We start from the raw sequence: 44,759 nt of genomic DNA, 5'->3' as shown, positions 1-44,759 counted from the left end.
CTCGGCCACGGCGGCGCGCAGGTCGTCATCGCTGTGACGGACCTGCTCAACCCGCGCGACGGCGCGACGCTCCTCGGCGATCTCGCGGTCGAAATCCCTGTCGAACAGCACCATCTCAGGCCTCCTCGGCCAGCCAGCCCTGCACGACCTTCAGCGAGGCCTCGGGCTCGTTCTCGACCATCTCTCCGACCGAGACGAGGCTGCGCATGCCGATCTTGCCGTCGACCGAAGCGAGCGAGATCATCTCGTCGCCGTCATAGGTCGCCATCTGCTGCTCGTAGGGAAGCACCGCCTGCTGTGCCGGACCGCGGGCGCCGGGCGCACCGGAGGCATCGCTCATGCCGGGCAGGGCCTGCGGCTGTGTGCCGTCATGGCCGAGCTGGCCGGCCCCGGCCTCGGCCCCCGCGAGCGCCAGTCCGGGCGCGGCCTCGGGCAGCACCCGGCGCAGCATCGGCCGCAGGCCGAAGGCCAGAACCGCCGCCACCAGCGCGAGGGCGAAGGTGCCACGCAGGATCGCGCCGAAGTTCTGCGCGATGGTCTGGCCCAGGGACAGGCCGATCGGCGCGCCGACATCCATCGAGTAATCCATGAAGCGCAGGCTGTCGACGGAGACGAGATCGCCGCGCGCCTCGTCATAGCCCACCGCCGAGCGCACCAGCTGTTCGAGCCGCTGCAGCTCTTCCGCGCTGCGCTCCTCGTAGATCGTCTCGCCATTGTCGGCGACGTTGTAGATGCCGTTGACCAGCACCGCGACCGAGATCCGCTCCACCGCGCCGGGCTCGCGCACGGTTTCGCTCTGGGTCGAGCCGATTTCGTAGTTGACGATCTCGTCAGTGCGGTTGGAGGTCGAGGCGGATTGCTCGCCATTGACGTCGCCGCCCAACTCGGGGGGCAGGTTGTTGCCCACGCCCACCTCTTGCTGCGTGCCGGCGCGGTCCTGGCTTTCTTCCTGCCGGGTCTCGGTCGAGCGCACCACATGCTGATCGGGGTTGAAGCTTTGCTCGCGGATCACCTGCCGCTCTGTCGAGAGGTCGACATTGACCTGCACCCGCGCGTTGCCCGCGCCGACGCGCGCCGTGAGCATTTCGGTGATCGAGCGCTGCATCCGCTCCTGCATCGAGGCGCCCGCCGCCTGCACGCCCGCGTCGCCCTCGGTCTCCTCCGACAGGATCGTCTCGCCGCTGGCCGACAGCACGGTGACGCGCGACGGCGCGAGGTCCGGCACGGCCGAGGCCACGAGCGCGCGGATCGCGAGCCTTGGCGGCGCGAAATCGACGAGGTGGCGCGGCCGCGCACGATGACCGAGGCCGAGGGCTCGGGCCGGGTGCGCGAAAATGCCTCGCGCTCGGGCAGCACGAGGTGGACGCGGGCCGCGTCGATGCCGTCGATGGTCTGGATCGAGCGGGCAAGTTCACCTTCGAGCGCGCGAAGACGGCTGACCTGCTGCATGAAGCTGTTCATGCCGAGACCCGATGACTGGTCGAAGATTTCCCAGCCCGCGCCGCCTTCGCCCGGAAGCCCCTGTTCGGCCAGCGACATCCGCGCGCGGGCCACATCGTCCTGCGGCACGCTGACGATGGTGCCGCCGCCGGACAGCTCCACCGGGACCCCGTCCTGTTCGAGCGCTGCGACGACGCGTCCGGCGGTGGCCAGGGACAGGTCGGAATAGAGCGGCGCGAAGTTCGGCGCGAGGACGAGGTTCAGCCCCACCAGAAGCGCCGTGATCAGCCCCAGACCGGTGGCCCCGAGCGCGATCAGGCGAGGACGGCCCAAGGCCGCGAGATTTTCGATGATGGATTGCACGCAAGGCCTCGCCGCTACGGGTCTTTGTCGTGAAACTATCCGCAATACGGGTCATGGAACAAGTATAGTCATGGATAAGTTCTTGCCTGTTCGGCCCAAACAACACATATTGTCCATGTTCCGACGATCCAGCGGGAACCAGAATGACAGATGTGAATGCGAAGACGATCGGCAAGCAGAGCGGAGCCCGACCGGGTCGGCTGCGGCTGATCCTGCTCGTGCTGCTCTCCGTGCTCGCGCTGGGCGGCGGTCTCGTCGCGGCGGTGGGCCCGGCGCGGATCATGGAACTAGCCGGGCTGGGCGGGGGCGATGAGGCCGGAGCACCCGACGATGCCGAGGCGGAGAAAGTCGACGCGGCGTCCAAGGACGCGCCTTCGCCGCTCGCCACCGACCCGTCGCGCATGGCGATGCCCTTCGAGGAGATCATCGTCAACATCACCGCGACCACGGCTTCGGGCCGCCAGACCAGCCGGTTTCTCAAGCTCGACCTCGCGCTGATCTACGATCAGGCTGCTTCCGACGCCGCCCGGCTGCAGGAGCGGCAGGTCTACATGCGCGACAGCTTTCAGGATTACCTGCGCACCTTGGACGAGCGCGACCTGCGTGGCAGCCTCGGGCTGGCGGATCTCAAATCCGAACTGCTGCGCCGCGCTCGCGCCGTCTCCGGCGGCGAGGCCCCGCGCGAGATCCTCGTCTCCGACATGATCATCCAGTAGGAATGACCGCCATGAACCAGCGCACGCTCAGAGAGCCCGAGGGCGGCCTGTCGGACGGCAGCATCGAGGAGCAGATCATCCAGATGGCCTCGCTCAGCTACGAGCGGCTGCCGCTTCTGGAAGCCATCTTCGACCGCTACGCGCTGGCCTTGGGCAGCGCGTTCAAGAGCTTTGCCGCGATGCCGACCGAAGCGACGCTGACGGCCTTCGATTACCTGCCCTGCGCGCCTGCCCTCGAAGCCATCGGTGGCCCGGCCCTGACGGCGGTGGTGCGGGCCGAGCCTTGGGACGGGCGCATCGGGGTGGCGATCTCACCCGATCTTCTGTTCTCGGTGCTCGAAATCATGCTCGGCGGGCGCGGTGGCGGCGGTCACACTTGGAAGCCGCGCAGCTTTACCGCGATCGAGCGGCGATTCGGCCAACGCCTCGCAGAAATGGTGCTGGGCGAACTCGAGGCCGCTTTCGAGACGGTGGGCGGCGTGAAGCTTAAAGTCGATCACCTCGAAAACAGCCCCACCAACGCGGTTCTGGCCCCACCCAACGCGCCGGCGGTGCGGATCACTTTGAAAGTGAGCCTCGAGGACCGCGGCGGCACCTTGGATTTCGTGATCCCCGACAGCACGCTGGAAACGGTGCGTCCGATGCTCTCGCAGAACTTTCCGGGCGGCGAACTGGGCGGCGACAATGGCTGGCGCAAGGCCTTGGGCCGCTCGATCGAGGGCTCGGAGGCGCGGATCACCGCCGTGCTGCACGAAGTGCGTGTCGGCCTGCGCACGGTTCTCGACTGGGCGCCCGGCGATGTCATTGACCTCGGGGTCGACATGGATCACGAGGCGACCGTATCGTGCAACGGTCGACCGATGTTCCGCGCCGCGATGGGGCGGCGCAAGAACGGGGCGGTGGCGCTGCGCGTGACCGACGATCTGGGCGATCAAGGAAAGGAGCGCGCCGGTGAGCTTGCTGATTGACGCGATGATCCTGGCGATGCTGGCCGGTGTCTTGGGCTATGCCTGGATGGTGGACCGCCGGGTGCGGCTCCTGATGGAGACGCTGCGCGAGCTGCAGCCGATGATCACCGCCTATGCGGCGGCGGTCGACAAATCCGAGGAATCGGTGCGCGATCTGGGCAGCGTGGCGCGCAGCCTCAACGATCCGCCCGTGAAGGCCCCGCTCGCCGCCAGCCGCGATGCGGCCGCGCCCGCGGCCCGTGGCGACAAGCCCGCGACCCGCGGCGGCGACAAGGTCGCCCGCGCGGCCCGCGCCCGCGCGCAGGCCGCCGGGGTCACCCGCGTCACCGGCAAGACCGAGCTGGTGCAGGGCTTTTTCGACAGCGTGCGAGAGCGCGACCAGTGAACGCGCCGCGCCCCTTCCAGATCGTGATCGGCGCCTTGGCGCTGGCCGGTGTCGCCAAAGCGTCGTTGCTGGTCGGCGATCTCGGCGCGCCGCGCCCCGACATCCCCACGCGTCCCGGCCTCTTCGTGAGCGCCGCCAACGCCGCGGCGGGCGATCCCGAACCCGAGCCCGCGACCGCGGCGGTGGCCCCCGCGATCCCCGAAAGCTGCGCCGCCCCCGAGGAGGTGCTCTCGGCCATCGCCACCGAACGCGGGCTCTTGGACGATCAGCGCGCCGCGCTCGATGAGCGCGCCTCCGAAATCGCGCTGGCCGAGGAGACGCTGTCGATCGAGATGGCGCGGCTGTCGGAGCTGCGCGGCGAACTCGAAGGGTTGATGACCAAGATCGACGAGGCCCGCGAGGCCGATGTGGCGCGCCTCGTGGCGCTCTATGTCAACATGAAGCCGCGCGACGCCGCGACGATCATGAACGATCTCGACATCGAGGTCGCGGTGACGGTTCTGGGCGCGATGCCCGAGCGCGACGCTGCGCCGGTTCTGGCCGCGATGAACGTGGTGCGCGCGCAGGCGATCTCGATGATCATCCTCGAGCGTTCCAAGCTGCCGGGCGACCAGCGGCTCAACGGCATCCGGCTCCAGTAAGCTCCCCGGTCCTTCGGCCTTTCGGGCCTCAGTCTTCCTCGCGCAGCGCCGAGCCTTCGGGCGGGGCGCGGCGGATGCGGCGCTTGAGATCCATGATGTAGCCGATGATCTCGGCCACCGCCTGCCAATGCTCGGCCGGAATCGCCTCGTCGACCTCGACCGCCGCGTGCAGCGCGCGGGCCAGCGGCTTGTTCTCGACGATGGTGACGTCGTTCTCGCGCGCGATGCGGCGGATCTGGGCCGCGATGAGATCGGCCCCCTTGGCGACGCAGACCGGCGCGGGATCGAGGCCGGGCGTGTAGCGCAGCGCCACCGCGTAATGCGTCGGGTTGGTGAGCACCACGGTCGCCTGCGGCACCGCCGTGGCGATGCGCTGCTGCGCGCGCTTGCGGCGGATTTGGGCGCGCTTACCCTTGATGTGCGGGTCGCCTTCGCTGTCCTTGTGCTCGTCGCGGATCTCCTTGAGGCTCATCCGCTGCTTGCGGATGTAGTCCATCCGCTTCCAGATGATGTCGATCAGCGCCACCAGGGCGAGAAAGGCCGTCGCCCCTATGAGGATGCGCACCACGGCCCCGCGCGCATGCGGCAGAAGCGTCTCGGGCGCAAAGCCCGGCGTCTCCCAGATGTCCATCACCGAGGAGCGCACCGCCAGCAGGGCGATCACCGTGACCACCCCCACCTTGGCGATGTTCTTACCAAATTCGACGAAGGCGTCGGCCGAGAACATCTTCTTGAAGCCCGATCCGGGGTTGAGCTTGGACAGCTTGGGCTTGATCCGCTCGAGCGCCACCACGGTCTGGCCCTGGATCAGCACCCCGAACAGCGCCGCGAGCACCATTACCAGCACGACGGGAGCCAGCGTCGTCAGCACGGTGCCGACGAGGCTCTGCGCCAGCCCGCTGATGTCGCGCAGCCCGGTGGTGCCCGAGCCGATCTCGATGCTGCCCGCGGAGCCGAGCAGCCCCGACAGATCGCCCGCGAGCCGGGGCAGCAGGCCCGGCAGAAGGTAGAGCGAGATGACGAGCAGCGCGAAGGCGCTCATCATGTTGCCGGTTTCCTTGGAGGAGGGGACGTCGCCCTTTTCGCGCGCCTTGCGTAGCTTGGCTTCGGTCGGCTCCTCGGTCTTGCTGCTCTTGTCTTCGTCGGACACCGCGCCCTCCTTAGAAGCTGAAGCCCGCGAGCCAGTCGGCAAGCGCCTGCATGGTTCCCGATAGCATGGCCGGCCCCGCCGCGACGAGGCCCAGCAGACCGGTCGCGATCAGGATCGGCGCGGCGACGAAGAACACCGGCAGGCTCGGCATCGCGCGGTTTGCCAGCCCCATCCCGAGATTGAGCACCAGCGACAGCACGTAGAAGGGGGCCGCGAGAGAGACCCCGAGATAAAAGCTCTGCGCCACCGCACGCACCATCTGCTGCGCCAGATCGCCGAGCATCAGCCGGCCGGGCGGAAACAGCTCGTAGCTGTCAATCAGCGCGCGGATCATCAGATGGTGCAGCTCGGTCGCGAAGATCAGCGCCACGCCCGCCATCAAGAGCACCCCGGCGATCAGCGTCGATCCCTCGAAGCTGCCGGAGCCGGGGGCGAAGGCGTTGGACAGGCCCGCCACCATGCCGATCTGGTAGCCCGCGAATTGCAGCGCCGAGAACAGGATGCGCGCCGTGGTGCCGATCCAGATCCCGATGGTGATCTCGATCGCGAACATCGACAATAGCACCACGGGCGCGGTCTCGGCCTGTCCGCCGATCGGCACCAGCGGCGCCACCGCCGCGCTGAGCGCGAGGCCGAACAAGAGCCGGTGCCGGGGCGGGATGGTCTGTTCGCCGAAGCCCGGCAGGAACATCAGCGCCGCGCCCAGCCGCGCGAAGACGAGGCCCGCGGCCAGCACCTGCGACACGAGGAACTCGGCAAGGTCCAAGCCCTAGCCGCCGATGGTGGCGACGGTGCGCAGCGCGGCCTTCCGGTGCACCTCGTTATGCGAGATCACCTGCGTCATCGGGCTGACGCGCTCGAGCATGGAGCGCACGAAGGAACGGACCTCGGGGCTGACCATCAGCGCGGGCCATTCGTCCTGCTGGGCAAAACGCTGGATCTCCTTGCGCGCCTCGAGCACGAACTCCTGCACCCGCTGCGGCGACATCAGGAAATTGCGCTCCTCGCCGTTCATCCGCACCGCGCCGTTGAACTCGGTCTCCCACGAGGACGACATGGTGATCACCGGCACGAAGCCCGACGGATCGGTCAGCGCGTGGCAGATCTGGTTCGACAGGCGGCGGCGCACATGTTCGGTGATCAGCGTCACCGACGAGGTGGTGCGCCCGGCCTCGGCGATCGCCTCGACGATCAGTGGCAGGTTGCGGATCGAGATCCGCTCGAGGAGCAGCGCCTGCAGCACGTGCTGCACGAGGATCGTCGGGCTGGTGCCCGAGATTTCGCCGGCAAGCTTCTGATAGGGGCGCGGCAGCCCTTCAATCAGCTCCTGCACCGCGCCATAGGTCAGAAGCTCGGGCATGTGCTGCTTGATGATCTCGGTCAGATGCGTGGTGATGACGCTTTCGGGGTCGACCACGGTGCAGCCCGCGGCCTCGGCCTCGTCGGCGAGGGCCTGATCGACCCAGACCACCTCGAGCCCGAAGGTCGGGTCCTTGGTGCGCTGGCCCGGAAGCTCGATCCCGGCCTCGGCGGGGTTGATCACCATCATGCCGGTGGCGCGGATCTCGGAGGTGGCGGCGGCCACGCCCTGCACGGTGATGGCATAGCTGTCGGAGGCCAGCGACGGGTCGTCCTTGATCCGCACCGAAGGCAGCACGAAGCCGTAGTCACGCGCGAAGAGATGGCGCAGGCTCTTGATCTTGCCGGGCAGGGCGGCGTCGGGCCGGTTGATCAGCGGCACCAGCGCGCCGCCCAGATCAAGCCGCAGGTCGTCGAGCTTGAGCGTCTGCTGAACGTCGTCTTCGGGGTCCTTGGTGGCGGCCTGCGCGCTTTCCACCGCCTGCACCGCCTCGCGTTCGAGCCGGGCCTTGGCCTCGCGATCCATGACATATCCCAAGCCCGCCATCATCGCCGCGAGGATCGCGAAGACGGGCAGGGGAAAGCCCGGCAGCAGGCCGATGCCGCACAGAAGCCCCGCCGCCATGTAGAGCGCCTTGGGAAACTTGCCGAGCTGGGCCAGCACCGCCTCGTTGGCCGCGCCCTCGGTGCCGCCCTTGGTGACGATGAGACCGGCGGCGAGAGAGACGATGAGCGCGGGGATCTGGCTCACCAGACCGTCGCCGATGGTCAGGGTGGTATAGACGTTGGCTGCCTCGCCGATCGGCAGCCCGTGCTGGACCACGCCGATCAGGATGCCGCCGACGATGTTGATCATGGTGATGATCAGGCCCGCCACGGCGTCGCCGCGCACGAATTTCGACGCGCCGTCCATCGCCCCGAAGAAACCGCTCTCGTCTTCGAGCTCCTTGCGGCGTTTCTTGGCCACGTCCTCGTCGATCAGCCCCGCGCCGAGATCGGCGTCGATCGCCATCTGCTTGCCCGGCATCGCGTCGAGCGAGAACCGCGCCGCCACTTCGGCGATCCGGGTCGAGCCCTTGGAGATGACGATGAAGTTGATCACCACGAGGATCGCGAAGATCACGATGCCGATCACGAAGCTGCCCGCGACGATGAAGCGTGAAAACCCTTCGATCACGCCGCCCGCAGCACCGGGCCCGGTATGGCCCTGGCTCAGGATCAGCCGGGTCGAGGCGACGTTGAGCGACAGGCGCAGCATGGTCACGACGAGGAGCAGCGTCGGAAAGCTGTTGAAATCGAGCGGGCGCGGGATCCACAGCGCCACCATCAGGATCAGCGCCGAGAGCGCCAGCGACACCGCAAGACCGAGGTCGAGCAGCACCGAGGGCAGCGGCACGAAGAGCACGGCGAGAACCGCCGTGACGCCGAGCGCGAAGCCCACGTCACGGTTGGCAAGACCCATGGTGACGAACGCCGATGGGCCTTTGGGCTTGGGAGCGGGGGTCGGGCTCATGCGCGCCTCACGAGGAAGGGGTGGCGATGGACATCACCGGTCTGAGCGGCGCGTCGCTGTAGATGCCGAAGCGCGCGCCGCCGCCTTGCGCGCCGCCTGCCGACCAACCCCGCCGCATCGACCCTGCGCCCGGTTGGCGGGGGGCGGGCGCCAGCACCGGTGCGCCGGACGCGCCGGGCGCGGCGATGTCGCGAAACCCGGCGATCCGCTCGTTGGCGATCTCGACGTTGCGACGCAGCGCCGCGAGATAGACCCCTTGGGCCTCTGGCGTGCGCGAATGATAGGCGCCCGCCGCTGCTGTCCAGTCGCCGAACTCCTCGAACAATCCGCGCAGGAAACGCGCGGCGTATTCGACGTTCTGCGCCGGATCGAAGCCTTGACCCGCATCGGCAAAGGCGTCCGGATGCCAACGCAGGTTGATCTGCATGCAGCCCACATCGATGCTTTCGATCCCGGCTGCGCGCCGCTCGGCAATCCAGCCCAGCGCCGCGTCGCGGCTGTCGAACAGCCGGCCTTCTCCGGCCGCGTTGACCGCCCATGGCCAGATCGTGAGATGGCCGCCGCGCGTCACCCCCGCCTCCTGAATGCCGATCGCCAGAAGCAGGTTGCCGGGAATGCGGTGGCGCAGCTGCGCGCGCAGGATCTCGGCCACGCAGACGCCGCGTTCGAGCGGTGCGCCGCGCGCATCGGCCCCCGCGACGGCGCTCGACGCCGCGAGCGATCCGCTGCCGCGATAGAAATCGCCCCAGCCGGCAAGGCCGGGCCGGGGCACCAGCGCCGCGACGAGCGAGAGGGCCAGCGCGAGCCGTCTCATGCGCCGCCGCTCGCGATCAGGTCGAACACCCGGTCCGACAGCCGCGTCAGCGTTGCGTAGATGAAGGGGGTGGCGGCGAGCAGGCCGAGAAAGATCGCCGCGATCTTGGGCACGAAGGTCAGCGTCATCTCCTGAATCTGCGTCAGCGCCTGAAAAAAGGCGATGACGAGGCCGACGCCCAGCGCCAGCGCGAGGATCGGGCCCGAGCCGATCAGCACGGTGAGGATCGTGTCCGATAGGATGTCGTAGGTGTCGCTCTCGTTCATCGCCGCCCCCGCGTCCCCGTCGGCGCCGCGATCAGATCGGCATCCGCATGATTTCCTGATACGCCTCGATGACCTTGTCGCGCATCGAGACCATCATCTTCACGGTGCTCTCCAGCTCCAGGGTCGCTTCGACGACGCGCTGGGTGCCGACCTCGCCGGTCAAGCCCTTCTGCGCGACCGCCTCGGCCTCCCGGATGGTCTGGACCGTGTTCGTGGTGGCGTCGCGCAGCATGTCGGAAAAGCTCTCGCCCTTGCCGGTCGCGTCCGCCGCGCCGGGCAGACCCGACAGCTCCTGCGAGGAGCGGTAGGCGCCGCGGACGTTGGAAGTGGAGAGGATCGACGAAAACTCGGTCATCGGTCAGCCTTATCTGAGAAGGTCGAGCATCTGGGTGCGCATGTCGCGCCCCGCCTCGAACATGTTCATGTTCGCCTCGTAGCTGCGCGACGCCTCGCGCATGTTGCTCATTTCGAGGATCGGGTTCACGTTGGGCATCTTGACCATGCCCTTGGCGTCCGCTGCCGGATGCGCGGGGTCGTGCACTAGCGCGAAGGGGGTCTTGTCGCGGCCGATCTCTTCGACCTTGACCATGGAGGCGCCCATCTCGCGGTCGACCAGCTCCTCGAAGGCGAGGGTCTTGCGGCGATAGGCGTCGGCGCCCGGCGTATTGCCGGTCGAGTCGGCGTTGGCGACGTTCTCGGACACGACCTTGAGGCGTTCGCCCTGCGCCCGCATGCCGCTGGCGGCGATGGCGCTGATCGAGGAAAGCGGGTCCATGGCGGTCTCCTATGCGCTCAGCGCTGGCCGGTGACGGAAAGGGTGAGCAGATCGTGGCCCTTGCGGTAGAGCTGCGCCGCGAGGCGGTAGCTTTCGCTGACCTCGGCGGCCTTCACGGTCTGCTGTTCGAGCACGACGGTATTGCCGTCGATCGAACGCTCCCACGCGGCGGCGTCGGTCATCACCCGCGGTCCGCCATGGCCGCCGCTGCCGGTGGCGATATGCCGGGCGTTGGTTGTGGTCATGCCCGATTGCGTGCCCGCCAGCACCGAATCGAACCCCGCCACCTCCTTGGCCAGAAAGTCGGGCGTGTTGGCGTTGGCGACGTTCTCGGAGATCACCTTCTGCCGCGCCGCGAGCCAATCGAGGCGTTTCGAGGCAAGAGCAAAGAAGGACATGCTATCGAGCATTTGCGTTTCCTTTCCAGTCGAGCATGGATAGCATGTATAAATCGGCATGACTACCGGGGTGAGTTCCATGCAAACCGCATTTTCGGACCTGACGTCGCAACTGCGCAACGCTCCGGAGGCACGCGTCACCGGCGAGGTGCGCGCGGTGCTGGGCCTGTCGCTCACGGTAAGCGGGCTGGAGCGCGCGGTCGGCATCGGCGGGCGCTGCACGGTGCATGGCGCGCGCGGCCCGGTGCTGGGCGAGGTGGTGGGCATCGATGCGCGCGGCACGCATCTTCTGCCCTTCGGCTCATGGGCCGGGGTGGTGGTGGGTGACAAGGTCGAGAGCAGCCCGCGCGGCGATCTCGTGCGCCCCGATGCGGGCTGGATCGGCCGCGTGGTCAACGCGCTGGGCGATCCGCTCGACGGGCGTGGGCCACTGATGGAGGGCGACGCGCCGCGCATGGTGCGCGCCGGCCCCCCCGCCGCCTTCGCGCGGCGCCGGGTCGGCGCGCGGCTCGACACCGGCATCAAGACGCTCGACGTCTTCGTGCCACTGTGCCGGGGCCAGCGCATGGGCGTTTTCGCGGGCTCGGGCGTCGGCAAATCGACCCTGATGGCGATGCTGGCGCGCGGCGCGCAGGCCGACGTGATCGTCGTCGGCCTCGTCGGCGAGCGCGGCCGCGAGGTGCAGGATTTCATCCAGGAGGATCTCGGCGCGCAGGGCATGGCGCGCTCGGTCATGATTGTCTCCACCGGCGACGAACCGCCGCTCATGCGCCGTCAGGCGGCCTGGACCGCCACGGCGGTGGCCGAGCATTTCCGCAATCAGGGCCTGCAGGTGCTGCTGCTTCTGGACAGCGTCACCCGTTTCGCCATGGCACAGCGCGAGATCGGCCTCGCGGCGGGCGAGCCGCCGACCGCCAAGGGCTACCCGCCCACGGTCTTCGCCGAGCTGCCGCAGCTTCTCGAACGCTCGGGCCCCGGCGCCGAGGGGCAGGGCGACATCACCGGGCTCTACACGGTTCTGGTCGATGGCGACGACATGAACGAACCGGTGGCCGACGCGGTGCGCGGCGTGCTCGACGGTCATGTCGTGCTCGACCGCGCCATCGCCGAGCAGGGCCGCTTTCCGGCCGTCAACATTCAGAAAAGCATTTCGCGGATGCTGCCCGCCTGCCATTCGCCCGCCGAATACGCGGTGCTGCAGGCGGCAAGGCGCAGCCTCGCGCGGCATGCCGACATGGAGGAGCTGATCCGCATCGGCGCCTACAAGGTCGGCTCGGACGAAGAGGTCGATGCCGCGATCCGCTTCGCCGGTCCCGCCGACAGCTTCCTGAGCCAGCGCAAGGGCGAGGCGATGATCGCCGACGAGAGCTTTGCCGAGATCTACCGTATGCTGAGCGAGGCGGGGATCAACGTGGCGCTGCCCAAGTCGCCCGCCCCGCCCGCGCCGCTCAGCGCGTGGGGCAGACACCCGCCTGAGGGGCTTTCGCCGCCGCGCATGGGGGGCTAGACGGGTCCGCTCGAACCGGTCCGGCGGGGCCGCTCTTTGCGGAGACATCTCATGACCCCTACGGCCTGCGGCATCGATTTCGGCACCTCCAATTCCACCTTGGGTTTGGGCGACGCGCAGGGCGCGCGGCTCGTCGCCGTGGAAGGGGAGGAGACCACAATCCCCAGCGCCGTGTTCTGGGAGGTGGACGATCCCGCTCCGATCTTCGGGCGCGCCGCGATTTCGGCCTATGCGTCGGGCAAGGAGGGGCGGCTGCTGCGTGGGTTGAAAAGCACGCTGGGCTCGTCGCTCATCACCGAGCGCACCGCCATCGGCCGCCGCTCGGTGAGCTTCGTGGAGATCTTGGGCCATTACTTCGGCCACCTGCGCGCCCGGCTCGATGCCGTGGCGCCGGGGGTGGAGCGGGCTGTGCTGGGCCGCCCCGTGCATTTCGTCGATGACGACGCGGAGGGGGACCGCGCCGCGCAAGGCGCGCTTGAAGAAATCGCGCGGGGGGCCGGGTTCACCGAAATCGGCTTTCAATACGAGCCCATCGCGGCGGCGCTGCATTACGAGAGCGGTATTTCTGCCGAAGAGCTGGTGCTGATCGTCGATATCGGCGGCGGCACCTCGGACTTCTCGGTGGTGCGTGTCGGCCCCGAACGCGTCACGCGCGCAGACCGCGCCGGTGACATCCTCGCCAATGACGGCATCCGCGTCGGCGGCACCGATCTCGACCGATTGCTGAGCCTTGCCGCCGCGATGCCGCATCTGGGGCTCGGGAGCCCGATCCGCGGCGGCAAGGGCGACATGCCGCGCCACTACTACGTCGATTTCGCCACGTGGCACCGCATCAACCGCCTTTATGCCGCGCGGGCGCTGTCGGACCTCAAGGCGCTCTTGCGGGAAGCCGACGCGCCCGAGCGGGTGGGCCGCATGGTCCGCGCGGTCGAGGATCGGCGCGGTCACGCGTTGGCGATGGCGGTCGAGGGGGTGAAGGTGGCGCTATCGGACGATGAGGCCACGCGGCTCGAACTCAAACCGCTGGTCGGCGGGCCGAACCCCGTCGTGACGCGCGAGCTGTTCGAGGAGGCGGTGGCAGCACCCTTGGAGCGGATCGGTGCGCGGATCGGGACGGTTCTGGCGCAGGCCGGGATCGGCCCCGATGCGATCGGCACGGTGTTCATGACCGGCGGGTCGTCGCGCCTGCCCGCGCTGCGCACGCTGGTGGCCGCGCATCTGCCGGCGGCGCGGATCGCCACGGGCGACATGCTCGGCTCGGTCGGCACCGGCCTTGCGCTGGAGGCCGGTCGGCGCTTCGCCTGAAAGCCGCTTCACCCTCCAAATACTCAGATCCGCCCGGTCGCTCGCCGCCAAGCGAAAGGCCCGGGCGATCCACCCGGGCCTTTGCCTGTCTGCCTGACATGCGGTTCAGAGCGGCCGCTTGATCCATCTCGAGATCACGCCGACGATGCCTTCGCGGAACAGCAGCACGCCGAGCACGAAGATCACGCCCTGGATCACCGTGACCCATGCCCCCATCGAGGCGAGGTAGTTCTGCATGGTCACCACGATGGTCGCACCGAGGAGCGGGCCGAACACCGTGCCGACCCCGCCCAGAAGCGTCATCAGCACCACTTCGCCCGACATCGACCAATGCACATCCGTGAGCGAGGCGAGCTGGAACACCTGGCTCTTGGTGGCACCCGCGAGCCCCGCGAAGGCGGCCGAGAGCACGAAGACCATGAGCTTGTAGCGGTTGACCCGGTAGCCCAGCGAGATCGCGCGCGGCTCGTTCTCGCGGATCGCCTTGAGGACCTGCCCGAAGGGCGAATGCACGATGCGGTAGAGAAACAGGATGCCGCCGAAGGTCACGGCGAGCACGAGGTAGTAGAGTGCCTCGTTGCTGTCGACCGGGAAGATCCCGAAGAGCGAGCCGCGCGGCACCGACTGGATGCCATCCTCGCCGCCGGTGAAGTCGGCCTGCAGCGCGAAGAAGTAGAACATCTGCGCGAAGGCCAGCGTGACCATGGCAAAGTAGATCCCCTGCCGCCGGATCGCCAGCGAACCGATCAGCAGCCCCAGCAGCGCGGCGGCCAGCGTGCCGACGAGGATCGAAGTCTCGGGCGTCCAGCCCCAGACCTTGGAGGCATGCGCCGCGACGTAGGAGGCCCCGCCGAAATAGGCCGCATGGCCGAAGGACAGGAGCCCGCCGAAGCCCAGAAGCAGGTTGAAGGCGGCGGCAAAGAGCGCGAAGCACATCACCTTCATCGCGAAGACCGGGTAGACCAGCAGCGGCAGCACCGCGAGCAGCACAAAGAGCACGGCAAAGATCGCCATGTGCAGCTTGGGCATCCCGGCGGTGGCCGGACGCCGTTCGTTCGGGGCGGGTTGGATGTCGCTCACGCTCATCAGTTGTTCCTCCCGAACAGGCCTTCGGGCTTGATCATCAGCACGATGGCCATGATCACGAAGATGACGACGGCCGAACCGGCGGGATAGAACACCTTGGTCAGCCCCTCGATCACGCCAAGGCCGAAGCCGGTGACGATCGCCCCCATGATCGAGCCCATGCCGCCGATCACGACGACCGCGAAGACCACGATGATCAGGTCGGCGCCCATGTTCGGGTTGACCGAGTAGATCGGCGCCGCGAGCACGCCCGCAAAGCCCGCAAGAGCCACGCCGAAGCCGTAGGTCAGCATGATCATCAGCGGCACGTTGATGCCGAAGGCCCCCACGAGGGTCGGGTTCTCGGTTGCCGCGCGCAGATACGCGCCGAGCCGGGTCTTCTCGATCACGAACCACGTGCCGAAGCAGACGATGACCGAGGCCACCACGACCCAGCCGCGATAGTTCGGCAGGAACATGAAGCCGAGGTTCTGACCGCCCGAAAGCTGGTCGGGGATGGAGTAGGGCAGGCCCGAGATGCCATAATAATTGCGAAACAGCCCTTGGATGATCAACGCCACGCCGAAGGTCAGCAACAGGCCGTAGAGGTGGTCGAGGTGATACAGCCGCCGCAGCGCCAGCTTTTCGAGGATGATGCCAGTCGCGCCCACGATCACGGGGACGAGGATCAGCGCCCACCAGTAGTTGATGCCCAGATATTCGAGCAGCATCCATGCGACGAAGGCGCCGAGCATGTACTGCGCGCCATGGCTGAAATTGATGATGTTGAGGAGGCCGAAGATCACCGCGAGGCCGAGGGACAGGACGGCGTAGAACGAGCCGTTGATCAGCCCGAGCAGCAACTGCCCCATCAGAACCTGCGGCGGAATGCCTAGGAGGTCGAACATGCCTGTCCCGTTCTTGTCAGTTGGCCCCCGAAGGGGCGGGGGTGGGCGCGCCGCGACAGGCGCGCCCGATCAGGATCAGCTTTCGTTGACGAAGGCGCAGCCCGAACCTTCCATCGGCAGGAAGGCTTCCTCACCGGGGATGGTCGAAACGAGGTTGTAGAGATCCCACTCGCCGGTCGACTCGTCGGGCGTCTTGACCTCGTAGAGGTGCATGTCGTGGATCACCCGGCCATCCTCGCGCACGTAACCCTTGCCGAAGAGCGGATCGTCGAACTCGTTGGCCTTCATCCACTCGGCGACCACGTCGCCATCGGTCGAGCCGGTGGCCTCGACGCCTGCGAGATAATGCATGGTGCCCGAATAGACCCCGGCGTGAACCATGGTGGGCTTGGAGCCGAACTCCTCTTCGAAGCGGGCCGACCATTCGCGGGTCTGGTCATCGTGATCCCAATAGAACGCCTCGGTCAGCACGAGCCTTGCGCGGTCTCGGCACCGAGCGCATGCACGTCGGTGATGAACATCAGCAATGCCGCGAGTGACTGACCCGACTGGGTGACGCCGAACTCGGCTGCCTGCTTGATGGCGTTGACCGTATCGCCGCCGGCATTGGCAAGGCCGATCACGTCGGCGCCAGAGGCCTGCGCCTGCAGCAGAAAGGACGAAAAGTCGGTCGCCGGGAAGGGGTGGCGCACCGAGCCCACGACCTCGCCGCCCGATTCCTCGACGATCTTCATCGTCTCTTCCTCAAGCGAGTGGCCGAAAGCGTAGTCGGCGGTCAGGAAGAACCACTTCTTGTCGCCGCGCTCGGTCACGGCACCGCCGGTGCCCTTGGCAAGTGCGGCGGTGTCGTAGGTCCAATGGATCGTGGTCGGCTGGCACTGCTCGCCGGTCAGGGCGGTCGAGCCCGCGCCGCTGTCGATCAGGATCTTGTTGGCCTGCGCGGTGATGTCGGCCACGGCCAGCGCGGTCGAGGAGGTCGGCACATCGAGGATCGCATCGACGCCATCCTGATCATACCATTGGCGCGCGATGTTCGAGGCGATGTCGGGCTTGTTCTGGTGGTCGGCCGAGATCACCTCGACGTCGAGCCCCTTGGACTCCGCATCGAAATCGGCGACCGCCATGCGCGCCGCGACGACCGAGCCTTCGCCGGAAAGGTCGGCGTAGACGCCCGAGCGGTCGTTCAGCACGCCGAGCGTCACCTCGATGTTGTCTTGCGCCATCGCGGGCAGGCCAAAGGACGCGAGCGTCAGAGCGCCAATTACAGTTTTCTTCATGTTTTCCTCCCAGTGGACGGCGCTTTTCATGCGCCTTGCAAAGCTTTCAGACGCCCAGATAGGCGTGCAGCTTGTCGATGTTGGCGTCGAGTTCGGCGTTGGGGATCATGTCCACCACGCGGCCCTGATCGACGACGTAATGGCGATCGGCGACCGAGGCCGCGAAGCGGAAGTTCTGTTCCACCAGCACGATGGTGAAGCCCTCCTGCTTGAGCTGCCGGATCGTCGCGCCGATCTGCTGGACGATCACCGGGGCGAGGCCCTCGGTCGGCTCGTCGAGCAGCAGAAGCTTGGCACCGGTGCGCAGGATGCGGGCGATGGCGAGCATCTGCTGCTCGCCGCCCGACAGCTTGGTGCCTTGGCTGCGCTTGCGCTCCAGAAGGTTCGGGAACAACTCGTAGATCCGCTCGACCGAGAGACCGCCATCGGCGATCTTGGGCGGCAGCATCAGGTTTTCCTCGACATTGAGCGAGGAGAAGATGCCGCGCTCCTCGGGGCACAGCGCGATGCCGAGTTTGGCGATGTGGCGCGGCTCGAGCTTGATCGTTTCGGTGCCGCGCATCGTCACCGAGCCGCTGCGCTTGGACAGGATGCCCATAACGGCAAGCAGCGTCGAGGTCTTGCCCGCGCCGTTGCGGCCCAGAAGCGTGACAACCTCGCCCTCGCGCACCTCGAAGTCGATACCGTGCAGCACGTGGCTTTCGCCGTACCAGCCTGAAGGCCCTCGACCTTGAGGAGCGCCGCGCCGGTGGCGGCGGGGCGGTGGGTCATCGTGGCGGCGTCAGTCATGTCCGGCTCCGATATAGGCGTCGATCACGTCGGGGGATTTCGACACGGCGGCGTAATCGCCCTCGGCAAGGATCTCGCCACGGGCCAAAACCGTAATCTTGTCAGAGAGATCCGCGACGACCTTGAGATTGTGCTCGACCATCAGGATGGTGCGGTTCGCGGCGATCCGCTTGATCAGCTGCGAAGTGCGTTCCACGTCCTCCTGACCCATGCCGGCCATCGGTTCGTCGAGCAGAAGCATCTGCGGATCGAGGGCCAGCGTCGTGGCGATCTCGAGGGCGCGCTTGCGGCCATAGGACAGCTCGCCCGCACGATTGTCGGTGAACTCCGAAAGGCCGACCGCGTCGATATGCTCGCGCGCCTCGTCGTCGAATTGGGTCAATCCGCGCTCCGAGCGCCAGAAGTCGTAGCTGTCGCCACGCTTGCGCTGCAGCGCCACGCGCACGTTCTGCAGGACGCTGAGATCGGGAAACACCGCCGAGATCTGGAAGCTGCGGACCATGCCCAGCCGGGCGATGTCGGCGGGGGCCATCTTGGTGATGTCGCGCCCGTCATAGGTGATCGTGCCGCGCGTCGGCTGCAGGAACTTGGTCAGCAGGTTGAAGCAGGTGGTCTTGCCCGCGCCGTTGGGCCCGATCAGCGCATGGATCGAGCCGCGTTCGACGGTGAGATCGACCTTGTTGACGGCGACGAAGCCCTTGAATTCCTTGGTCAGCCCTTCGGCCTTCAGAACGGCGTCCATCAACGACCGCCCCGCGGTCGCGGCACGGCGAACGTGATCATCGTCACGGCCTTCCTCCCAGTATCCTCCCGCCTCCGTTTCTCCCCGGGCGGTTTGAATGAAGGCTAGGCAGCGGGCGGGGCGGCTGTCAACTGCGGGCTCGCGGATCGTGCCGCAGACGCGAGGTCAAGGCCATCTTGCGTGGAATTTCGGCAGGCAATGCCAAGAGTCCGGGCGATTTTTCCGATGCCGCACTGCATCGGGGCGTTGCGAGGCAAGGCTCTGGCGTGTCATGACGTCGCGCAATGGAACGCCCACGAGGGAGGGAAGGATGCGCGCGCTTGCGGCGGTCGTCACCGCCATATCGGCCCTGAACCGGATCATAGGCCACGTCTTCTCCTGGCTCGCGCTGGGGATCGTCGTGGTCTGCTTTACCGTGGTGGTGCAGCGCTACGTCTTCGCCGTCAGCTATGTCTGGATGCAGGACCTCTACATCTGGCTCAACGGCGCGATGTTCACCGCCGTGGCCGGGTTCGCGCTCTTGCGCGACGACCATGTGCGCGTCGACATCTTCTACCGTCCCGCTTCGATCCCGCGAAAGGCGCTGATCGACCTGATCGGCGTGGCGGTGTTCCTGCTGCCCTTCTGCGTGATCGTCTATCTCTACGCGATGCCCTTCGTGCAGCGCAGCTGGGGCTATCAGGAGGGGTCGGCCAATGTCGGCGGCATGCCGGGGCTGTTCATCCTCAAGAGCTTCATCATCGCATTCGCGGTGCTGGTCGGGCTTCAGGGCCTCGCCATGGCGGGCCGGGCGATCCTGACGCTGGCGGGGCGCGACGGGATGCTGCCCGAACGCCTGCGCTACACCCTCAAAGCCGATCACTTGACCGAGGCAGCCGAATAACATGGACCTGACACTCATCGGAGAGATCCTGTCGGGTCTCATGTTCTTCGGCATCATCGGCTTTCTGATGCTGGGCTTTCCCGTGGCCTTCACGCTGGCGGGCGTGTCGTTGCTGTTCGGGCTTGCAGGCTGGGCGATCGGCGTGTTCGACCCGTCGAATTTCGGCAGCCTGCCAAGCCGTTACATCGGCTTCATGACCAGCGAGGTGCTGGTCGCGGTGCCGTTGTTCATCTTTATGGGGGTGATGCTGGAGCGGTCGCGCATCGCCGAGCAGCTCCTGCTCACCATGTCAAAGCTCTTTGGCAACCTGCGCGGCGGCCTCGGCCTGTCGGTGGTGATCGTCGGCGCCATGCTCGCGGCCTCGACCGGCGTGGTCGGCGCCACGGTGGTCACCATGGGCCTCATCTCGCTGCCCGCGATGCTGCGCGCGGGCTATGACCCCAAGCTCGCCACCGGCGTGATCTGCTCTTCGGGCACGCTGGGCCAGATCATTCCGCCCTCGACGGTGCTGATCTTCATGGGCGACATGCTGTCGGGCATCAACTCGCAGGTGCAGATGGAGAAGGGCAATTTCGCGCCCACCCCGGTTTCGGTCGGCGATCTCTTCGCCGGCGCGCTGCTGCCGGGCGTGATGCTGGTGGGGCTCTATTCTCTGTGGATCATCTTCAAGGCGATCACCGATCCCGAAAGCTGCCCCGCGACGCCGGTGCCGCTCTCGGAAAAGCGCGGGTTGTTCAAGGAGGTGCTGGTCGCGCTGCTGCCGCCGCTCCTGCTGATCATGGCGGTGCTCGGCTCGATCCTGGGCGGCGTGGCGACACCGACCGAAGCCGCTTCTGTCGGCGCAGTGGGCGCGATCCTCCTTGCGGCGCTGCGCTGGCGCCTGTCCTTCCGGGTGCTGCACGAAACCGTCGTGGCCACGGCGACCATCACCTCCATGGTGTTCGTGATCCTGTTCGGGGCCTCGGTCTTCTCGATCGTGTTCCGGCTGATGGGCGGCGACAACCTCGTGCACGAGTTCCTGTCGAACCTTCCGGGCGGGGCCTATGCGGCGGTCATCGTCGTGATGGCGATCATGTTCGTGCTGGGCTTCATCCTCGACACCTTCGAGATCATCTTCATCGTGATCCCGATCACCGCGCCGATACTGCTGGCGCTCGACATCGACCCGATCTGGCTCGGCGTGCTGGTGGGGATGAACCTGCAGACCTCGTTCCTGACGCCGCCCTTCGGCTTCGCGCTGTTCTACCTGCGCGGCGTGGCCCCCGACAGCCTGCCGACCTCGGCGATCTATCGCGGCATCATCCCCTTCGTGGTGCTGCAATTGATCGGCATCGCGCTGCTCTTCGCCTTTCCGGGCATCGTGACCTGGCTGCCGACGGTGCTGTAACAAGCGCAAAGCCGATCAGACAGAACGAAAAAGCCCGGATCTTTCGATCCGGGCTTTCTCTTTTTCCGACGGGGTCGGGATCACATCTCGAAATACTGCTCGCGCGCGCGGATGAAGTTGGCGTCGGCGGTCTGCGCCTTGGTGCGCAGCAGCTTCAGAGACTCGATAAAGCTCTCGGTGGTGCGCTTGGTCAGGTCGTCGCCGCTGTCGCGCAGTTCGCCCAGAACCTCCTTCGATGCCTCGGCCGCGGCCTCGAGAACCTCTTCGGGGAACTGGCGCACCTGCACGCCATGCTCGTTCACCAGCGTGTTGAGCGCGCGCGGATCGTTGGCGGCAAAGTCCGAGGCGACCATGTCGTACTCGGCCTGCGATACGTCGCGGATGATCGCCTGCAGGTCCTCGGGCAACTCGGAGTACTTGGCCTTGTCGACCACCAGCTCGGTGGCGAGGCCCGGCTCCACGAAGGAGGGGAAGTAGTAGTTCTTGGCGACCTGATGGAAGCCCAGCGCAAGGTCGTTGTAGGGGCCGACGAACTCGGCCGCATCAAGCGTGCCCGACTGCAACGCCTGAAAGATCTCGCCCGCGGCCATGTTGGTCGCTGTAACGCCGAGCTTTTCCCACACGCGGCCGCCAAGGCCCGGAGTGCGGAAGCGCAGGCCGCTGAGGCTGTCGAGACCGGTGACCTCCTCGCGGAACCAGCCGCCGGCCTGCGTGCCGGTGTTGCCCGACAGGAAGCCTTGCACGCCGAACTGGTCATAGACCTCGTCCCAGAGCTCCTGACCGCCCATGTGGCGCATCCAGCCCGCCAGCTCGGTCGAGGTCATGCCGTAGGGCACGCCGGTGAAGAAGTTCAGCGCCGAGGACTTGTTCTGCCAGTAATAGGCGGCCGAATGCGACATCTCGGCGGTGCCGTCGATCACCGCGTCGAGCGATTGCAGCGGCGGCACAAGCTCGCCCGCCGAATAGACCTGGATCGTCAGTCGGCCGCCCGAGGCGGCGGTGATCCGGTCGCGAGACGCTGCGCGCCCACGCCGAGACCCGGAAAGTTCTTGGGCCAGGTGGTGACCATGCGCCAGGTGATGTTGCCCTGCGCGACGGCCGGTGCGGCCAATGCGGCCGCGCCTGCGCCGAGACCGGCCTTGGTGATGAACGAACGACGATCCACGCGTCTCTCCCTGTTCTGTCTTCTGTCTTGCGTCCCGCACCCCTCCCGGAAGCGGGCCCTCGGGCGAGATAAATCCATGCGTGGGGGGCTTGTCCAGCCTCTCGCGCGTGTCACGCATCGGCGGCGGCCTGCCGGAAAGCGCCGAGGCTGTTGACGGCAAAGGGCAAATGGATTCATGTCCGCCCGAGCGCAGGAGAGAACGGATGACGAACCCAGACAGCCAGCTGCCCGCCGTTCCGCCGCGCATCTCGATCGAGATCGACGCCGTGGCGCGGCTCGGATTTGCCAGCGCGCAGGCGCGCACGGCGGTGATCCGGTCGCTGGCGCTCGAACATGCGGGCGCGGCGATCGCGGGGGCGGAGCTGCATCTTTGGTCAGAACCGGCAGTGGCCCGGCCCCGGCATTGGGCGATCGATCGCCTCGCGCCGGGCGAGCGGCTGGAGATCGCCGATCTCGCGGTCGTGCTCGATCCCGCGCGCCTCGCTACCTTGGAGACGTCGGAGCCCGCGATGCTGCGGCTGGAGCTGCGGCAGGGCGGACGGGTCCTGGCCCGCGCCGAGCGCGCTGTTACGCTTCTGGCGCGCGAGGAATGGGGGGGCTTGGGCGAGATGGCGCATCTGCTGCCCGCCTTCGTGCGACCCGACGCCGCCGTCACGTCGGGGCTGGTCGAGGCGGCGGCGGCGCTTCTGAACCAAGCGGGGCAGGGCGCGCCCGACGGCTACCGCTCGGGCGATGCGGGCCGGGCCTGGATGCAGGCGGCGGCGATCTGGTCGGCGGCATCGGGCTGGGGTCTGCGCAGTGCCGTGGCGGGGGGCGGCGTGGCGGCGCGGGGACAGGTGCTGCGCGCGCCGCACCGCATCCGCGCCGAACGTCTGGCGACCCCGCTCGACGCGGCCCTGCTGTTGGCGGCAGGGGCCGAGGCGCTGGGCCTGAACCCTATGGTGGCCTTTGCCCAAGGGCGGGTCTGGTGCGGCGTCTGGCTCCTCGACCGCGATCTCGGCCGCGTGGTCGAACCCGACGCCGTGGCGCTGCGCAAAGCCATCGCCGCGCGCGAACTTCTCGTACTCGACCCCGAGCTTCTGGGGCAGGGCGCGGGGTTCGAAGCGGCGGTGATGGCGGGCCGGGCGCTTGGCGACGAGGCGAGCGAAGCGGGCTTCATCGCGGCGATCGACATGGCGGCGGCGCGCGCGGCTGGCATCCTGCCGCTGCGCGATACCGCGCTCGACCCCGCCCCCGCGGCGGGCGAGGCCAAGTCCCCACCTCTGCCCATGGCCCCCGGCGCCGCCGACCTGCCGGTCTCCGAAATCGAGGAGATCCCGGACACGCCGGAGGGCCGGATCGAGCGTTGGCAGCGCAAGCTGCTCGATCTGTCGTTGCGCAACCGGCTCCTGAACTTTCGCGACGGGCGCGGTTCGGTGCCGTTTCTGTGCACCGACATGGCGGCCTTTGAGGACCGCCTCGCGGGCGGAGCGAGCGCGACCCCCGTGGCGATGGAGGAGGCCGAGAGCCTGCCCGCCGAGGAGATCGCCCGGCGCGCCGCCCAAGCGCAGGAGCGCGGCCGCCTCGCCTCGCCGCTTCCGGTCGCCGATCTGCAGTCGCGCCTTGTGGCGCTTCATCGTCGTGCCCGCAGCGACCTGCAGGAGGGCGGCACCAACACGCTGTTCCTCGCCGCGGGCTTCCTGCGCTGGCGACGCGAAGGCGAGGACCGGGCCTACCGCGCGCCGCTCTTGCTGATCCCGGCGCGGCTCGAGCGGCGCTCGGCCAAGGCCGAGTTCCGCATCACCCATCTCGAGGACGAGGTGCGCATCAACGCGACGCTGCTCGAATTCCTGCGCCGCGATTTCGCGCTGTCGGTGCCCGGTCTCGACGGCGAGCTGCCGCGCGACGACAGCGGCATCGACCTCGCGCGGATCTTCGACCTCGTCCGCCTCGCGGTGCGCGAGATGCCCGGCTTCGAGGTGATCGAGGATCTGGCCCTCTCGACGTTTTCCTTTGCCAAGTTCCTGATGTGGGAGGATCTCGTCGCGCGCGAGGCGGCGCTGCGCGACAGCCCGCTGGTACGCCACCTTCTCGACGGGCCCGAGACGGCCTATCCCCAGCCCGACCTGCCGGTGATCGCGCCGCGCGATCTCGACCGGGCGCTGGCACCCGCCGATCTGGTGACCCCGCTGCCCGCCGACAGCAGCCAGCTCGCCGCCGTGGCGGCGGCGGCGCAGGGGCGCGACTTTGTGCTCATCGGCCCGCCGGGCACGGGCAAGAGCCAGACCATCGCCAACATCATCGCGCAGGTGCTGTCGCAGGGGCGGACCGTGCTCTTCGTGGCCGAGAAGGCCGCCGCTCTCGATGTGGTGCATCGCCGTCTTGCGGGCTGCGGTCTGGGCGACGCCTGCCTTGAGTTGCATTCGAGCAAGACCGACCGCGCCTCGGTGCTGGCGCAGCTCGGACGCGGCTGGGACCGCGCAGCGGCAGGCGAGGAAGCCGACTGGATCGAGGTGACCGAGGATTTGCGCCTCACCCGCGACCAGCTCAACGCCTATGTCGCGGCGCTGCACCGCAAGGGGACACAGGGGTTTTCGGTCTTCGAGGCGATCGGACGGGTGGCGGCGGGCGGGCCGCCGTTCCGCCTCGTTTTTCCGGACGCCAACGCTCATGACGCCGCCAGCTACGCGCGGCTGCGCGACATGGCGTGCGATCTGGAGCGTCTGGCCAAGGTCGCGGGGTCCGCCGCGCCGGTGGAGCTGCTGGCGGGGGCGGAGTGGTCCTTCGACTGGCAGGAGCGGTTCTTGGGCGCGGCACGGGACCTGGCGCAGGCGGCGCGTGGGCAGGGCCGGGCGCTGGGCACCTTGTGCGACCGGCTCGGCCTCGCCCCGGAGGCGGCCCGCATGTCGGCGCGGCGCGACCTGTTTCTGCGCCTCGCTCCGCTGGCGGCAGAGGACGCGCCGGACCTGTCGCCGCTTCCCGACCTGCCGCTCGCGGAGCTCGACCGCGCGCTGCAAACCCGCCGTGAGGCCGAGGCGGCGATGGCGCAGGCGCGCGAACGGCTCGCCGCCGACTACCCGCAGGACGCCGACGCCCGCATCGACGTCGCGGCGCTCGACGCCGACTGGCGCGCCGCCGAGGCCGGGGTCTGGCCATTCTCGGCGCTGGCGCGGAGACGGGTGCGGGGCGTCCTGCAAAGCCATGTGCGCTCCGGCACCGTCGATCCCGGCGGCGATCTCGATGCGCTGCACCGGCTCGCCCGGTCGCGGGCGGCGCGCGATGCCTCGCCGCTGGCACGGTTGCCGGGCGAGGGGATCGAGGCCCTGATCGCGGCGCGGCGCGCGCTTGAGACGGCGCTGACCGCGCTCGCGGGGGAGGGGGCGGGGCCCGAGCGGCTGGGCGCGGCGCGGGCCGAACTGAGCCAGCCGGGCGCAGGCCCGCTGCGCATGGCGCTCGCGGCGCTCGGCTCCGCGCAGGCGGAGATGGCGATGGCCAGCGAGGCCTTCGAGGGCTTGGGCGGGCAGGTCCCCGAGGCCACGTCCCCCGCCCGATCTGGCCAAGGGGCTGGAGGCGCTGGAGACCCGGGCCGCACGGCTGGCGGACTGGACCCGCTGGGTGGCGCTGCGCGCCCGCGCCGATGCGGCGGGCCTGGGACCGTTGATCGCGGCGATCGAGGCGGGGCGACTCGACCGGCCCGCGCGCACCGCCTTCGAGGCTGCCTATGCCGCATGGTGGCTGCCGCGCGCGATGGATGCCGAGCCGCTGCTGCGCGATTTCGCGCATTGGGCGCAGGACGATCTCGTGGCTCGGTTCCGCATGCTTGACGACCGCGCCGCCGCTCTCGCACCCGGTGAGGCGCTGCGCCGGATCGGCGGCGACCTGCCGCCCCGCGACGCGGTGCCGCGCGCCTCCGAGTTGGGGCTCCTGCGCCATCAACTGGGCCTCAAGCGGCCCTCGATGCCGATCAGGCAGCTCTTGGGCCAGATGCCCGAAAGCCTGCCGCGCCTCGCGCCCTGCGTGCTGATGTCGCCGCTCTCGGTGGCGCAATATCTCCCCGCCGGTCAGCCCGCCTTTGACGTGGTGATCTTCGACGAGGCGAGCCAGATCACCACTTGGGACGCCATCGGTGCCATCGCGCGTGGGCGGCAGGCGATCGTCGTGGGCGATCCGAAACAGCTGCCGCCAACCAACTTCTTCGGCCGCTCCGAAGAGGACGACGAAGAAGAGGAGGACGGCTTCGCGCTGCGTGACATGCCCTCGATCCTCGACGAGGTGGCGGCTTCGGGCGTGCCGGTGCGGCGGCTCGACTGGCACTACCGCTCGCGCGACGAGGCGCTGATCGCATTTTCGAACCATTTCTACTACGATGGCGGCCTCGTCACCTTCCCGTCGCCGGGCACGGGACGCAAGGCGATCACCCTGCACCGGGTCGACGGGCGCTATGGCCGGGGCAAGGGCCGTACCAACATCGAGGAGGCGCGCGCCGTGGTGGCGCTGATCCGCGAAAGGCTCATGGCGGCGCTGGCGCAGCCCGAACCCGCGCGCCACAGCATCGGCGTCATCACCTTCAACGGCGATCAGCAGGCGCTCATCCTCGACCAGCTCGACGCGATGCGCCGCGAGACGCCAGAGCTGGAGTGGTTCTTCGACGAGGCGCGCGACGAGCCGCTGATCGTCAAGAACCTTGAGAACATCCAAGGCGACGAGCGCGACGTGATGCTGTTCTCGGTCACTTTCGGGCCGGACCTTGCGGGGAAGCTGTCGATGAATTTCGGCGCGCTCAACGCCGAGGGCGGGGAGCGGCGGCTCAATGTGGCGATCACGCGGGCGCGGCGCGAGCTGCACGTCTTCGCCTCGCTCGGGGCCGACCAGATCGATCTTGGCCGCAGCCGCGCCCGCGGAGTCGCCGATCTCAAGGCGTTCCTCGATTACGCCGATCGCGGCGCGGTGGCGCTGCCCGCACGCGACACGGGCAGCCTCGGCCCGGCCGAGAATCCGTTCGAGGAGGCGGTGGCGCGCGCACTCGAGGCCAAGGGCTGGGAGGTGCGCTGCCAGATCGGCGTCTCGGGCTACCGCATCGATCTCGCGGTGGTGCATCCGGACCGGGGCGGCGCCTATCTTGCCGGTGTCGAATGCGACGGGGCGAGCTATCATTCGGCGGCCACCGCGCGGGATCGCGACCGGGTGCGTCAGGCGGTGCTCGAAGGCCTCGGATGGCGCATCGAGCGGGTCTGGTCGACCGACTGGTTCCGCGCGCCCGCCCATGTGGCCGAGCGGCTCGACAACCGGCTGCGCGAGGTGCTGGCCGTCGACCGCGCACGGCGCGAGACCGCGCGGCCGCGCCGCCTGTCGCTTCCCGCACCGGGAGAGTGAGGCGCGCCGATGCGGTGAGACTTGACCGGCCAAGGCAGGCTCACTAGCCCTGTGGCATGGCCGGTCACGGGGCCGACGATGGCGTCGTCCGGGCCTGCGGCCATCTCATCATTTTCGTCCCGGACGCCCGGACGGTCGTGCCCCGCTGCGAGGCGGCGCGCGCATGTTGGGAGACGCCCATGATCAGACCCCGCACCAAGAGCCCGGTCGTCCCCGCCCGCCGCACCGATCACGGCCCCGCAGGCACCGGCATCGCGTTGATGATCGTCGCCATGGCGCTGTTGCCGGTGGGCGACACGCTGGCCAAGCTGCTCACCGGGGCGATGCCGCCCGCCGAGGTGGTGCTGTGGCGCTTCGGCTTCCAAAGCGCGACCCTCGCGGCGCTGGCGCTCATCCTGCGGCACCGGTTGCGGGGCGCGATGTTTTCGCCTGTGCTGGTGCTGTCGGGGCTGTGCTCGGTGGTCACCATGACCGGCCTCGTCGGCGCCTTTGCGGTGATGCCGATCGCCACAGCCATCGCGATCTTCTTCGTGGAGCCGCTGATCCTCGTGCTGCTGGCGGCACCTCTCTTGGGCGAAAAGGTTGGACCCCGCCGCTATGCTGCCGTCGCGGTCGGCTTCGTCGGGGCGCTGGTGGTGATCCGGCCGGGCTTCGAAGGTTTTACCCCGGCGGCGCTGCTGCCTTTGATGGCGGCGACCGGCTACGCGCTCAACGCGGTGATCCTGCGCAGCGCCTCGGCCTCACGCTCGGCGCTGACGATCCAGACCGGGGCCACGCTCTACGCGGCGCTGATCGCGCTGGGCCTGTTCGGGGTGATGGCACTGACCGGCGGGTCGGGCCTCGTTGCGCCCTCAGCCCCCGGCTGGGTCTGGGGGGTGCTGCCGCTGGCCGGGCTGGTGTCGGCTGCGACCTTCCTTTTGATTGCCGAGGCGTTCCGCCGCTCCGAGGCGGGGCTCTTGGCGCCGTTCCAGTATCTCGAAATCGTCGGCGCGGTGCTGCTCGGCTATCTGGTGTTCGGTGACCTGCCGGACATGGCCACGGTGCTCGGCACCGCGATCATCCTCGGCTCGGGCGGCTATGTGGTGCATCGCGAGCGGGCCGCCGCCCGGGGCGGCGGGGGCCGCGCCGAAGCTCTCGCGCCGCAGGGCTAGGGTCGAACGGCGGGTAAGGGGTCATGCCCCCACCCGCCGTTCCCCGCACTCGTCAACCGGTCAATTGGCAAATGCCTCTGCGACGCCGATCCATGCCGGTCCCGCGCGCCCTCAGGCGTCGGTCTCGGGCAGATAGAGCGCGCCGCTCTCGCGGAACTTCTCGGCCATCTTCGCCATGCCCTCCTTCTGGGCCTCGGACCGGATGTCGTGGCTGATCCGCATGGAGCAGAACTTGGGCCCGCACATGGAGCAGAAATGTGCCGTCTTGTGGGCGTCCTTGGGGAGTGTCTCGTCATGCATCGAGCGCGCCGTGTCGGGATCGAGCGCGAGGTTGAACTGATCCTCCCAGCGGAACTCGAAGCGCGCGCGTGACAGCGCGTCGTCGCGGATCTGCGCGCCCGGATGCCCCTTGGCGAGATCGGCGGCATGGGCCGCGATCTTGTAGGTGATGACGCCGGTCTTCACGTCGTCGCGGTCGGGCAGACCCAGATGCTCCTTGGGCGTGACATAGCACAGCATCGCGCAGCCGAACCAACCGATCATCGCCGCACCGATGCCGCTGGTGATGTGGTCGTAGCCCGGCGCGATGTCGGTAGTGAGCGGCCCCAGCGTGTAGAAGGGCGCCTCGTCGCAGCACTCGAGTTGCTTGTCCATGTTCTCCTTGATCTTGTGCATGGCCACGTGGCCGGGACCCTCGATCATCACCTGGCAGTCGTGCTTCCATGCGATCTGGGTCAGCTCTCCCAGCGTTTCCAACTCGGCGAACTGCGCCGCGTCGTTGGCGTCGGCGATCGAGCCGGGGCGCAGCCCGTCGCCCAAGGAGAACGACACGTCGTAGCGGCGGCAGATCGCGCAGATCTCCTCGAAATGCTCGTAGAGAAAGCTTTCGCGGTGATGGTGCAGGCACCATTTGGCCATGATCGATCCGCCGCGGCTGACGATGCCCGTGACCCGGTCGATGGTAAGCGGCACGTGATGCAGCCTGAGCCCGGCATGGATGGTGAAATAATCGACACCCTGTTCGGCCTGCTCGATCAGCGTGTCGCGGAACACCTCCCAGGTCAGGTCCTCGGCAATGCCGCCGACCTTTTCGAGCGCCTGATAGAGCGGCACCGTGCCGATCGGCACCGGGGAGTTGCGCAAGATCCAGTCGCGGATATCGTGGATGTCGCGGCCCGTGGAAAGGTCCATGACCGTGTCGGCGCCCCAGCGCGTGGCCCAGACCATCTTCTCGACCTCCTCCTCCATCGAGGAGGTGACGGCCGAATTGCCGATATTGGCGTTGATCTTCACGAGGAAGTTGCGGCCGATGATCATCGGCTCGAGCTCGGGGTGGTTGATGTTGGCGGGAATGATGGCGCGGCCCCGCGCGATTTCATCGCGCACGAATTCGGGCGTCACGTGGTCCGGGATCGCCGCGCCGAAGCTTTCGCCGTCGCGCGGTCTGGCGAGGGCGGCGTCGCGGCCCATGTTCTCGCGGATCGCGACATATTCCATTTCGGGTGTGACGATGCCGCGCGGGCATAGGCAAGCTGGGTGACGGGGCGGTCGCCCGTCGCACGGCGCGGCGCATGGGCGCGCGGGAAGGGGCGCAGCTTGCCGCTGGCCCCGTCGCGCCCGTTATCCTCGGGTCGGATGCGGCGGCCCTCATAGGTCTCGGTGTCGCCACGCGCATCAATCCATGCCTCGCGCGGGCGGGGCAGGCCCGTGGCGGTGTCGATCGCGGCCTCGGCGTCGGTATAGGGGCCGGAGGCATCATAGACGCGCACGTTCGGCTCGCCCGCGCTGGGATGGAGCGCGATCTCGCGCATCGGCACACGGATATCGGGATGCAGGGTTCCGGCCTTCCAGACCTTGGTGGAGGCGGGGAGCGGACCGGTGGTCACGCGGGGCAGTTCGGGCGGAGTGGTGTTGATCGTCATGCGGCGTCCTCTCGCGGCGGTGACGATCCAGAACGACAGCGGGGGTGGAGAAGCGGCGAGAAAGACGGGAGACCCCGAAAGCCCAACAGCCGCGCACCGTCCCTACGCCAGTATGAACTGGATCAGGTTCGAAGGGTCTGCGCGCGCGTGGGCCTTTCGGCCTCGCCAGCGATATCTCAGCCCCTTGCCGGGGCCCCCCTGGTGAAGTGCCCGCACCCTGCAGGGGCGGGGCCTTGGCTGTCAAGCGGGGATCAGCCGCGCGGCCGCTCCCGGCGCATCATCGCGGTCACGGCGCGGAAATCGGGATGGGTCGCGATCTGCGACAGATCGAGCGGCGCGCGGGGCCGCCAGTTGGGATACTCGTCCACCGTGCCGGGCATGTTGGTGGGCGCCTTGGGCCCGACCATGTCCGCCAGCCGTATCCCGACCAGCGCCGCGCGGGTGCGCGCGAGGTAGCGGTGCGCCGCGACCAGTACCTCCTGCGGCATCTCCTTTTGCCGGGGCAACCGTCCCCTGAGCGCGCCCGTCTTGCGCATCGCATCCAGCAACGCGCGGCGTTCGCCCGCCCGTCCGGCTGCATGGGCATCGCTGTCTTCCGCGCCAACGAGCCCCAGTTCGCGGCGCAGCTCGATATCCTCGCCCGCCCACCAGCGTTCGAGCACCGGCAGGTCGTGGGTCGAAAGGCACGCCAGCGCCGTGGGGCGGTATTCCTCGGGGCGTTTGAAGCGGTCGCCGTCCTTCTCGAAGTAGAGGATCGAATAGGACAGGATGTTGGCCGCCTGCATCGCCTCGCGAAAGCCCGGCGGCACGAAGCCCAGATCCTCGCCGATCACCACCGCCTCGCGCTCCTGGCTTTCCTTTGCCAGAACGCGCAGCAGGTCGGTGAAGGGATAGCGCAGATGCGCGCCCGCGCTGGCGGGCTCCCCGTCGGGGATGAGGAACAGTTGCCACAGCGCCATCGCATGATCGATGCGCAGCGCCCCCGCATGCGCGAGCTGCGCGCCGATCATGTCACGGAACGGGGCGAAATCGAGCTGGCGCAGCGTGCCGGGGTTGAAGGCCGAGAGGCCCCAATACTGGCCGTCGGCGGCAAAGACATCGGGCGGCGCGCCGACGGCGAGGCCGGTCATCTGAACCTCGCCGCTGCCCCAGCTTGCCGAGCCGTCGGGCGCTTCGCCCACCGCGAGGTCGAGATAGAGGCCGATGCGCATTCCGGCGTCCACGGCACAGGCCATGGCCGCGTCAAGCTGGCGCGTTGCCTGCCATTGCAGCCACAGGTGAAAGCGGACCTCGTCGGCGTTGTCATCGGCGAAACCCGCGACCTGCGCGCTCTCGACATCACGCAGCGCCTCGGGCCAGCCATGCCAGCCCGAGCCGTGGCCCTCGGCCGCCATGGCGAGCGAGAGCGCCTCGAACAACGCGTGACGGCGCAGCGGCTCGCCACCCTCCCTTACGAAGGCGTCGAAATCCGCCTCGTCGCCGTCGAAGGGCTTGCGCGCGAAGGCCGCGCGCAGGGCGTCGAGTTTGGCGGGCACCACCGCGTCGTAATCCACCAGATCGCCCGCGCGCAGGGCTTCGGCGTCGATGTCGCCCGGCTCGTGCCCCACGAGATCGTCGAGCGCGATATAGACCGGGCTGAGAAAGCTGCGGGTCGAGGGAAAGAAGGGACTGCGGCGCGTCGGATCGGCGAGGAACAGCGCGTGTAGCGGGTTCACCCCGAGGAAATCCGCCCCGGCCCGGCCCGCGATGCGCGCCATCTCGGCCAGGTCGCGAAAATCGCCGATGCCGTGGTTGCGCTCCGAGCGCAGCTCGTAGAGCTGGCAGAACAGGCCCCATCCCGGCGCGTCCTCGATCCAGCCGGGCAGGTGGCACACCCCGTCCTTAGGCACGACCATTTCCTGCGGCGCGGCGGGACCGCTCACCGGGCCGTCGGGATCGACGCCGATCTTGCGCAGGATCAGGCGCAGCGTCGCCTCGGGCACGGGGCGCATGCCCTCGCCATGCGGGTCTTCGTATTCGGTGGTGATCCCGTGGTGGCGGCAGAGATCGGCGAGGTCGGTCATGCGGACTCCGAAAAATTGGGCCGGGACAGCGCCCGGCCCGTGGTCGGGAGGGGGGCGGGCCGGAAAGACCGCCCCCGAAGGGGGTTCAGCGATTTGGAACGAGGATCATCGTCGCCAGCGGCGGCAGGCGCAGCGACAGCGACACCGACCGCCCGTGGCATTCCTCCTGACGGCTCTCGATCTTGCCCTTGTTGACCACGCCGGAGCCGCCATAGGCCTCGTCATCGGTGTTCAGAAGCTCGACCCAATCGCCGCCCTCGGGCACGCCGATGCGGTAATCCTCGCGCGCCACGGGCGTCATGTTGGAGATCACGAGAACCGGGCGCGTGCCGCTGTCGGCGCGGCGCAAAAAGGCGAAGATCGATCGCTGGTCATCGGCCCCGTCGACCCATTCGAAGCCCGCCGGATCGCAATCGAGCGCGTGCAGCGCCTTCTCGTCGCGATAAAGCCCGTTGAGATCGCGCACGAGGCTCTGCGTGCCCTTGTGCTTGTCGTCTTCGAGCAGGTGCCAGTCGAGCGAGATGTCGTGGTTCCACTCGCGCTCCTGACCGAACTCGCAGCCCATGAACAGAAGCTTCTTGCCCGGATGGGTCCACATGAAGCCCAGATAGGCGCGCAGATTCGCGAATTTCTGCCAGCGGTCGCCCGGCATCTTGTTCAGGAGCGATCCCTTGCCGTGCACCACCTCGTCATGGCTGATCGGCAGCACGAAGTTCTCGGACCAGGCGTAGTGGATCGAGAAGGTCATCTGGTTGTGATGATACTTCCGATTGATCGGGTCCTCCTGGATGTAGGACAGCGAGTCGTGCATCCAGCCCATGTTCCACTTGAAGTCGAAGCCCAGACCGCCCTGATCGACGGGACGGCTGACACCCGGAAAGGCGGTGCTTTCCTCGGCGATGGACGCGGCCCCCGGCGTGCGCGCCAACACCTGCGTGTTGGTGCCCTTGAGAAACTCGATCGCGTCGAGGTTTTCGCGGCCGCCATACTGGTTGGGGATCCACTCTCCTTCCTTGCGCGAGTAATCTAGGTAAAGCATCGACGCGACCGCATCCACGCGCAGCGCGTCGATATGGTACTTGTCGAGCCAGAAGGTGCCCGAGCAGCGCAGGAAGTTCGCCACCTCGTTGCGCCCGAAATTGTAGATCAGCGTGTTCCAGTCCTGATGGAAGCCCTGCCGCGGATCGGCGTGCTCGTAGAGCGCGGTGCCGTCGAAATTGGCGAGGCCATGCGCGTCGGTCGGGAAATGCGCGGGCACCCAGTCGACGATGACGCCGATCCCGGCCTGATGCAGCCGGTCGACCATGGCGGCAAACTGCTCTGGCGTGCCATAGCGCGAGGTGGGCGCGAAGAGGCCCACGGGCTGATAGCCCCACGATCCGGTAAAGGGATGCTCGGAGACCGGCATGAACTCCACATGGGTGAAGTTCATGTCCTGCAGGTAATCGACCAGCAGCCCGCCAATGACGTCGTAATCGAGCACTTCGCCATCGGAGCCGCGCCGCCAAGAGCCCAAATGCACCTCGTAGATCGAGACCGGCTTGTCATGCAACGAACCCTTGGAACGGCTCTCCATCCACGCGTCGTCCTGCCAGTCATGCTTGTGCATGCCATGCACGATCGAGCCGGTGGCGGGGGGCTGCTCCTGACGGAACGACATCGGATCGGCCTTGAGCGGCTGCAGGTCGCCATGCGCGCCGACGATCTCGAATTTGTAGAGATCCCCGACGGAGAGGTTCGGCACGAACAATTCCCACAGCCCTGCGCCGAAACGGCGGCGCAGCGGGTGGCGGCGGCCATCCCATGCGTTGAAATGGCCGACGACGCTGACGCGGCGGGCATTGGGGGCCCAGACCGCGAAGATGACGCCCTGGACGCCCTCATGTTCGATCGGATGCGCGCCGAGACGCTTCCACAGTTCCTCGTGGCGGCCTTCGGCGACGAGGTATTCGTCCATCTCGCCCAGCACCGGCGTGAACCGGTAGGGGTCGTCGCGCTCCCACTCGTGGCTGCCCGCCTTCATGCGCAGCCGGTAGGGCGTGCCGAATTCAAAGCCATCGGGCAGCTCGCCCCAGAACACGCCTTCGGGGTTCACGCGGGTCAGCGGCGCGATCTGTGTGCCCTCGGGCGTGATCGCCACCACTTCGGCGGCGTCGGGGGCAAAGACGGTAAGGCCCATCGCCCCGGCCTCGGTCCGGTGCGGCCCGAGCAGTTCGAACGGGTCGCCCATGCGGCCGCGGATGATCGCCTCCACACGCGCGGCGTCGGGGGCCGATGCGGGCTTGGTATCGCTCGCGTTGGTCGTCATTGGGTATCCTTTTCGTCGATCAGGGCGAGCAGGCCGCTCAGCGGAATGTCCACCCATGCGGGGCGGCTGGCAAGCTCGTAACCCACTTCGTAGATGGCTTTCTGGATCAGGAAGAGATCCAGAAGTGCCGCGGTGAAGTCCGGGTCGGTGGGGTGCGCCGGGCTGCCGGCGATCACCTCGTCATAGGCGGCCATGAAATCGCGCACGGCGCCCTCGTGCCAATCGCGGATCAGCGTCTCGGCTTCCTCGCCATCGGTGCCCGAGCTTTCGGCCCAGCGCAGCGCCGATTGCGCGGCGTAATCGAGCGAGCGCAGCATGCCCGCCACGTCGCGCAGCGCCGAGGATTTGGCGCGGCGTTCGTCGAGCGTGCGGCGCGGCTCGCCTTCGAAGTCGATGATCATGACATCGTTCTGCGCCATCAGAACCTGCCCGAGATGATAGTCGCCATGGATGCGCGTGCGCTGCCCGGACGGTGTCATCCGCGACACCGCGTCGATCCGAGAGATCAGGCGATCGCGCCGATCGAGGATCTGGCGGGCATGCTCGGCGGCGCGTTCGGGCAGGCCGGTCATACCCTGAAGCCGGTCGAGCGTGGCCACGGTCTCGACCCGCACCTCGTCGCAGATCGCCGTGAGATCGGCGCGCGTCAGCGGCTCGGCGGCGAAGGCCGGGTCATCACTCGGATGCGCCAGCGCCCGGTGCATTCCGGCGGTGCGCCGGCCCAGCGCCTCGGCGACGCCGAGTGCGGGGAGGTAGGGCGGAGCCTCGTCCTCGCTGCCGGTGGCCGCGTCTTGCAAATGCCGATCAAGCGCGTTGGTCAGCGCGCCCCAGGCGTCGCCCTGATTGGCGACATAGGCGAAGGCCGCGCCGAGCGACGTGGCCTCGGACCCGTCGGGACGCAGCGCGATTTCGCCCAGGAAGGCAGGGGTGCCGTCGAAGCCCGCGACATCGGTGAGGAAGCGCGCCACTTCTATGTCGGGCTGGACGCCCGCGCGCAGGCGGCGATAAACCTTGAGGATCACCTTGTCCGAGAAAGCCACCGTGGCGTTGGACTGCTCCACATTGAGGAGCCGCGGCTCGCCCGGATCCTCGATCTCGGCCATGGCGGCGCTGGGCGTGAAGACCAGACGACCGCGCGGGGTGTCGGTCTCAAAACCGTCGCGCAGGGCCGTGAGCATCTCGCCCATCAGTGTCTCGTCGACGGTGCCGTCGATCAGGCCGCCGACATTGGGGCCCTTGCGCAGCTTGGCCATGGTGTAGCCCAACGTCGAGGAACCGAAGGACACGCTGTCCTCGCCCCAGACCGACGCCAGCGGCAGCAGGTAGTGCTGCGTGTCGCCGCCGACTTCGACCTCAATCAGGCCGAGCGCGCCGTTGCCGCCGATCTCGGCCAGAGGCTCGATGCCGACACGGGAAATGCGTTCGTCCTTGGCCGCGAACCAGCGCTGGAGGGGAAGGAACTTGGGCAGCACGTCAGACCCAAGAAGCCGCCCGTCGCGCCCCGAGATGGCCGAGGAGACGCGCCCGTCACGGGTGGTGAGGGTCACGAATTCCGGCAGGATCTGCTGCGGCGCATGGTGCCAGGCCGGGGCCTGATCCTCGTCGGCGAGCAGGAACCAGTAGAAGCCGTAGGAGGGCAGGGTGATGAGATAGGGAAGCGCTCCGATCGGCGGGAAGGCCGAATGGCCGGTCAGCTCGATCGGCACGCGGCCCTGATAGGCCGAGAGGTCGATCTCGACCGCCTGCGCCGCGCGCCCCAGATTGGCCACGCAGAGCACGCTTTCGCCCTCATGCTCGCGGATATAGGCGAGCACGCGGCGGTTCGATGGATAGAGCAGCTTCATCTCGCCGCGCCCGAACACCGTGTGGTTCGAGCGGACCTGCACCATGCGGCGCATCCAGTTCAGAAGCGACGAGGGGTCCTTGGACTGGCTCTCGACGTTGAGCGCCTGAAACCCATAGATCGAATCCTGAATCGTGGGCAGATAGAGCCGCTGCGGATCGGCCTGACTGAAGCCCGCGTTGCGGTCGGGCGACCACTGCATCGGCGTGCGCACGCCGTCGCGATCCCCGAGATAGATGTTGTCGCCCATGCCGATCTCGTCGCCATAATAGAGGATCGGCGTGCCGGGCATAGACATCAGCAGCGAGTTCAGAAGCTCGATCTTGCGCCGGTCGTTCTGCATGAGCGGCGCGAGGCGGCGGCGGATGCCCATGTTGATGCGCGCGCGCTTGTCGCTGGCATAGGTGTCCCAGAGGTAATCCCGCTCCCTGTCGGTCACCATTTCGAGCGTCAGCTCGTCATGGTTGCGCAGGAATATCGCCCATTGGCAATCCTCGGGGATGTCGGGCGTCTGGCGGATGATGTCGGTGATCGGGTGCCGGTCCTCCTGCGCCACCGCCATGTACATGCGCGGCATCAGCGGGAAGTGGAAGCCCATGTGGCATTCGTCGCCATCGCCGAAATAGGGGCGCGTGTCCTCGGGCCACTGGTTGGCTTCGGCCAGAAGCATCTTGTCGGGGTAATGCGCATCGAGGTCGGCGCGGATCGCCTTCAGCACGTCATGGGTTTCGGGCAGGTTCTCGTTGTTGGTGCCGTCGCGCTCCACGAGATAGGGGATCGCGTCGAGCCGAAGCCCGTCGACCCCCATGTCGAGCCAGAAATGCATGACGCGCAGCACTTCCTTCAGAACCTCAGGGTTGTCGAAGTTGAGGTCGGGCTGGTGGCTGAAGAAACGGTGCCAGAAATATTGCCCGGCTACCGGGTCCCAGGTCCAGTTCGACGGCTCGGTGTCGGTGAAGATGATCCGTGTCTCGGGCCATTTGCCGTCATCGTCGGACCAGACATAGAAATCCCGCTCGGGGCTGCCCGCGGGGGCGTTTCGGGCGCGCTGGAACCATTCGTGCTGGTCCGAGGTGTGGTTGATCACCAGTTCGGTGATCACCCGCAGCCCGCGCTTGTGAGCCTCGGCCACAAAGGCGCGGAATTGATCCATGTCGCCGTATTGCGGGTTGATCTCGGTGTATTCCTGAATGTCGTAGCCGTCGTCGCGCAGCGGCGATGGGTAGAAGGGCAGCAGCCAGATCGCGGTCGCGCCCAGCTCCTGCACATGGTCGAGCCGGCTCATCAGCCCGGCGAAATCGCCCATGCCGTCGCCGTTGCTGTCCTGATAGGCCTTGACGTGAAGCTGGTAGATGACCGCGTCCTTGTACCAGTCGCGCTGGCTGGTATCGATCGCGTCCGTCTGAGCGGCGGGGGTGGTTGCGTGGTCTTCCATCAGTCTCTCGCTCCTCCCGGCGGGATAAGTCGCCAGATCGCATAGGGCCGGGTTTCGGGATCGAGCGTCAGCCGATGTTCCTTGCCATGCCAAGTGAAATGATTGCCTTGCACGGCGTCCTGCACCTCGATTGACGCCTCGTCGGGCAGGCCGAAGCGCCACAAGGGCAGGTCGAAGCCGAACTCGCGCCCGGCATGCGGGTCGAGCAGCACGTGAAACAGCAGATAGCTGTCGGCGGCCTTGTCGAAGCGGCCATAGCACAGCACCGCGTCGTCACGCGCGTCGAAGAACTCCAGATTGGTGAAGTCGCGCATCGCCGCGTGCTTGCGCCGGATCCGGTTCATCAGGCGGATGTCGTCCTTGATGTGGCCCTCGCGGTCGAAGTCCCAGTCGCGGATCTCGTATTTCTCGCTGTCGAGATACTCCTCCTTGCCGGGGATCGGCCGCCCATCGCAGATCTCGAAGCCGTTGTAGACGCCGTAATTGCCCGCGAGCGTCGCCGCGAGCGCGAGGCGGATGCGGTGGCTGGCGCGACCCGAACCCTGAAGGAAGAACGGGTTGATGTCGGGCGTGTTGACGAAGAAGTTCGGCCGCATGTAGTGGCGGCATTCCTCGGTGGTCAGCTCGGTCAGGTACTCGGTCAGCTCGGTCTTGGTGTTGCGCCAGGTGAAGTAGCTGTAGCTCTGGTTGTAGCCCAGCTTGGCGAGGCGCTTCATCATCTTGGGCCGGGTGAAGGCCTCGGACAGGAACACCGCACCCGGATGCTTGGCCCGCACCTCGTCGAGAACCCATTCCCAGAACGGGAAAGGCTTGGTGTGTGGGTTGTCGACCCGGAACATCCCCACGCCATGATCGGCCCAGTAGAGAAACATGTCGCGTATCGCCTCCCAGAAGGGGGCGTTGGGGCTGCCATCTTCGAGGTAGTAGCGGAAGTTGACGATGTCCTCGTACTTCTTGGGCGGGTTTTCGGCATAGGCGATGGAGCCGTCGGGCCGCCATTCGAACCAGTCGGGGTGCTCCTTGATCCACGGGTGATCGGGCGAGGCATTGAGCGCGATGTCGAGCGCGATCTCGAGCCCATGCCCGCGCGCCTCGCGCACCAGCGCGTCGAAATCCTCGATGGTGCCGAGCTCGGGGTGGATCGCGGTGTGCCCGCCTTCCTCCGAGCCGATGGCATAAGGGGAGCCCACGTCGTCGGGGCCGGGGGTCAGCGTGTTGTTGCGCCCCTTGCGGTTGGTGCGCCCGATCGGGTGGATCGGGGTGAAGTAGAGCACGTCGAAGCCCAGATCCTGCACATAGGGCAGGCGGTCGATCACGTCGCGGAACGTGCCGTGGCGCAGCCCCGGTGCCGCCGAGCGCGGGAACATCTCGTACCACGCCGAGAACGCCGCTGCCTCGCGGTCGGCAAAGACGGCAAGGTCGCGCTCGTAGCGGGTGAGGCCATAGCGGCGGCCCTCGCGGGTCATCACCGCAAGCGTGTCCTCGTTCATCAGGATGCCGAGACGGTCTTCGGTGCTGCCGTGGTTCGTGGCATGCACGAGGCTTTCGAGCGCCGCGCGCCCTTCGCCCTCGGGGGCATGATCGCGCGAATTGGCGATGAGGCGATGGCCCATCTCGGTTTCGACATCGACATTGAGCCCGGCCGCGACCTTTTTGGCCGTGTCCTTGCGCCAGCCGAGGAAGTCGTCCTTCCAGCCGATCAGCGTGTAGCGGTAAAGCGCGTTCTCGGGCGGGGTGAAACGCCCCTCCCAGCGGTCATTGACCAGAAACTCCATCGGCACTTCGTGAATCTGGCTCGATCCTTGGCGCCACCAGATGAGCGCGGCACGGATCGTGTCGTGGCCCTCGCCGAAGATGTCGGCCCTGACCGTGAAGGGACGCCCAGCCACGCATTTCGCGGCAAAACGCCCGCCGTCGATTTCCGGATCGATCCCTTCGATGCAGATGCGGGATGCGGCCAGAACCTGCATCTCGCGCGCGCTGTCGCCGACAGCGGGGCCCGTCTCGGCCGGGCGCAGCCTTTCGTCTTGCATGAACCAAGGTCCCTCTTCTTGGTTGTGTTCGAAGATCCAACCGCGCCGCGCGCCGCTTGTTCCGGACGTGTTGTCAGGATCGATAGCTGAAGGCGACGTTTTCCCTTGATGCGCGGCGCACTGCACCTACCCTAGCGGGACGTCGCTGCCGCAAGGCGCGGAAGTGGCCGGTTTCATTTGCACAAAGGGTTCCGCCATGCGTTCCACCCCGTTTTTCGCCGTCACCTTCGCCACCGCGCTGGGCGTCGGCGGCTTCGCCTCGGCCGAGGTCGTCGTCGGCTCCAAGATCGACACCGAAGGGGCGCTCTTGGGCAACATGATCAAGCTGGTGCTTGAGGATGCGGGGCTGGAGGTCGAGGATCGCATCGGGCTCGGGGCGACGCCGATCGTGCGTCAGGCGATCACCGGCGGGGAGATCGACCTCTATCCCGAATATACCGGCAATGGTGCCTTCTTCTTCGATCAGACGGATTCGGATGTCTGGCGCGACGCGCAGAAGGGTTTCGACGAGGTGTCGCGCCTCGACGCCGAGGCCAACGACATCGTCTGGCTGACGCCCGCGCCCGCAAACAACACATGGGCCATCGCCCTGCGCGCGGATCTGGCCCAGGAAAACGAGCTTGAGACCATGTCCGACATGGGGCGCTACATCTCCGAAGGCGGCACCGTGACGCTGGCGGCGAGCTCCGAATTCGTGAATTCCGACGCCGCGCTGCCCGCCTTTCAGGAGGCCTACGGCTTCGAGCTTCCCAACGAGCAACTGGTGATCCTGTCAGGCGGCGACACGGCCGCGACGATCCGCGCCGCAGCCGAACAGATCGACGGGGCCAACGCCGCGATGGTCTATGGCACCGATGGCGCGATCGCCGAGGTGGGCCTCAAGGTCATGGAGGATGACAAGTCGGTGCAGCCGGTCTACGAGCCCGCGCCGATCATCCGCCGCGAGGCGCTCGAGGAGAACCCCGAAATTGAGGAGCTGTTGAAGCCGGTCTTCGAGGGGCTCGATCTCGAAACGCTGCAATCGCTCACGCCCGCATCCAGCTCGGTGGCGAGAATGCCGCGGACGTGGCGCGCGATCACCTGACGCAGGCGGGGCTGCTCGACTGATCGGGCGGGGCGAGCCGAGGTGAAGAACGCGTCCCGGCGGTCGGCGGCGGTCTATGCGCTGCCGGCGCTCGCTGGCCTGGCGCTGCTGCCATTCTTGGATTTTCGCGCCAACCGCATCGTCAGTGGCGAAGGCGTCATGCTTTGGGCCCCCGAGGGCGGATCGCTCTTGGGCGCGGCGACGCTCGCGACGCTGATCCTCGGGACCGTCCTCATCGGCGCGCAGCTCGGGCGTTTCGTCGCGGCGCTCGCGGCGCTGGCGCTGCTCTTGTGGCTCGCGGGGCAGGGGGCCGCGACGCTCTCGGCCGAGGCCCCGGAATTCGCGCGGATCTCGCTCGGCGGCGGATTCTGGATCGCGGCGGCCTTCGCGGCGCTCGCCGCCGCTGACGCGGTGGCACGGCTGTCGCTGGGAGCGTTGGTGCGGATCGTGGCGCTGGCGCTGCCGGCGCTGGGCTTTGGGCTGGCACTGCGCGGGGGGCTCTTCGACGACCTTTCGATCCTGCGCGAATACGCCGCCAATCGCGACGTGTTCGACGCCGCACTGGGCGGGCACATGAGGCTGGTGCTGGGGAGCCTGATCCCGGCGCTCCTGATCGGCCTGCCGCTGGGCTGGCTGTGTTTTTCGAGCCGCCGCGCCCGCACGGTGGTCCTGCCCGTGCTCAACCTGCTCCAGACCACGCCGAGCATCGCCATGTTCGGCCTGCTCATGGTCCCTCTGGGGGCGCTGTCGCGCGCGGTGCCTGCCTTGCGCGACTGGGGTGTGGGTGGCATCGGCGCGGCACCCGCCATCGTGGCGCTGGCGCTCTACGCGCTCCTGCCGATCGTCGCCAACACCTATGCGGGCCTCGTCGGCGTGCCCGAGACGATGCGCGACGCCGGGCGCGGTATGGGCATGTCACGCGCGCGCCTCTTGGCGCGGGTCGAGCTGCCGCTCGCCGCGCCGGTGATCCTGACCGGCATCCGCATCGTAGTGGTGCAGAACATCGGCCTCGCGGCAGTGGCGGCGCTGATCGGCGGCGGCGGCTTTGGCACGCTGGTGTTTCGCGGCATGGGGCAGGCGGCGATGGATCTGGTCCTCTTGGGCACGCTGCCGATCGTGGCGCTCGCGATCCTCGCGAGCCTGATGTTCGACGCCATCATCGAGACGACCAGACGGGGAGGGGCGAGATGATACGGGTCACCGGACTGACCAAGCGCTTTGACGGCGCGACCGCCGTGAACAGCCTCGATTTCGAGGTCGAGCGCGGCGAGGTGCTGGCCCTCGTCGGCACCTCCGGCTGTGGCAAGTCGACGACGCTGCGCATGCTCAACCGGCTGATCGAGCCGGATGAGGGGCGCATCGAGATCGACGGGCGCGACGCGCGCGAGGTGTCGCCGGACGCGCTGCGGCGGGGCATCGGCTACGTGATCCAGGGGGTGGGGCTGTTCCCGCACTGGACCGTGGCGCAGAACATCGGCACCGTGCCTCGGCTCTTGCGCTGGGACCGGGGGCGGGTGCGGGCGCGGGTCGAAGAGCTTTTGGATCTGTTCGGCCTCGAAGCCTCCGAATACGCCGACAAGTATCCCTCCGAGCTTTCGGGTGGACAACAACAGCGCGTCGGCGTCGCCCGCGCCATGGCCGCCGAGCCCGCGATGCTGCTCATGGACGAGCCGTTCGGCGCGCTCGACCCGGTGACGCGCGGCCGCCTTCAGGACGAGTTCACGGCGATCCGCCAAAGGCGCGGCATCACCGCGATCCTCGTCACGCATGACATGGACGAGGCGTTCCGCCTCGCCGACCGGATCGCGGTGATGGATGCGGGCCGGATCCTGCAGATCGACACGCCCGAACGCCTGCTGCGCGGCCCGCGCGAAGGCTTCGTGCGACAGTTCGTCGGCCTCGACGACCGGGCCTTGCGGATCCTGTCGTTGCACCGCGTCTCCGAGCTGTCGCGCCCGGCCGCCGACGCCCCGGCCCCGGCACAGTGGGTCGCCCCCGGCGACACGCTGCGCGAGGCGGCGTCGCGGCTGATCTGGGAGGCGGGCGACAGCCTCGCCGTGGTCGAGAATGGTCGCGTGACCGCCGAAATCCACGCCGCCGATATCTGGCGCATCGGCGCGAGGGGCGAGGCTTGAGCCGCGGCGCACTCGCCTTGCTGGTGGCGCTGGCGCTCTTTGCGGCGCTGGTGCTCTGGCCGGGGCTGATGACGCCGCTGCTGCGCCTCGTGGCCGAGCCGGGACAAGCGCTACTCTACGACCGGCAACCGATCCGCGTGCTCGTGGCGTGGCATCTGGCCCTGGTCGGGGCTGCGGGGGTCGTGGCCTCCGTGGTGGGCATGACGCTGGGGGTTCTGGTGACGCGGCCCCGCGGGGCCGAGTTCATGACGTTGGCGCGGATGGCCTCGAACCTCGGCCAGACCTTTCCGCCCATCGCGGTGCTCGCCGTCGCGGTGCCTCTTTTGGGCTTCGGCTTCGAGCCGACCTTCCTCGCACTTTGCGCCTACGGGCTCCTGCCGGTGTTCGAGAACACGGTCGCGGGGCTGCGCGGCGTCCCCGCCCCGGTGCGCGAGGCGGCGCGCGGCATGGGTCTCGCCTGTTCGGCGCGGCTCTGGCGGGTCGAGCTGCCGCTTGCCGCGCCGGTGATCCTGACCGGGCTGCGGCTGTCGACGGTGGTGAACATCGGCACCGCCACGATCGGCAGCACCGTCGGCGCGGTGGGTCTGGGCGAGGTGATCATCGCCGGCCTGCAATCGGGCAACACCGCCTTCGTGCTGCAGGGCGCGTTGCTCGTGGCGCTCATGGCGATCTGCGCCGATCTGGCGCTCCGGGGGCTTGAGCGGCGGATGTCGCGGGCGGGCTGACGCCGGGTTGATGAGCGAAAGGTTGTCTCGGAACCGGGTCCGTGCCAGATCGGACAGGGAAGGGGGCGGGGCGACCGCTATGCCATGCGCGCCCCGTAATTTTGCACGGTCGCAGGAACTTCGACCCGGTCCTGCCGATTTGCTTGCCGGAGGCACTGAACATGATTGACAGACGATATTTTCTCGCATCGGGCGCGGCCCTTGGCATCTTCGGCAGCGGGGCCGTGGCCCACGAATCCGGTGATGCGGCGCAGCTCCCCGAAAGGTTTCAGCCGCGGCTCGTGCCGATCCCTTCCACGATGAATCCCGGCGAGATCCATGTCGACCCCAACCGCTTCGCACTTTATTGGACCCTGCCGGGCGGCGAGGCGATGCGCTATTCGGTCGGTGTCGGCCGCGAGGGCCTCTACGAGACGGGCGTGTTCCGCATCGGCGCCAAGAAGGAATGGCCGAGCTGGACGCCGACGCCCGACATGATCGCCCGCGAGCCCGAGAAGTACAAACAGTACGAGGACGGCATGGAAGGCGGCCCCGACAACCCGCTGGGCGCCCGCGCGCTTTACCTCTTCGACGGCACGCGCGACACGTTCTTGCGGATCCATGGTACCAACGCGCCCTCCACCATCGGCACCGCCGTGTCGAATGGCTGCGCCCGGCTGGTGAACGATCACATCATCGAGTTCTATCCCGAGGTTCCGATGGAGACGAAGGTGTTCCTCTATCCCAAGCTCACCTGATCCCATCAGGTATGACTGCCAAGCGCCCCGGTCACCCCGACCGGGGCGTTTGCGCATCTGGGGGCAGGGGCGGGGCAAGAAATTTGCCCTGAAGTGAAAAAACCTCTTGCGCACCCAGATCCCTCGCCGTAGAAGGCCCCTCACCGGCGGCGCAG

32 protein-coding genes, 5 pseudogenes and 1 riboswitch are annotated in these 44,759 nt (G+C 67.9%); of the genes and pseudogenes, 16 read left to right on the top strand and 21 right to left on the bottom strand.

The window, feature by feature from the left end; genetic code table 11:
* Positions 1–115: 115 nt before the first annotated feature.
* Together MBELCI_RS21640 and MBELCI_RS21635 are read right to left on the bottom strand one after the other, a co-directional pair.
* Positions 116–1,084 carry a flagellar M-ring protein FliF C-terminal domain-containing protein gene (locus MBELCI_RS21640; protein WP_235047616.1) on the bottom strand — a complete coding sequence of 323 codons (969 nt, stop codon included), beginning with the start codon at positions 1,082–1,084 and terminating at the stop codon, positions 116–118.
* Entirely contained in the window at positions 1,009–1,803 is a 795-nt protein-coding gene (locus MBELCI_RS21635) for a hypothetical protein (protein ID WP_235047615.1), read from the bottom strand. Before MBELCI_RS21635 ends, MBELCI_RS21640 begins: the two co-directional genes overlap by 76 nt.
* 143 nt (positions 1,804–1,946) lie before the next feature.
* Between MBELCI_RS21635 and MBELCI_RS10510 the strand changes: the two genes are divergently transcribed.
* Genes MBELCI_RS10510 through MBELCI_RS10495 form a run of 4 tightly spaced genes read left to right on the top strand, consistent with a single transcriptional unit; the run spans position 1,947 to position 4,513 of the window.
* Entirely contained in the window at positions 1,947–2,519 is a 573-nt protein-coding gene (locus MBELCI_RS10510; protein ID WP_045320008.1) for a flagellar basal body-associated FliL family protein, read from the top strand.
* 11 nt (positions 2,520–2,530) lie between these two features.
* Positions 2,531–3,487, top strand: a complete 957-nt coding sequence (locus tag MBELCI_RS10505) for a flagellar motor switch protein FliM (protein ID WP_021694179.1) — start codon at positions 2,531–2,533, stop codon at positions 3,485–3,487.
* Positions 3,471–3,872: a hypothetical protein gene (locus MBELCI_RS10500; protein WP_021694178.1), complete on the top strand. Its 402-nt coding sequence runs from the start codon at positions 3,471–3,473 to the stop codon at positions 3,870–3,872. The genes MBELCI_RS10505 and MBELCI_RS10500 overlap by 17 nt, the downstream gene beginning before the upstream one ends.
* Positions 3,869–4,513, top strand: a complete 645-nt coding sequence (locus MBELCI_RS10495; RefSeq protein WP_021694177.1) for a MotE family protein — start codon at positions 3,869–3,871, stop codon at positions 4,511–4,513. The genes MBELCI_RS10500 and MBELCI_RS10495 overlap by 4 nt, the downstream gene beginning before the upstream one ends.
* A gap of 28 nt (positions 4,514–4,541) precedes the next feature.
* On the opposite strand, the gene flhB is transcribed toward MBELCI_RS10495, so the two are convergent.
* From flhB to MBELCI_RS10455, 8 genes are read right to left on the bottom strand one after another with little or no spacing between them, the layout of a single operon-like run.
* A complete protein-coding gene (flhB, locus tag MBELCI_RS10490) occupies positions 4,542–5,663 on the bottom strand; it encodes a flagellar biosynthesis protein FlhB (RefSeq protein ID WP_021694176.1) in 1,122 nt (373 codons plus the stop codon).
* Between the two features lie 10 nt (positions 5,664–5,673).
* The gene (locus MBELCI_RS10485; protein WP_021694175.1) at positions 5,674–6,429 is read right to left on the bottom strand and encodes a flagellar biosynthetic protein FliR; all 756 of its coding nucleotides are present in this window, start codon (positions 6,427–6,429) and stop codon (positions 5,674–5,676) included.
* Between the two features lie 3 nt (positions 6,430–6,432).
* Positions 6,433–8,535, bottom strand: coding sequence for a flagellar biosynthesis protein FlhA (gene flhA / locus MBELCI_RS10480; protein ID WP_021694174.1), 2,103 nt, complete (start codon positions 8,533–8,535; stop codon positions 6,433–6,435).
* 7 nt (positions 8,536–8,542) lie between these two features.
* A complete protein-coding gene (locus tag MBELCI_RS10475) occupies positions 8,543–9,349 on the bottom strand; it encodes a lytic transglycosylase domain-containing protein (RefSeq protein WP_021694173.1) in 807 nt (268 codons plus the stop codon).
* Positions 9,346–9,615, bottom strand: a complete 270-nt coding sequence (locus MBELCI_RS10470; protein WP_021694172.1) for a flagellar biosynthetic protein FliQ — start codon at positions 9,613–9,615, stop codon at positions 9,346–9,348. Before MBELCI_RS10470 ends, MBELCI_RS10475 begins: the two co-directional genes overlap by 4 nt.
* Positions 9,616–9,646: 31 nt before the next feature.
* Entirely contained in the window at positions 9,647–9,970 is a 324-nt protein-coding gene (gene fliE / locus MBELCI_RS10465) for a flagellar hook-basal body complex protein FliE (protein WP_021694171.1), read from the bottom strand.
* 9 nt (positions 9,971–9,979) lie between these two features.
* The gene (gene flgC, locus MBELCI_RS10460) at positions 9,980–10,390 is read right to left on the bottom strand and encodes a flagellar basal body rod protein FlgC (protein WP_021694170.1); all 411 of its coding nucleotides are present in this window, start codon (positions 10,388–10,390) and stop codon (positions 9,980–9,982) included.
* Positions 10,391–10,407: 17 nt separating this feature from the next.
* Complete coding sequence (locus MBELCI_RS10455; protein ID WP_021694169.1) at positions 10,408–10,800, bottom strand: flagellar basal body rod protein FlgB; 393 nt, start codon at positions 10,798–10,800, stop codon at positions 10,408–10,410.
* Positions 10,801–10,867: 67 nt separating this feature from the next.
* On the opposite strand from MBELCI_RS10455, the gene fliI reads away from it, so the two are divergent.
* Positions 10,868–12,295: a flagellar protein export ATPase FliI gene (gene fliI, locus MBELCI_RS10450; RefSeq protein ID WP_021694168.1), complete on the top strand. Its 1,428-nt coding sequence runs from the start codon at positions 10,868–10,870 to the stop codon at positions 12,293–12,295.
* A 51-nt stretch (positions 12,296–12,346) separates the two neighbouring features.
* Positions 12,347–13,600 carry an Hsp70 family protein gene (locus MBELCI_RS10445; RefSeq protein WP_021694167.1) on the top strand — a complete coding sequence of 418 codons (1,254 nt, stop codon included), beginning with the start codon at positions 12,347–12,349 and terminating at the stop codon, positions 13,598–13,600.
* 105 nt (positions 13,601–13,705) lie between these two features.
* On the opposite strand, the gene MBELCI_RS10440 is transcribed toward MBELCI_RS10445, so the two are convergent.
* The 5 genes and pseudogenes from MBELCI_RS10440 to MBELCI_RS10420 all read right to left on the bottom strand — a co-directional run bounded on the left by MBELCI_RS10440 (position 13,706) and on the right by MBELCI_RS10420 (position 18,381).
* Positions 13,706–14,686 carry a branched-chain amino acid ABC transporter permease gene (locus tag MBELCI_RS10440; RefSeq protein ID WP_110546477.1) on the bottom strand — a complete coding sequence of 327 codons (981 nt, stop codon included), beginning with the start codon at positions 14,684–14,686 and terminating at the stop codon, positions 13,706–13,708.
* Positions 14,686–15,573, bottom strand: coding sequence for a branched-chain amino acid ABC transporter permease (locus MBELCI_RS10435; protein ID WP_045320006.1), 888 nt, complete (start codon positions 15,571–15,573; stop codon positions 14,686–14,688). The genes MBELCI_RS10440 and MBELCI_RS10435 overlap by 1 nt, the downstream gene beginning before the upstream one ends.
* 75 nt (positions 15,574–15,648) lie before the next feature.
* Positions 15,649–16,850: pseudogene (locus tag MBELCI_RS10430) on the bottom strand (ABC transporter substrate-binding protein).
* A gap of 46 nt (positions 16,851–16,896) precedes the next feature.
* Positions 16,897–17,621: pseudogene (locus tag MBELCI_RS10425) on the bottom strand (ABC transporter ATP-binding protein).
* Positions 17,622–17,631: 10 nt separating this feature from the next.
* On the bottom strand, positions 17,632–18,381 hold the full coding sequence (locus tag MBELCI_RS10420) for an ABC transporter ATP-binding protein (RefSeq protein ID WP_021694163.1): 750 nt from the start codon (positions 18,379–18,381) through the stop codon (positions 17,632–17,634).
* Positions 18,382–18,691: 310 nt separating this feature from the next.
* On the opposite strand from MBELCI_RS10420, the gene MBELCI_RS10415 reads away from it, so the two are divergent.
* Together MBELCI_RS10415 and MBELCI_RS10410 are read left to right on the top strand one after the other, a co-directional pair.
* Entirely contained in the window at positions 18,692–19,264 is a 573-nt protein-coding gene (locus MBELCI_RS10415) for a TRAP transporter small permease subunit (protein WP_021694162.1), read from the top strand.
* Position 19,265: 1 nt separating this feature from the next.
* Positions 19,266–20,651: a TRAP transporter large permease gene (locus MBELCI_RS10410; RefSeq protein WP_021694161.1), complete on the top strand. Its 1,386-nt coding sequence runs from the start codon at positions 19,266–19,268 to the stop codon at positions 20,649–20,651.
* Positions 20,652–20,731: 80 nt separating this feature from the next.
* On the opposite strand, the pseudogene MBELCI_RS10405 reads toward MBELCI_RS10410, so the two are convergent.
* Positions 20,732–21,816 (bottom strand): annotated as a pseudogene (locus MBELCI_RS10405) (TRAP transporter substrate-binding protein).
* Between the two features lie 203 nt (positions 21,817–22,019).
* Here MBELCI_RS10405 and MBELCI_RS22285 point away from each other — a divergent pair.
* From MBELCI_RS22285 to MBELCI_RS10395, 3 genes are all read left to right on the top strand, one after another.
* A complete protein-coding gene (locus MBELCI_RS22285) occupies positions 22,020–25,619 on the top strand; it encodes a DUF4011 domain-containing protein (RefSeq protein WP_021694158.1) in 3,600 nt (1,199 codons plus the stop codon).
* Positions 25,543–27,168, top strand: a complete 1,626-nt coding sequence (locus MBELCI_RS21625; RefSeq protein ID WP_369385432.1) for a PDDEXK-like endonuclease domain-containing protein — start codon at positions 25,543–25,545, stop codon at positions 27,166–27,168. Before MBELCI_RS22285 ends, MBELCI_RS21625 begins: the two co-directional genes overlap by 77 nt.
* A 179-nt stretch (positions 27,169–27,347) precedes the next feature.
* The gene (locus MBELCI_RS10395) at positions 27,348–28,319 is read left to right on the top strand and encodes a DMT family transporter (RefSeq protein WP_021694156.1); all 972 of its coding nucleotides are present in this window, start codon (positions 27,348–27,350) and stop codon (positions 28,317–28,319) included.
* A gap of 111 nt (positions 28,320–28,430) precedes the next feature.
* Here MBELCI_RS10395 and thiC read toward each other — a convergent pair.
* The 5 genes and pseudogenes from thiC to MBELCI_RS10370 all read right to left on the bottom strand — a co-directional run bounded on the left by thiC (position 28,431) and on the right by MBELCI_RS10370 (position 39,860).
* Positions 28,431–30,241 (bottom strand): annotated as a pseudogene (gene thiC / locus MBELCI_RS10390) (phosphomethylpyrimidine synthase ThiC).
* An 81-nt stretch (positions 30,242–30,322) separates the two neighbouring features.
* Positions 30,323–30,451: riboswitch (TPP riboswitch) on the bottom strand.
* Between the two features lie 41 nt (positions 30,452–30,492).
* Complete coding sequence (malQ, locus tag MBELCI_RS10385) at positions 30,493–32,304, bottom strand: 4-alpha-glucanotransferase (protein WP_021694154.1); 1,812 nt, start codon at positions 32,302–32,304, stop codon at positions 30,493–30,495.
* An 85-nt stretch (positions 32,305–32,389) separates the two neighbouring features.
* The gene (gene glgB, locus MBELCI_RS10380) at positions 32,390–34,612 is read right to left on the bottom strand and encodes a 1,4-alpha-glucan branching protein GlgB (protein ID WP_021694153.1); all 2,223 of its coding nucleotides are present in this window, start codon (positions 34,610–34,612) and stop codon (positions 32,390–32,392) included.
* Positions 34,609–37,890, bottom strand: a complete 3,282-nt coding sequence (gene treS, locus MBELCI_RS10375; RefSeq protein ID WP_021694152.1) for a maltose alpha-D-glucosyltransferase — start codon at positions 37,888–37,890, stop codon at positions 34,609–34,611. The genes glgB and treS overlap by 4 nt, the downstream gene beginning before the upstream one ends.
* Positions 37,890–39,860: an alpha-1,4-glucan--maltose-1-phosphate maltosyltransferase gene (locus tag MBELCI_RS10370; RefSeq protein WP_045320009.1), complete on the bottom strand. Its 1,971-nt coding sequence runs from the start codon at positions 39,858–39,860 to the stop codon at positions 37,890–37,892. Before MBELCI_RS10370 ends, treS begins: the two co-directional genes overlap by 1 nt.
* 259 nt (positions 39,861–40,119) lie before the next feature.
* Between MBELCI_RS10370 and osmF the strand changes: the two are divergent.
* The 5 genes and pseudogenes from osmF (at position 40,120) to MBELCI_RS10345 (ending at position 44,604) form a co-directional block, all read left to right on the top strand.
* A pseudogene (gene osmF / locus MBELCI_RS10365) lies at positions 40,120–41,030 on the top strand (glycine betaine ABC transporter substrate-binding protein OsmF).
* Positions 41,031–41,049: 19 nt separating this feature from the next.
* Entirely contained in the window at positions 41,050–42,198 is a 1,149-nt protein-coding gene (locus tag MBELCI_RS10360) for an ABC transporter permease (protein WP_021694149.1), read from the top strand.
* Positions 42,195–43,142, top strand: coding sequence for an ABC transporter ATP-binding protein (locus MBELCI_RS10355; protein WP_021694148.1), 948 nt, complete (start codon positions 42,195–42,197; stop codon positions 43,140–43,142). The genes MBELCI_RS10360 and MBELCI_RS10355 overlap by 4 nt, the downstream gene beginning before the upstream one ends.
* Positions 43,139–43,867, top strand: coding sequence for an ABC transporter permease (locus MBELCI_RS10350; RefSeq protein ID WP_045320005.1), 729 nt, complete (start codon positions 43,139–43,141; stop codon positions 43,865–43,867). The genes MBELCI_RS10355 and MBELCI_RS10350 overlap by 4 nt, the downstream gene beginning before the upstream one ends.
* Before the next feature lie 161 nt (positions 43,868–44,028).
* Positions 44,029–44,604: a L,D-transpeptidase gene (locus MBELCI_RS10345; protein WP_021694146.1), complete on the top strand. Its 576-nt coding sequence runs from the start codon at positions 44,029–44,031 to the stop codon at positions 44,602–44,604.
* Positions 44,605–44,759: the final 155 nt, after the last annotated feature.

Source organism: Limimaricola cinnabarinus LL-001, assembly GCF_000466965.1.
GTDB classification, from domain to species: Bacteria; Pseudomonadota; Alphaproteobacteria; order Rhodobacterales; family Rhodobacteraceae; genus Limimaricola; species Limimaricola cinnabarinus.
The sequence above is the reverse complement of the archived record's forward strand: the minus strand, read 5'-3'. Positions and strand labels throughout refer to the sequence as shown.

Excerpts from the sequence above, each read along its gene's own strand:
- MBELCI_RS21640 (WP_235047616.1), bottom strand. The coding sequence starts at position 1,084 with ATGCTCACGGCGCGCGTCGGCGCGGGCAACGCGCGGGTGCAGGTCAAT.
- MBELCI_RS10510 (WP_045320008.1), top strand. The coding sequence starts at position 1,947 with ATGACAGATGTGAATGCGAAGACGATCGGCAAGCAGAGCGGAGCCCGA.
- MBELCI_RS10505 (WP_021694179.1), top strand. The coding sequence starts at position 2,531 with ATGAACCAGCGCACGCTCAGAGAGCCCGAGGGCGGCCTGTCGGACGGC.
- flhA (WP_021694174.1), bottom strand. The coding sequence starts at position 8,535 with ATGAGCCCGACCCCCGCTCCCAAGCCCAAAGGCCCATCGGCGTTCGTC.
- MBELCI_RS10475 (WP_021694173.1), bottom strand. The coding sequence starts at position 9,349 with ATGAGACGGCTCGCGCTGGCCCTCTCGCTCGTCGCGGCGCTGGTGCCC.
- MBELCI_RS10470 (WP_021694172.1), bottom strand. The coding sequence starts at position 9,615 with ATGAACGAGAGCGACACCTACGACATCCTATCGGACACGATCCTCACC.
- fliE (WP_021694171.1), bottom strand. The coding sequence starts at position 9,970 with ATGACCGAGTTTTCGTCGATCCTCTCCACTTCCAACGTCCGCGGCGCC.
- flgC (WP_021694170.1), bottom strand. The coding sequence starts at position 10,390 with ATGGACCCGCTTTCCTCGATCAGCGCCATCGCCGCCAGCGGCATGCGG.
- MBELCI_RS10455 (WP_021694169.1), bottom strand. The coding sequence starts at position 10,800 with ATGCTCGATAGCATGTCCTTCTTTGCTCTTGCCTCGAAACGCCTCGAT.
- fliI (WP_021694168.1), top strand. The coding sequence starts at position 10,868 with ATGCAAACCGCATTTTCGGACCTGACGTCGCAACTGCGCAACGCTCCG.
- MBELCI_RS10445 (WP_021694167.1), top strand. The coding sequence starts at position 12,347 with ATGACCCCTACGGCCTGCGGCATCGATTTCGGCACCTCCAATTCCACC.
- MBELCI_RS10440 (WP_110546477.1), bottom strand. The coding sequence starts at position 14,686 with ATGAGCGTGAGCGACATCCAACCCGCCCCGAACGAACGGCGTCCGGCC.
- MBELCI_RS10435 (WP_045320006.1), bottom strand. The coding sequence starts at position 15,573 with ATGTTCGACCTCCTAGGCATTCCGCCGCAGGTTCTGATGGGGCAGTTG.
- MBELCI_RS10420 (WP_021694163.1), bottom strand. The coding sequence starts at position 18,381 with ATGGACGCCGTTCTGAAGGCCGAAGGGCTGACCAAGGAATTCAAGGGC.
- MBELCI_RS10415 (WP_021694162.1), top strand. The coding sequence starts at position 18,692 with ATGCGCGCGCTTGCGGCGGTCGTCACCGCCATATCGGCCCTGAACCGG.
- MBELCI_RS10410 (WP_021694161.1), top strand. The coding sequence starts at position 19,266 with ATGGACCTGACACTCATCGGAGAGATCCTGTCGGGTCTCATGTTCTTC.
- MBELCI_RS22285 (WP_021694158.1), top strand. The coding sequence starts at position 22,020 with ATGACGAACCCAGACAGCCAGCTGCCCGCCGTTCCGCCGCGCATCTCG.
- MBELCI_RS21625 (WP_369385432.1), top strand. The coding sequence starts at position 25,543 with ATGGATGCCGAGCCGCTGCTGCGCGATTTCGCGCATTGGGCGCAGGAC.
- MBELCI_RS10395 (WP_021694156.1), top strand. The coding sequence starts at position 27,348 with ATGATCAGACCCCGCACCAAGAGCCCGGTCGTCCCCGCCCGCCGCACC.
- malQ (WP_021694154.1), bottom strand. The coding sequence starts at position 32,304 with ATGACCGACCTCGCCGATCTCTGCCGCCACCACGGGATCACCACCGAA.
- glgB (WP_021694153.1), bottom strand. The coding sequence starts at position 34,612 with ATGACGACCAACGCGAGCGATACCAAGCCCGCATCGGCCCCCGACGCC.
- treS (WP_021694152.1), bottom strand. The coding sequence starts at position 37,890 with ATGGAAGACCACGCAACCACCCCCGCCGCTCAGACGGACGCGATCGAT.
- MBELCI_RS10370 (WP_045320009.1), bottom strand. The coding sequence starts at position 39,860 with ATGCAGGTTCTGGCCGCATCCCGCATCTGCATCGAAGGGATCGATCCG.
- MBELCI_RS10355 (WP_021694148.1), top strand. The coding sequence starts at position 42,195 with ATGATACGGGTCACCGGACTGACCAAGCGCTTTGACGGCGCGACCGCC.
- MBELCI_RS10345 (WP_021694146.1), top strand. The coding sequence starts at position 44,029 with ATGATTGACAGACGATATTTTCTCGCATCGGGCGCGGCCCTTGGCATC.